The organism is Aeromonas sp. FDAARGOS 1402, assembly GCF_019046925.1.
Taxonomy (GTDB): Bacteria; Pseudomonadota; Gammaproteobacteria; order Enterobacterales; family Aeromonadaceae; genus Aeromonas; species Aeromonas caviae.
The window spans coordinates 642,501-698,198 of sequence record NZ_CP077201.1 but is presented as its reverse complement, the minus strand read 5'-3'; the positions used below and the strand labels follow the sequence as shown (position 1 = coordinate 698,198).

Annotated in this window: 52 protein-coding genes; 23 read left to right on the top strand and 29 right to left on the bottom strand. The window is 63.9% G+C overall.

Annotation, left to right across the window (positions count from 1 at the left end; all coding sequences use genetic code 11):
- Positions 1-18: 18 nt before the first annotated feature.
- Both I6L32_RS03260 and I6L32_RS03255 read left to right on the top strand, forming a co-directional pair.
- Positions 19-1,332, top strand: a complete 1,314-nt coding sequence (locus I6L32_RS03260; protein WP_042015790.1) for a sodium-dependent transporter — start codon at positions 19-21, stop codon at positions 1,330-1,332.
- 412 nt (positions 1,333-1,744) lie between these two features.
- Positions 1,745-3,058 (top strand): sodium-dependent transporter, encoded by a 1,314-nt coding sequence (locus I6L32_RS03255; RefSeq protein ID WP_041211033.1) that lies wholly within the window; start codon positions 1,745-1,747, stop codon positions 3,056-3,058.
- A 36-nt stretch (positions 3,059-3,094) separates the two neighbouring features.
- On the opposite strand, the gene I6L32_RS03250 is transcribed toward I6L32_RS03255, so the two are convergent.
- The 3 genes from I6L32_RS03250 to I6L32_RS03240 all read right to left on the bottom strand — a co-directional run bounded on the left by I6L32_RS03250 (position 3,095) and on the right by I6L32_RS03240 (position 6,742).
- Positions 3,095-4,732, bottom strand: a complete 1,638-nt coding sequence (locus I6L32_RS03250) for a hypothetical protein (protein WP_216944695.1) — start codon at positions 4,730-4,732, stop codon at positions 3,095-3,097.
- Between the two features lie 142 nt (positions 4,733-4,874).
- Entirely contained in the window at positions 4,875-5,339 is a 465-nt protein-coding gene (locus I6L32_RS03245; RefSeq protein ID WP_139699998.1) for a hypothetical protein, read from the bottom strand.
- A gap of 29 nt (positions 5,340-5,368) precedes the next feature.
- A complete protein-coding gene (locus I6L32_RS03240) occupies positions 5,369-6,742 on the bottom strand; it encodes a PLP-dependent aminotransferase family protein (RefSeq protein ID WP_216944694.1) in 1,374 nt (457 codons plus the stop codon).
- 116 nt (positions 6,743-6,858) lie between these two features.
- Between I6L32_RS03240 and I6L32_RS03235 the strand changes: the two genes are divergently transcribed.
- The 4 genes from I6L32_RS03235 to I6L32_RS03220 all read left to right on the top strand — a co-directional run bounded on the left by I6L32_RS03235 (position 6,859) and on the right by I6L32_RS03220 (position 10,410).
- On the top strand, positions 6,859-7,455 hold the full coding sequence (locus I6L32_RS03235; RefSeq protein ID WP_039039402.1) for a LysE family translocator: 597 nt from the start codon (positions 6,859-6,861) through the stop codon (positions 7,453-7,455).
- A gap of 102 nt (positions 7,456-7,557) precedes the next feature.
- Complete coding sequence (locus tag I6L32_RS03230; RefSeq protein WP_010672906.1) at positions 7,558-8,148, top strand: LysE family translocator; 591 nt, start codon at positions 7,558-7,560, stop codon at positions 8,146-8,148.
- Between the two features lie 135 nt (positions 8,149-8,283).
- Positions 8,284-8,976 carry an aspartate/glutamate racemase family protein gene (locus I6L32_RS03225; RefSeq protein ID WP_041214542.1) on the top strand — a complete coding sequence of 231 codons (693 nt, stop codon included), beginning with the start codon at positions 8,284-8,286 and terminating at the stop codon, positions 8,974-8,976.
- A gap of 219 nt (positions 8,977-9,195) precedes the next feature.
- Positions 9,196-10,410 carry an aldose 1-epimerase family protein gene (locus I6L32_RS03220; protein ID WP_039039404.1) on the top strand — a complete coding sequence of 405 codons (1,215 nt, stop codon included), beginning with the start codon at positions 9,196-9,198 and terminating at the stop codon, positions 10,408-10,410.
- Between the two features lie 60 nt (positions 10,411-10,470).
- On the opposite strand, the gene I6L32_RS03215 is transcribed toward I6L32_RS03220, so the two are convergent.
- Positions 10,471-12,261 (bottom strand): long-chain fatty acid--CoA ligase, encoded by a 1,791-nt coding sequence (locus I6L32_RS03215; protein WP_216944693.1) that lies wholly within the window; start codon positions 12,259-12,261, stop codon positions 10,471-10,473.
- 181 nt (positions 12,262-12,442) lie between these two features.
- Here I6L32_RS03215 and I6L32_RS03210 point away from each other — a divergent pair, with 181 nt between their 5' ends.
- Positions 12,443-12,985 carry a hypothetical protein gene (locus I6L32_RS03210; protein ID WP_010672910.1) on the top strand — a complete coding sequence of 181 codons (543 nt, stop codon included), beginning with the start codon at positions 12,443-12,445 and terminating at the stop codon, positions 12,983-12,985.
- Positions 12,986-13,056: 71 nt separating this feature from the next.
- Here the strand turns inward: I6L32_RS03210 and rimI are convergent, their stop codons facing one another.
- On the bottom strand, positions 13,057-13,506 hold the full coding sequence (gene rimI, locus I6L32_RS03205) for a ribosomal protein S18-alanine N-acetyltransferase (RefSeq protein ID WP_201936221.1): 450 nt from the start codon (positions 13,504-13,506) through the stop codon (positions 13,057-13,059).
- A gap of 74 nt (positions 13,507-13,580) precedes the next feature.
- Positions 13,581-14,018, bottom strand: a complete 438-nt coding sequence (locus I6L32_RS03200) for a DNA polymerase III subunit psi (protein WP_049635924.1) — start codon at positions 14,016-14,018, stop codon at positions 13,581-13,583.
- Between the two features lie 216 nt (positions 14,019-14,234).
- Between I6L32_RS03200 and I6L32_RS03195 the strand changes: the two genes are divergently transcribed.
- A complete protein-coding gene (locus tag I6L32_RS03195) occupies positions 14,235-15,842 on the top strand; it encodes an ATPase RavA domain-containing protein (RefSeq protein ID WP_216944692.1) in 1,608 nt (535 codons plus the stop codon).
- A 101-nt stretch (positions 15,843-15,943) separates the two neighbouring features.
- The gene (gene viaA, locus I6L32_RS03190; protein WP_216944691.1) at positions 15,944-17,398 is read left to right on the top strand and encodes an ATPase RavA stimulator ViaA; all 1,455 of its coding nucleotides are present in this window, start codon (positions 15,944-15,946) and stop codon (positions 17,396-17,398) included.
- Between the two features lie 12 nt (positions 17,399-17,410).
- Here viaA and I6L32_RS03185 read toward each other — a convergent pair whose 3' ends face one another.
- On the bottom strand, positions 17,411-18,415 hold the full coding sequence (locus tag I6L32_RS03185; protein WP_201970097.1) for a sensor domain-containing diguanylate cyclase: 1,005 nt from the start codon (positions 18,413-18,415) through the stop codon (positions 17,411-17,413).
- Positions 18,416-18,610: 195 nt separating this feature from the next.
- On the opposite strand from I6L32_RS03185, the gene I6L32_RS23030 reads away from it, so the two are divergent.
- The 5 genes from I6L32_RS23030 (at position 18,611) to I6L32_RS03165 (ending at position 23,337) form a co-directional block, all read left to right on the top strand.
- Positions 18,611-19,564: a tetratricopeptide repeat protein gene (locus I6L32_RS23030; RefSeq protein ID WP_254203878.1), complete on the top strand. Its 954-nt coding sequence runs from the start codon at positions 18,611-18,613 to the stop codon at positions 19,562-19,564.
- A 24-nt stretch (positions 19,565-19,588) separates the two neighbouring features.
- On the top strand, positions 19,589-20,473 hold the full coding sequence (locus I6L32_RS23025; protein ID WP_254203877.1) for a GGDEF domain-containing protein: 885 nt from the start codon (positions 19,589-19,591) through the stop codon (positions 20,471-20,473).
- A gap of 244 nt (positions 20,474-20,717) precedes the next feature.
- Entirely contained in the window at positions 20,718-22,307 is a 1,590-nt protein-coding gene (gene prfC, locus I6L32_RS03175; protein WP_103255304.1) for a peptide chain release factor 3, read from the top strand.
- Positions 22,308-22,475: 168 nt separating this feature from the next.
- A complete protein-coding gene (locus I6L32_RS03170) occupies positions 22,476-22,814 on the top strand; it encodes a nuclear transport factor 2 family protein (RefSeq protein WP_216944690.1) in 339 nt (112 codons plus the stop codon).
- Between the two features lie 73 nt (positions 22,815-22,887).
- Positions 22,888-23,337: an N-acetyltransferase gene (locus tag I6L32_RS03165; RefSeq protein ID WP_216944689.1), complete on the top strand. Its 450-nt coding sequence runs from the start codon at positions 22,888-22,890 to the stop codon at positions 23,335-23,337.
- A gap of 179 nt (positions 23,338-23,516) precedes the next feature.
- On the opposite strand, the gene I6L32_RS03160 is transcribed toward I6L32_RS03165, so the two are convergent.
- The 3 genes from I6L32_RS03160 to I6L32_RS03150 all read right to left on the bottom strand — a co-directional run bounded on the left by I6L32_RS03160 (position 23,517) and on the right by I6L32_RS03150 (position 26,131).
- On the bottom strand, positions 23,517-23,978 hold the full coding sequence (locus tag I6L32_RS03160; protein ID WP_216944688.1) for an acyltransferase: 462 nt from the start codon (positions 23,976-23,978) through the stop codon (positions 23,517-23,519).
- The gene (locus I6L32_RS03155; protein ID WP_216944687.1) at positions 23,975-24,901 is read right to left on the bottom strand and encodes a bifunctional helix-turn-helix transcriptional regulator/GNAT family N-acetyltransferase; all 927 of its coding nucleotides are present in this window, start codon (positions 24,899-24,901) and stop codon (positions 23,975-23,977) included. The genes I6L32_RS03160 and I6L32_RS03155 overlap by 4 nt, the downstream gene beginning before the upstream one ends.
- Before the next feature lie 192 nt (positions 24,902-25,093).
- The gene (locus tag I6L32_RS03150; protein WP_216944686.1) at positions 25,094-26,131 is read right to left on the bottom strand and encodes an alkene reductase; all 1,038 of its coding nucleotides are present in this window, start codon (positions 26,129-26,131) and stop codon (positions 25,094-25,096) included.
- A 167-nt stretch (positions 26,132-26,298) separates the two neighbouring features.
- On the opposite strand from I6L32_RS03150, the gene I6L32_RS03145 reads away from it, so the two are divergent.
- The gene (locus I6L32_RS03145; RefSeq protein ID WP_069652476.1) at positions 26,299-26,865 is read left to right on the top strand and encodes a TetR/AcrR family transcriptional regulator; all 567 of its coding nucleotides are present in this window, start codon (positions 26,299-26,301) and stop codon (positions 26,863-26,865) included.
- A 274-nt stretch (positions 26,866-27,139) separates the two neighbouring features.
- Here the strand turns inward: I6L32_RS03145 and I6L32_RS03140 are convergent, their stop codons facing one another.
- Both I6L32_RS03140 and I6L32_RS03135 read right to left on the bottom strand, forming a co-directional pair.
- The gene (locus tag I6L32_RS03140) at positions 27,140-27,475 is read right to left on the bottom strand and encodes an endonuclease domain-containing protein (RefSeq protein WP_216944685.1); all 336 of its coding nucleotides are present in this window, start codon (positions 27,473-27,475) and stop codon (positions 27,140-27,142) included.
- Positions 27,476-27,891: 416 nt separating this feature from the next.
- Complete coding sequence (locus I6L32_RS03135; protein ID WP_048206938.1) at positions 27,892-28,803, bottom strand: LysR family transcriptional regulator; 912 nt, start codon at positions 28,801-28,803, stop codon at positions 27,892-27,894.
- A gap of 146 nt (positions 28,804-28,949) precedes the next feature.
- Between I6L32_RS03135 and aguA the strand changes: the two genes are divergently transcribed.
- Positions 28,950-30,047 (top strand): agmatine deiminase, encoded by a 1,098-nt coding sequence (gene aguA, locus I6L32_RS03130; RefSeq protein ID WP_216944684.1) that lies wholly within the window; start codon positions 28,950-28,952, stop codon positions 30,045-30,047.
- 137 nt (positions 30,048-30,184) lie between these two features.
- Entirely contained in the window at positions 30,185-31,888 is a 1,704-nt protein-coding gene (locus tag I6L32_RS03125; protein WP_216944683.1) for an amidase, read from the top strand.
- A 296-nt stretch (positions 31,889-32,184) separates the two neighbouring features.
- Here the strand turns inward: I6L32_RS03125 and I6L32_RS03120 are convergent, their stop codons facing one another.
- On the bottom strand, positions 32,185-32,994 hold the full coding sequence (locus tag I6L32_RS03120; protein WP_216944682.1) for a GIY-YIG nuclease family protein: 810 nt from the start codon (positions 32,992-32,994) through the stop codon (positions 32,185-32,187).
- Between the two features lie 532 nt (positions 32,995-33,526).
- Between I6L32_RS03120 and I6L32_RS03115 the strand changes: the two genes are divergently transcribed.
- Positions 33,527-33,736, top strand: a complete 210-nt coding sequence (locus tag I6L32_RS03115) for a hypothetical protein (protein ID WP_216944681.1) — start codon at positions 33,527-33,529, stop codon at positions 33,734-33,736.
- Between the two features lie 120 nt (positions 33,737-33,856).
- Here the strand turns inward: I6L32_RS03115 and I6L32_RS03110 are convergent, their stop codons facing one another.
- From I6L32_RS03110 to I6L32_RS03065, 10 genes are all read right to left on the bottom strand, one after another.
- Positions 33,857-34,252: a hypothetical protein gene (locus tag I6L32_RS03110; RefSeq protein WP_216944680.1), complete on the bottom strand. Its 396-nt coding sequence runs from the start codon at positions 34,250-34,252 to the stop codon at positions 33,857-33,859.
- A 314-nt stretch (positions 34,253-34,566) separates the two neighbouring features.
- On the bottom strand, positions 34,567-35,172 hold the full coding sequence (locus tag I6L32_RS03105) for a LysE family translocator (RefSeq protein WP_069652482.1): 606 nt from the start codon (positions 35,170-35,172) through the stop codon (positions 34,567-34,569).
- Positions 35,173-35,188: 16 nt separating this feature from the next.
- Positions 35,189-36,016, bottom strand: a complete 828-nt coding sequence (locus I6L32_RS03100; protein WP_010672934.1) for an AraC family transcriptional regulator — start codon at positions 36,014-36,016, stop codon at positions 35,189-35,191.
- A 143-nt stretch (positions 36,017-36,159) separates the two neighbouring features.
- On the bottom strand, positions 36,160-37,473 hold the full coding sequence (locus I6L32_RS03095; RefSeq protein ID WP_216944679.1) for a ferric reductase-like transmembrane domain-containing protein: 1,314 nt from the start codon (positions 37,471-37,473) through the stop codon (positions 36,160-36,162).
- A gap of 224 nt (positions 37,474-37,697) precedes the next feature.
- Entirely contained in the window at positions 37,698-38,951 is a 1,254-nt protein-coding gene (locus tag I6L32_RS03090; RefSeq protein WP_216944678.1) for a DEAD/DEAH box helicase, read from the bottom strand.
- Between the two features lie 102 nt (positions 38,952-39,053).
- Complete coding sequence (locus tag I6L32_RS03085; protein ID WP_216944677.1) at positions 39,054-40,529, bottom strand: GGDEF domain-containing protein; 1,476 nt, start codon at positions 40,527-40,529, stop codon at positions 39,054-39,056.
- A 219-nt stretch (positions 40,530-40,748) separates the two neighbouring features.
- Positions 40,749-41,402, bottom strand: a complete 654-nt coding sequence (locus I6L32_RS03080; RefSeq protein WP_041214564.1) for a DUF799 domain-containing protein — start codon at positions 41,400-41,402, stop codon at positions 40,749-40,751.
- A complete protein-coding gene (locus I6L32_RS03075) occupies positions 41,399-41,758 on the bottom strand; it encodes a DUF4810 domain-containing protein (RefSeq protein ID WP_010672939.1) in 360 nt (119 codons plus the stop codon). Before I6L32_RS03075 ends, I6L32_RS03080 begins: the two co-directional genes overlap by 4 nt.
- A gap of 11 nt (positions 41,759-41,769) precedes the next feature.
- Positions 41,770-42,441: a CsgG/HfaB family protein gene (locus tag I6L32_RS03070; protein ID WP_216944676.1), complete on the bottom strand. Its 672-nt coding sequence runs from the start codon at positions 42,439-42,441 to the stop codon at positions 41,770-41,772.
- An 89-nt stretch (positions 42,442-42,530) separates the two neighbouring features.
- On the bottom strand, positions 42,531-43,439 hold the full coding sequence (locus I6L32_RS03065) for a LysR family transcriptional regulator (protein WP_216944675.1): 909 nt from the start codon (positions 43,437-43,439) through the stop codon (positions 42,531-42,533).
- Positions 43,440-43,685: 246 nt separating this feature from the next.
- Between I6L32_RS03065 and I6L32_RS03060 the strand changes: the two genes are divergently transcribed.
- Positions 43,686-44,912, top strand: coding sequence for a sugar MFS transporter (locus I6L32_RS03060; protein WP_216944674.1), 1,227 nt, complete (start codon positions 43,686-43,688; stop codon positions 44,910-44,912).
- A 7-nt stretch (positions 44,913-44,919) separates the two neighbouring features.
- Here I6L32_RS03060 and I6L32_RS03055 read toward each other — a convergent pair whose 3' ends face one another.
- Positions 44,920-45,381 (bottom strand): hypothetical protein, encoded by a 462-nt coding sequence (locus I6L32_RS03055; protein WP_113069672.1) that lies wholly within the window; start codon positions 45,379-45,381, stop codon positions 44,920-44,922.
- 150 nt (positions 45,382-45,531) lie between these two features.
- On the opposite strand from I6L32_RS03055, the gene I6L32_RS03050 reads away from it, so the two are divergent.
- Both I6L32_RS03050 and I6L32_RS03045 read left to right on the top strand, forming a co-directional pair.
- Entirely contained in the window at positions 45,532-46,440 is a 909-nt protein-coding gene (locus I6L32_RS03050; protein ID WP_042015034.1) for an S-adenosyl-l-methionine hydroxide adenosyltransferase family protein, read from the top strand.
- Positions 46,441-46,703: 263 nt separating this feature from the next.
- Entirely contained in the window at positions 46,704-48,599 is a 1,896-nt protein-coding gene (locus I6L32_RS03045) for a PhoX family phosphatase (protein WP_216944673.1), read from the top strand.
- A 218-nt stretch (positions 48,600-48,817) separates the two neighbouring features.
- On the opposite strand, the gene I6L32_RS03040 is transcribed toward I6L32_RS03045, so the two are convergent.
- Positions 48,818-50,767, bottom strand: a complete 1,950-nt coding sequence (locus tag I6L32_RS03040) for a MacB family efflux pump subunit (RefSeq protein ID WP_307772553.1) — start codon at positions 50,765-50,767, stop codon at positions 48,818-48,820.
- A gap of 2 nt (positions 50,768-50,769) precedes the next feature.
- Positions 50,770-51,927, bottom strand: a complete 1,158-nt coding sequence (locus I6L32_RS03035; protein WP_216944671.1) for an efflux RND transporter periplasmic adaptor subunit — start codon at positions 51,925-51,927, stop codon at positions 50,770-50,772.
- Between the two features lie 148 nt (positions 51,928-52,075).
- On the opposite strand from I6L32_RS03035, the gene I6L32_RS03030 reads away from it, so the two are divergent.
- Positions 52,076-52,756, top strand: a complete 681-nt coding sequence (locus tag I6L32_RS03030; RefSeq protein ID WP_010672948.1) for a response regulator transcription factor — start codon at positions 52,076-52,078, stop codon at positions 52,754-52,756.
- Positions 52,757-52,770: 14 nt separating this feature from the next.
- Entirely contained in the window at positions 52,771-54,078 is a 1,308-nt protein-coding gene (locus I6L32_RS03025; RefSeq protein ID WP_254203876.1) for an ATP-binding protein, read from the top strand.
- A 90-nt stretch (positions 54,079-54,168) separates the two neighbouring features.
- Here the strand turns inward: I6L32_RS03025 and I6L32_RS03020 are convergent, their stop codons facing one another.
- The 3 genes from I6L32_RS03020 to I6L32_RS03010 all read right to left on the bottom strand — a co-directional run bounded on the left by I6L32_RS03020 (position 54,169) and on the right by I6L32_RS03010 (position 55,581).
- Positions 54,169-54,579, bottom strand: a complete 411-nt coding sequence (locus I6L32_RS03020; RefSeq protein WP_010672950.1) for a DUF6515 family protein — start codon at positions 54,577-54,579, stop codon at positions 54,169-54,171.
- Between the two features lies 1 nt (position 54,580).
- Positions 54,581-54,874 carry a hypothetical protein gene (locus tag I6L32_RS03015; protein ID WP_041214573.1) on the bottom strand — a complete coding sequence of 98 codons (294 nt, stop codon included), beginning with the start codon at positions 54,872-54,874 and terminating at the stop codon, positions 54,581-54,583.
- A gap of 146 nt (positions 54,875-55,020) precedes the next feature.
- A complete protein-coding gene (locus I6L32_RS03010; RefSeq protein ID WP_010672952.1) occupies positions 55,021-55,581 on the bottom strand; it encodes a carbonate dehydratase in 561 nt (186 codons plus the stop codon).
- Positions 55,582-55,698 lie beyond the last annotated feature (117 nt).

Below are 55,698 nucleotides of genomic sequence, written 5' to 3'. Positions count from 1 at the left end.
CCTTCCCGTGGAGTTCTTATGAAGCAGTCCCAATGGTCATCCCGGCTCGGTTACATCCTGGCCGCCGCAGGTTCCGCGGTCGGTCTCGGCGCCATCTGGAAGTTCCCCTATGTCACCGCCGCCAACGGTGGCGGCGCCTTCCTGCTGGTCTTTCTGTTGTTCAGCTTCACCCTGGGGGTGGCGGTGCTGATGGGGGAGACCCTGATCGGCAGCCTGACCCGGCGCGGGGTGGTGGGCGCCTTTGGTGAACTGATGGGCAGGCGCTGGCGCTGGGTCGGTGCCATGGGCTTGCTGTGCAGCCTGCTCATCTTCTGTTTCTACAGCGTGGTGGGCGGCTGGACCCTGGGGTACACGGGCATGGCACTGGCGGGGGAGCTGCAACAGGGGGACGGCGCGGCACTGACCGCCCGTTTCAACGACTACGTCGGTGATCCGCTCTGGCCGGTGCTGACCCACCTGCTGTTTGCCGGCTTGACCTGGTGGTTCGTGCGGGGCGGCGTGCAACAAGGGGTGGAGCGCACCCTGCGCTGGATGATGCCGGCCCTCTTCATCATGATCCTGCTGCTGGTGGCCTTCGGCCTCACCCTGCCGGGCGCCATGGCCGGGGTGCGCCACTTCCTGATGCCCGATTTCAGCAAGCTCGGCATGTCGGGTGTGCTGGACGCCATGGGGCTGGCCTTTTTCTCCCTCTCCATCGGCCTTGGCATCCACACCACCTATGGCGCCTACCTGCCTTCCAGCGAAGGGGTCGGTCGCTCCAGCCTCTGGGTGGTGCTGCTGGCGAGCGTCATCGCCGTGCTGGCGGGCCTGATGATCTTCCCGGTACTGGCGGCGACCGGCATTGACCCGGCCTCGGGCCCGGGCCTCACCTTCATGACCATGCCAGCGGTGTTCCAGCAACTGCCCTTCGGCCAGGGGCTGGCGGTGGTGTTCTTCTCTCTGCTGGTGGTGGCGGCGCTCTCCTCCTCCATCTCCCTGCTGGAGCATTTGCAGTGCTTCCTGTGCGAGAGCCTGGGCTGGTCCCGCCGCGCGGCGTGCAACCTGGTCATTGCCCTGGTGATGGCGGGTGGCATCCCGGTGAGCCTGTCGTTCGGTCCCTGGGCCACTCTGACCCTGTTTGGCAAGAATATCTTCGAGTTGCTGGACTTCATCACCTCCAACCTGATGATGCCCCTGTTCGGGCTGGCCCTGACGCTGCTGCTGGGCTGGCGGCTCGGTCGCCAGGCGCTGCCCGAAGGGCTGGCTCCCCACTGGCGGGCCCTGCTGATGGGCTGCTGGCGCTGGCTGGCTCCCCTGCTCATTGGCGGCATTCTGGTGCGCGGCCTGGTGTAGGGAGGGTTGGTCATCTGTGCCACTCCCCGGCCGGGCTGGCCGGGGAGTGGGGTGGCAGGATTGACTCTTTATAAAAATCTGTAAATTAAAAATAAATAGAATAACAGTCTGCACTTTCGACATTTTGTTTTGATTAAATCTGTTTTTGGTTCTGTTTTAGACTATTTTCTGTCAACTTCTCTTGCCATGGTTTAGGCTGTGGCTCCTTTTTACCGTGCAGGCGTCGCCCTCCCATGTCACCCCTTATCGCTCTCTGTGGCCGATTTAGCCCCTTCCTGGAGAGGTGACCTTGCAGGTGTCGTTTGTCTGACTGTTCATTGCAAAGGTCGCCCTCAGGCGGCCTTTTTTGTTGCGGCGCACACCGCGTCTAGCCATGGAGTATCGAACTGATGTTGTCTTGCCCGGAGGTTGTATGAGCCAGGTTCAGTGGTCTTCCCGTATTGGTCATGTGCTGGCGGCCGCCGGCTCGGCGATCGGCCTTGGCGCCATCTGGAAGTTTCCCTATGTGACAGCCACCAACGGGGGCGGTGCCTTCCTGCTGGTGTTCCTGCTCTTCAGCTTCACCCTGGGGGTCGCGGTGCTGGTGGGGGAGACCCTGCTCGGCAGCCGCAGCCAGCGCGGCGTGCTCGGCGCCTTCCACAAGCTGGTGGGGCCGAACTGGCGCTGGATGGGTTACATGGGGATCCTGTGTGGCTTCTTCATCTACAGCTTCTACAGCGTGGTGGGGGGCTGGACCGTCGGCTATGCGGCCCTGGCCGTGGGCGGCGAGCTCAACCTGAGTGAGGCGAGCACCCTCACCGCACTCTTTACCGGTTATGTGAGCGATCCCCTCTGGCCGGCCCTCACCCATCTCGTCTTCGCCGGGCTCACCTGGTGGTTCGTGCAGGGAGGGCTGCAACAGGGGGTGGAGCGGGCGCTGCGCTGGATGATGCCGGCCCTGTTCGTGATGATGCTGCTCCTGGTGGTGACCGGGCTCTCCATGCCGGGGGCCATGGCCGGGGTACGGCAGTTCCTGATGCCCGACTTCTCCCACCTGACGGGGCAGGGGGTGCTCGACGCCCTGGGGCTGGCGTTCTTCTCCCTCTCCATTGGCCTCGGGGTACACACCACCTATGGCGCCTACCTGCCGAGCAGTGACGGGGCGCTGCGCTCCGGGGTCTGGGTAGTCACCCTGGCGAGCTGCATCTCGGTGCTGGCGGGGCTGATGATCTTCCCGGTGCTGGCCTCCACCGGCATCGATCCTGCCGCCGGTCCCGGCCTCACCTTCATGACCATGCCGGCGGTGTTCAACCACCTGCCGTTCGGTCAGGGGCTGGCGGTGATCTTCTTCCTGCTGCTGCTGGTGGCGGCGCTCTCCTCCTCCATCTCCATGCTGGAGCACCTGGTGCGCTTCACCACCGAGGAGTGGGGCTGGTCGCGCCGCAATGCCTGCCGGGTGCTGACCCTGCTCATCATGGCCTGCGGCATTCCGGTCAGTCTGTCGTTCGGGCCCTGGGCGGACTACACCCTGTTTGGCAAGACCCTGTTCGATCTGCTGGATTACCTCACCTCCAACCTGATGATGCCCTTGTTCGGTCTGGTGCTGACCCTGCTGCTTGGCTGGAAGCTGGGGGACAGTATTGTACCTGCGGATCTCTCGCCGCTGATGCGTGGCGCGCTGCTCTGGTGCTGGCGGCTGGTCGCCCCCCTGCTGATCGCGGGGATCCTGGTGCGGGGCTTGTTGTAACGCACCTGCCAGGGCGGCATGCACCGCCCTGGCTGGCTATAGGCCCTGATGGGGACCGAGGGGCGGCAGTTTGGGGGCCAGGTGGGATCTCACCTGTTGCAGTGTCTCCCGATAGGCGTTCCCATGGTGCTCCAGGAAGGCGGCACTGTGGTTGAGACGCTGCTCCAGCCTGTCCACCAGGCGGGCCACCGCCGGGGCCGCCATGCCGGCGGGCCAGCACTGGGTCAGCAATACCAGCAGTTGCCAGGCATCCCCCGCCTGGGCCGGGAATCGCTCCTGCAGGGTCAGAGCACTCTGCACGGCGAGCTGGAGCTGACCCGTGGTCATGGCCCGTTGCCGCTCCTCGCGCAGCTGGGTCAGCTGCTGCTCCCGCTGCACCAGTTGCCGCGCCAGATCGTCGACCACCTGCAAAATGAGTCCCTGCAGCAGCGGGGTCTGTGCCACCGGCCCCTGATACTGGCCGAGCTGGGCCAGATAACGCTGGGCATGGTGGGGAAGCCCGCAGAACTGGCTGACGGCCACCCCGAGCAACTGGTTGAGGTGATTGTCCCGCGCCGCCTCCGGCGGGTGCTTGGCCAGCAGCATCAAGGCGTCATCGAATCGATAATCCAGACCCAGCATCAGGGCGCGCAGCAGCCCCTCCTCGTGGGCACGCAGGGTCACGGCCTGCTGACCGAGCTCCTCCAGGGCCTGCTGCAGCCCATGAACTCTGGCCTCTCCCGGTGGATGCCAGAGCACCGCCAGGGTCGCATCCAGCAGGCAGCGTTCGACGGAGTGGCGAAACGTCTGTTTGGGGAAGTAGCGCAGGATGAAATCGGTGGCCTGCGCCAGCACCTGATCTTCATCCCTTCGCAGCAAGGCCAGCAAAATGGCCACCTGGCGCCACTGCGGCTGCCAGGGGCAGCGTTGCAGCAAGCCTGACAAGGTTTCCCAGGCCGGACCCCACAGCGCCTCGTGCAGTTGGCAGGCGAGAACCAGCGCCTGATGGATGACGGGGGGCAGTCGCTCCCGGTTGCGGGCCAGATCCTTGTGGGCGCTCTCCACCCGGTTCAGCCCGAGCAGAGCCTGGTTCAGTCCCTGGCGTGGCCACCAGGCATCGTGCTCCGTGGTGCAGATGGCGTAGTGCTGGGCGGCCTGCACCCGTTCCCCGGCTTGCAGCAGCATGTAGCCCTTTACCCTGTCCATCTGTGCTTCCAGCCTCTTGTGGCTGGCGTGCCGGTAAAGCAGATCCTCGCACTGGGCGCAGGCGCTGCGCCACTCCCTGAGCGCCATGGGGGTGGCCAGGGGGCGGGTCACCGTGGTCAGTGCCAGCAGCGCTTGCAGGCTGTGCGCCAGCTGCTCCGTGGTGAAGGGCACGGCCAGACGCAGGGCGAAATAGAGGTCGGAGGGGGGGAACTGGCCGGTGTCCTCGTCCTGCTCCAGCAGCAGGAGCACGCAGCCGGGCGCGAGCAGGCCCAGGTGGTGTGCTTCATGCAGCAGCCTGACTCCCTCGTGGGCCTGGTGGTGATACTGGCGGCAAAGAATGGCATCGAAGGCGTGCTGGCGCAGCAGGGCGGGCAGGCTTGCAATCTCTTTGCAGTGGAACAGCTCGGTGGGGGGCAGCCCCAGATCACTCAGTCCCTGGGTGAGGGTCGAGCCCATCATGGCATCGTCTTCGATGAGGAGGATCTGCATCTTTGACGCTCCTTCGCCGGTCGGGGGTGGCGAGGTTGGATTCAAAGTTAGCCTCCACTCTCCCGCGAGAGCCAGAGGGGGTCAATACCCCACCTGGGTCAGGAATGGCTCAGTGCCAGCCTTGGGCAGGGCAAAGAAAGCATCACTGAAGGCCGGGCCCCCTGGCCGAGAAGGGGCAGTCCCGCTGGGGGACACGCAGCACCCCGGCGCCCGCCTCTCCCTGCCAGGCGAGCTCGAGCTGGCCCAGGCGCCCGAGGTGGCGCAGCTCGAACTCGTAGCGCAGGCAGGGGTTGTCGGTGGGCAGCCGTGTCATCCCGGCGGGCAGCCGGTAGTCGTAGCGCAGCTGGGGGCCATCTTGCAGTCGGCTCTGCACGGGCACCAGCCCCTCCGCCGTCGGTGCGGGGGCCTTGAGATAGCGGCGCAGCGCCACCGGTGCGTCGATGGCTTTTTGATAGTGAAGGCCGTTCATGGCTGCCAACTCCTCCTCCAGCCGCGTCAGCTCCCCCTCCAGTCCGCTCAAGGCGGCGCCAAGCTGTTGATGGGCCGGGGAGGCGCAGCCTCCCAGCAGCAGGGTCGCGATGAGCAGGGCGGGACGGACGGCAGACATGAAGGTTCCTCGGGTGCCAGGGTCAATGACTATAGCAGGGGATTGGTGGGCGGCGTGCCCCTCAGCAGCCCGGCGAGGCGCTCCAGCCCTTCGGCGACGCGGGCGTCGGTGGCGGGCTGGCTCAGGCTGAGGCGTACTCCCTGCGGGGCGGCAAACTGGCCGGCGGCGAAGTGTTCTCCGCTGGCGACCCCCACGTCAAGGGCGTTGGCGGCCTCCGCAAACTCCTGGCTGCGCCAGGGCTCGGGCAGCGGCAGCCAGGCGTGCATAGACCCCGGCTGCCAGCGCGCTCCCGGCAGCAGGTGGCGCAGGAGCTCACCCCGGCGCGCCAGGATTTTTCGCTGGTGTTCGATGAGCGGCATGATCTGGCGCTGGCTCACCAGCTTGCAGGCCAGCTCGATGAGCAGCGGACTCACCATCCAGCTCGACAGCCGCATTGCCTGGGCGAAGCCGTTACGAAGGGCGGGAGGGGACAACACGAAGCCGACCCGCAGGCCGCCGCAGGCTATCTTGGCGAGACTGCCGAGGTAGATGACCCGCTCCGGTGCCAGGTTGACCAGCGGCGGGAGCGTACTTTCGGGCAGCAGGCCGTTGACGTCATCCTCGACGATCAGCAGATCGTGGCGACGGGCGATGGCGACGATGGCGTCGCGCCGCGCCAGGCTCATGGTGGCCGTAGTGGGGTTTTGCAGGGTGGGGGTGAGATAGAGCAGCTTGGCCCGGCGGGTACGGCACGCGGTATCCAGCGCCTCTGGCAGCAGTCCCTCCTCATCCATCGCCAATCCCACCACCTGATTCTTGAGCTGGCGTGCATTACCCAGCATGCCGGGGTAGCTCAGGCCCTCGCAAAACAGGGTCTCTCCCACGCAGCCGGTGGCCAGCAGGGCCAGCATGATGCCGTGCTGGGCCCCATGGCTGAACAGCAGGCGATCTTCGCTCGCCGTGATGCCCTGCTCGGCGAGCCAGTCGACGAACAGCTGGCGTTGTGCGGGGCGTCCGGCCTCCTTGTCATAGCCGAGCAGGCCGTTGAGATCCCCCTGCGCCAGCTCGGTGAGCAGGGGCCTGATGATGGCGCCCCTGTCCAGCTGGACCGGGAGGTTCTGCCACAGCTCGATGCGCTGGCTGTCTTCATTGCGGATCACCCATTCGTTGGCGGGATCCGCCGCTCCCCTGACCCAGGTGCCGTGCCCGACCCGGGCCGCCAGCAGGCCCCGTCGCTCCGCTTCGGTGTAGGCGCGGGTGACGGTGCCCACGGTGACCCCCAGCTTGTCTGCCAGGGCCCTGTGGGTCGGCAGCCGGGTCTCGGGTGAGAGGATGCCGGTGGCGATGGCCTGCTCGATGGCCTTGACCAGTTTGAGGTAGAGGGGCCCCTCGAAGGGGGTGAGGTCGGGCGTCCAGATTGTCATGGTGACAATAAATCCATTGATCCAAGATTGTCCGCAATATAGCGTGATTATCAGTCTTCACACAACCAACAAGCACACATTGTATCGGTACAATGTGGCGAGAAAGGAGTCTCCCCATGACCATCGAATGGTATGCCACCCTGTTTGGCTTCGCTCTGCTCACCTGCGGCACGCCAGGGCCGAACAACCTGATGTTGACGGCGTCCGGTGCCAACTTCGGCGTGCGTCGCACCCTGCCCCATCTCATCGGGGTGGCGGTGGGCCAGCCTGTGCTGCAACTGGTGCTGGCGCTCGGCTTCTATCCGCTGTTCGAGCGCTGGCCCCTGCTCAAGCTGAGCCTGCAGGTGCTGGGCAGCCTTTACCTGCTGTGGCTGGCGTGGCGCATCGCGGTGGCAGGCGCCCCCGGAGATCCCGCCAGCCGTGCCCGCCCCTTGACCCTGCTTGAAGGGCTGGGCTTCCAGTTCCTCAATCCCAAGGCGTGGATGATGGGGATCTCGGCCATCAGTCTGTTCAGCCTGCCGGGGAGCGACTACTGGCCGAGCATGTGGGGCATCATGAGTGTCTTCCCCATGGCGGGGTTCCCGGTCTGCTTCGCCTGGGTGATGTTTGGCCATCAGCTCAGCCGCTGGATCAACTCGGACAAGGGGTGGCGTCGTCTCAACGGCAGCCTGGGTGCCTTGACCGCCCTGTGCGTGGTGATGCTCTGGTATTAACAGCACCTTGATTATTCATGCAAAGAAAATGCATTGCTGACCTTGTCGTCAGGGCGTCGGCTCTGCATATTAGGAGGCTTGCCGTATCTGAACGAGGTTGAGATGGATCTGAACTGGTTGCTCCCCCTGGCGGGCTTTGCCCTTATCACCTGTGGCACGCCGGGCCCCAACAACATGCTGCTCACCAGTGCCGGGGCCGCCCAGGGGTTTCGCCGCTCCGTGCCTCTGCTGGTGGGGGTGGTGGGGGGCATCAACCTGATGATCCTGGCCACGGCCCTGGGGCTCGGGGTGGTGTTCGAGCGTCTGCCCCTGCTGCACGACGGCCTCAAGCTGGTGGGGTCGGCCTACCTGCTCTGGCTGGCCTGGAAGGTGGCCAACGCCAGTGGCCCGGCGGAGGGGAACCGGCCGCTCATCCCGGCCCATCAGGGGGCCATGCTGCAACTGCTCAACCCCAAGGCCTGGATGATGGCGCTCTCCGCCATCAGCGGCTTTACCCTGGCGGGGGAGGCTTACTGGCCGTCCGCGGGCTGGGTGCTCGGCATTTTCTTCGTGACCGGCCTCTATACCGGTGCCTTCTGGGTGCTGTTCGGTGCCCAGGTGCGCCGCCTCATCCGCACCGCCACCGGTTGGCGTCGTTTCAATCTGGGCATGGGGCTCGCCACGGCGGCCTGCGTGCTGATGATCTGGGTTTAGGCCTCGGCCTGAGCCTTTACCGGCTGTCTTGTTGGCCCTTCGGGGCCTTTTTTATTGCCGGGGCGGTGCGATCAAACGCGCCCCCTGAGGGATTGCAGCATTGGTTTGCACCATCGGGTTACATAAGGAGATCCCATGAAATGTATCGGTCTGCTGGGTGGCATGAGCTGGGAGTCCACCGTCAGCTATTACCAGGCCCTCAACCGGGGGGTACGCGAGCGGCTCGGCGGTCTGCACTCGGCGCGGGTGCTGCTGAGCAGCGTGGATTTTGCCGGGATAGAGCGGTTGCAGCACGCCGGTGACTGGCCCGCCACCGCCCGTCTGCTGGCAGCCGAGGCCAGGGCCATCCAGGCCGGTGGCGCCGATTTTCTGCTGATCGGGACCAACACCATGCACAAGGTGGCGCCGGAGATCGAGGCCGCCATCGACATTCCCCTGCTCCACATCGCCGATGCCACGGCCCATCGCCTCCAGGCCGACGGGGTGACCCGGGTAGGTTTGCTCGGCACCCGCTTCACCATGGAGCAGGATTTCTACAAGGGGCGGCTCCAGGAGCGCTTCGGGCTGGAGGTGCTGGTGCCTGATGACGCTGCACGGGAGCGGGTGCACCGCATCATCTATGACGAGCTCTGCCTCGGCGATATTCGCGAGTCGTCTCAGGCCGAGTATCTGGCCATCATCGCCGATCTGGCACAGGCCGGTGCCCAGGCGGTGATCCTGGGTTGCACCGAAATCGCCCTGCTGGTGGGCGCGTGCCAGGCCGCCGTGCCTCTCTATGACACCACCGCCATCCACGCCGAAGCCGCGGTGACGCTGGCCCTTGCCTGATGTGATGCGGGCGGGGTGACCCTCTCGGCGCCCCGCCTGTTTTTTCCTCCTTTCATAACTGTGAGTCAGCCTTCATTTCAGCAGGGCTGAAGCCGTTTTTATTGTCAATCGGCTCACATTTCCTCTTTTTGTCTCTTGAGTCCGGGGCGTCAGACGCCTAGTTTTCGATAACTGAAACGATTCAGCTTTCACAAAAACAAGAGACACGAGGATAAATCCATGTTGAAGAAACTCTCCATTGCCGTGCTGCTCGCCCTGGGCGCCACCGCGGGTCACGCCGCCGAATTTCTGCTGACCGACTCCCAGCAAGGGCTGGATGTGGGGGACTGGAAGATCACCAGCGAGAAGCTCGGCATCAAGAGTCCGGTTCCCTTCACCATCGAGAAGAAACGCCTGCACGGCGGCCGCCAGGAAGGGGTGGATCTGCTCATCGTCGACAATGGCGTCATGAAGATCACCCTGGTGCCGACCCGCGGCATGGGGATCAAGGAGGTCAAGGCGGCGGATCTGCGCCTAGGCTGGGATTCACCGGTCAAGGAGGTGGTCAACCCCGCCTTCATCGATCTCGAGAGCCGTGGCGGCCTCGGCTGGCTCGACGGCTTCAACGAGATGCTGGTGCGCTGCGGCTACGAGTGGACGGGTCATCCCGGGGTGGATGACGACGGCCGCCTCAAGAGCCTCCATGGCCGGGTGCAGAACATTCCCGCCTCCGTGGTCAGCGTGACCGTGGACGAAGAGCCGCCCTACGCCATCCACGTGCTGGGCCGGGTGGACGAGCGCACCTTCAAGATGAGCGAACTGGTCACCTGGACCCAGCTGAGCGTGGTGCCCGGTCAGGCGGAGTTTGCCCTGCAGGACAAGCTGACCAACCACGCGGATTACGAGAACGAGTACCAGATCATCTATCACGGCAACTTCGGGGCCCCCATTCTGGAGGAGGGAGCCAGGGTGAGCACGCCGGTGAAGCAGATCTCCCCGTTCAATGACTACGCCAAGGCCGGACTCAAGGGTTGGCAAACCTATCTGGGGCCCACCAAGGGCTTCGACGAGATGGTGTTCAACCTGGTGCCCTACAGCGACGCCGACGGCAATACCCTGGCAGTGCTGAACAACCGGGCCGGCAACGCCGGAGTGGCGGTGGGCTACAACACCCGACAGCTGCCGGTGCTGACCCTGTGGAAGAACACCGACACCCGGGCCCAGGGCTATGTGACCGGCATCGAACCCGGTACCAGCTATGCCTACAGCACCAAGTACCAGCGCCCGCTCGGGCTGGTCCCCAAGATCCAGCCGGGGGAGACCAAGACCTTCGATCTGACCTATCGCCTGCTGCAAAATGCCGACGAAGTGAAGCAGGCCCTGGCCCAGGTGGAGAAGATCCAGGGCGGTCGGGCCACCGAGCTGCGCGAGCAACCCCTGGTCAAGCTGCCATAAGGGAGAGACGCCCAGCAAAAAGCCGCTCCATGAGCGGCTTTTTCATATCAGGCCCGTCGATCAGACGTGGCTGTACATGGCTTCTATCTCGCGCTGGTACTTGGCCTCGATGATCTTGCGGCGCAGCTTCATGGTGGGGGTGATCTCCCCGAGCTCCATGGAGAAGGCGCTCGGCAGCAGGGTGAACTTCTTCACCTGCTCGAACTTGGCCAGCTCCTTTTGCAGATCCTGAATGCGGGCCTCGAAGAACTCCATCACCCGGGAGTGGCGCAGCAGCTCGGTCTTGCACTGGTACTGCAGGTTGATGGAGCGGGCGTACTCCTCCAGGGATTCGAAGCAGGGCACGATGAGCGCCGACACGAAGTGGCGGGCATCGGCGACGATGGCAATCTGCTCGATGAAGCGATCCTTGCCGAGGGTCCCCTCGACCAGTTGCGGCGCCACGTACTTGCCGTTGGAGGTCTTCATCAGCTCCTTCAAGCGCTCGGTGAAGTAGATGTTGCCCTCGTCATCCAGCTCGCCTGCATCGCCGGTGCGCAGGAAGCCATCCTCGGTCATCACCTCGGCGGTAGCTTGCGGCTTGTTGTAGTAGCCACGCATCACGGTGGGGGCGCGCACCAGCAGTTCGTTGTTCTCGCCGAGTTTCACCTCGATGCCGTTTAGCGCCGTGCCGATGGAGCCCAGCCTGAACTGGGTGTCTTCATAGCAGCAGACGGTGGCGGTGGTCTCGGTCATGCCGTAGCCGTACTTGAGGTTGAGCCCCATGGCCTGGAAGAAGAGATTCACCTCGTCCGCGAGACGGGCGCCCGCCACCGGCAGGAAGCGGGTGCGACCGCCGAAACGGGCGCGCAGTTTGCGAAACACCAGGCGCTCGGCAAGCCAGAGCTGGCCATAGAGCAGGGGAGAGGCGGACTTGCCCGCCTGACGGGTGGCGACCATCTGTTTGCCCACCCGGGTGGCCCAGCCGAACAGGGCGCGGCGCAGGCGCGGCGCCTGGGCGACCTTGGCCTGGATCATGGCGTAGGCCTTCTCGTAGAGGCGGGGCACGGCGCACATCACGGTGGGCTTCACCTCGCCGATGACATCCATCACCTTCTGCGGGTCGCGAATGTAGACGTTCTCGGCGCCGCAATAGAGCACGTAGTAGCTCCAGGCACGCTCGAACACATGGCTCAGCGGCAGCATGCAGAGGGAGACATCCTGCTCGCTGAGGTCGAGGCGAGCGTCATGCATCTCGAAGCAGGCGGCCATGTTGGCGAAATCGAGCATGACCCCCTTGGGTTCGCCCGTGGTGCCCGAGGTGTAGATGAGGGTCAGCAGGTCGTCCATGCGGTAGTGGCGCTCGCGCTCGCGCAGCACCTGCTCGCTGGGTTGGTGGTTGCCGGAGACGAGGAAGGTCTGGAAATGGCTGGCCGAGGCGCAGCCGCGCAGATCGACGGTGCCGTCCAGGGCGACGATGTGGCTTATCTCGCCGCTGTCGATGAGGTGCAGCGCCTGATCGAACTGGGGCTGCTCCCCCACGAACAGCATCCTGATGCCGGCATCCTTGACGATGTAGCGCAGCTGATCGAGGGTGCTGGTGGGGTAGATGGGCACGCTGACGCCGCGGGCGGCCAGGATGCCGAGGTCGGCCTGGGTCCACTCGGGCATGTTGCGGGCATAGATGCCGACCATCTCGCCGGACTGGTGGCCCGCCCGGATCAGGCCCTGGGCGCAATAATCCATGGCCTGACCCAGGGTTCGCCAGCCGATGGCGCGCCACTGGCCATCCTGCTGGACGCGCAGGGCGGCCTTGTTGCCAAGGCGGGCAATACGCTCACGCATCACTCTAACCAGATGAAACTGCGACATCTCACGCATCCTCAAGTAACAGTTGTGCGCCCGCAGGGGCACCAAAATCGGGGCTGGAGTTTAAACTCTAACATTACAGCTTACAAGTGTGCGCCATTTGTCCTGGATCACAAAGTCGTCAACCAGATGAGAGTGAGGCATGATAGGGAGCAGGGATCGGATTCATTCAGGGAGTTGCACCATGAATATCGGGATCAAGAGCCTGTTCACCGGTGTGTTGCTGCTGTTGGCGGGGGCAGGCGCCCTCTGGTATCTACTGGGGGGCGCGGGGGAGCAGGAGAATCCCTGGCTGAGCGGCGCCGAGGGCTATGAGCAGGCGCAGCGGCTGGCGCTGAGGGAAGGATACCCCTTGCTCTACGTGATCGAGCGCGCCAAGTGCCGACGCTGCAAGGCGCTGAATACCAGGCTGTGGCGTGCCCCCGAGATGCAATCCGCCCTGGCGGGGCTGGTGAAGGTGCGACTCAACCCGGATGCGGGGGATGGCAGCGAGCACATTCTGCGCCGCTTCCCCCAGGTTGCGACGGCCCCTGGCATCTATGTCCAGCGACCGGGTGAGCCGCTTCGCCCCATCAAGATCGCGGTGGATATCGAACAGATCTGGATGCCCGGCGTCACCTATGGTCGCGGCTTCTTCATGCCCCTCTCGGGAGCCGCCTTCGAGGCCGTGCTGAGGGTGACCCTGAGCCTGGAAGACCCCTCCATCGACAATGCGCCCCTGCCTTGAGGGGGGAAGCGAAGCGGGGGAGTCAGGGAGGTCAGAGGGGGCGCCCGCTGACGGCGGTCTGCTGCGGGTTGTCAGCCGAAGTCGAACAGACGGGACATCAGCACGGCATCCTCCCTCTCCTGCCCGGTGCCATAGTAGTCGGCGCGGCGGCAATACTCGGCAAACCCCTCGCTCTCGTAGAGGTTGATGGCGGTGCGGTTGCCGGCCCGCACCTCCAGGAACCAGGCCTCGGCCTTGCTGGCCTTGCTGCGGGCCAGGTACTCCCTGAGCAGCGCCCGCCCCAGCCCTTTGCCCTGAAAATCGGGATGCACGCAGAGATTCATCAGGGAGCTGTCTCCCGCCACCAGATCCGAGATGTAGAAACCGGCCGGTCGTCCGTCCACCAGCATCAGGCCGTTGAGATAGCGCGGCCCGAAGCAGGAGAGCAGGTTGGCCTGGCTCCAGGGCTCCTGGTGGGCGGCCTGCTCGATGGGGTAGATGGCTTCGAAGTCCGATTCGAGCAGGGGGCGAAAGTGGGGCAAGAGGTCAGACATGGTCACTCCGGACGGGATTCAGGCTTGCGATGGACACCATGGCCGTGCCATGGTCGTGAGCATCAAGGGGTGTGACGCTGCCGGCACTGCTGCCAGAGGGCGCGCTTGTGCGCCCCATCGGGCTTGAGCGGGCAGACCAGGGCATCGGGCCAGCGAGGGTCCGGCGCCGTCAGCCAGAGCAGGGGCGAAGTGGCCCCCGCGGGCAGGGAAGGCATCTCGGACAGCAGGGAGACCTCGTCCGTGCCAAGGCCGAGCCAGCGGCAGATGTCCCCGAGCAGGGAGGGCGCGGGCAGCGTCTCTGCCAGCAGCCAGAGCTTGCCGGTCGGCAAAGGGGCGGTCTCCTGCGGGGCCAGCACCTCGTCGGCGGGCGTGTTTGCCGGCTGCGCGGCGCCGTCGGGGCTGGTGCCTCCTGCCAGGAGTCGGCCTCTTTGTTGCCAGAGGGGGATGCCCATGCGGGCCAGGATGCGCTGGCGCAGCGGGTCCAGCAGGGGATCTTGCATGGCGAAGGCTCACTCTTGATCTGCGTTGGGGTAAATAATGATGCGCAGAGTACACTCTCGCGGGATTTGCTGCACCCCGGACGTGCGCTTTTCGCCCTGTGACGATGGCAAACGAGCGCCTCCCCGGGGGCAGAGATGACAGACAATGAGAGTGGGGCGGGGCCAGAGGCCGGACCCCGTCACCACGGATGACCTATCAGCTTCGGAACTGTGCCTATGCCGCCTTTAGCCCAGAATACTGTTCGTGCCACCCCCATTCATGAGCGCCTGCCACGGCTCCTTTCCGCCCTTGGCGAGGGACTGTATGAGCGCCAGGATGCCCTGCGGCTCGGCCTGCTGGCGGCCCTGAGTGGCGAGAGCGTCTTTCTGCTGGGCCCCCCGGGCATCGCCAAGAGCCTGATCGCGCGGCGCCTCAAGCTGGCGTTTCAGGATGCCCGCCATTTCGAATACCTGATGACCCGTTTCAGTACGCCGGAGGAGGTGTTCGGCCCCCTCTCCATCCAGGCGCTCAAGGAGGATGGCAAGTACCTGCGGTTGACCAGCGGCTACCTGCCGGAGGCCGAGGTGGTCTTCCTCGACGAGATCTGGAAGGCGGGCCCTGCCATCCTCAACACCTTGCTCACCGCCATCAACGAGCGCCAGTTTCGCAACGGCGACAGCCAGCACCCCATTCCCATGCGGCTGCTGGTCACCGCCTCGAACGAGCTGCCGGCCCCGGACAGCGGGCTGGAGGCGCTCTACGACCGCATGCTGGTGCGGGTCTGGATGGACAGGGTGCAGGAGAAATCCAACTTCCAGGCCATGCTGGCGAGCGATGGCCAATCCCATCAGAACCTGACCCCCTCGGTGCAGATTCGGGGGGAAGAGTACGACGCCTGGCAGGATGCCATCGAGCAGGTGCGCCTGCCGGACGCCTGTTTCGAACTCATCTACCAGCTGCGCCAGCAGCTCGACAGCCAGCTCGGGCACGGCTGCTATGTCTCGGATCGGCGCTGGAAGAAGGCGGTGCGGCTCATCAAGGCGAGCGCCTTCTTCAATGGCCGCGACGAGGTGGCTCCCCTGGATCTGTTGCTGTTCAAGGATTGCCTCTGGCACGACGAGGCTTCCCGCACCGCGCTGCTGGAGATGATCGGCGAATTTTCCCGCCTCTACGGCTACCAGCAACTGGCGCTGACCCGGGAACTGCTCTCCCTGCGCGAGCAGTTCAAGCAGTTGCAGGGGGCGGTCGCCTTGCGCATCGGCTGCAAGGCGGTCAAGCGCAAGCAGTGGTTCGGCCGCCGCGCCCGCGGCACCGAACTGCCGCTGGCCAACGCCAGGCCGTTCGGCAAACTGGTGCATTTCCAGCTGCTCACCCCGGCGCCCCTGGATGGCAGCGATCCCGAGCGCCTCACCGGCACCCTCACCTTCGATCGCACCCTGCTCTCTCACTGGCACCCCACCGGGGAGGCGCTGGTGGGCTGGCCCCTCGGCAACCCCAAGGAGGGGCACTACGAGCTGGTGCTGGACGAGCAGTTGCGGCTGCACGTGCTGGATATCCAGCGCCAGCCCGTGCCCCTGATGCTGGTGGAGCGTACCTCCATCCCCGAGGTGGTGATGGCCCCCTGGCTGTCGGCCCTGGACGACCTGACGGGCCAGGTGAACCGGGTGCTGCAAAATCTCAAGGGTCAGCGCAACCTGTTCGACCGTCACCAGCCCCATCTGTTCGTGGGGGACCACTGGCTGCGTCAGGTGGAGGACAGCTTCTTCGTGCTGAGCCGGGACCTGGAGCGGCTGGGGGCCGAGCTGCAGCAGTGGCGGGATCGTCTGCCTTTTCTCGATGCATAGGGGTGACGTCGCGTCTTACGTGGGATTGGTGAAATAAACAGGATGAAAAACATGTTTCGTCAGCATGATACTCCATCACATCTCAACGTCCGGGGTGGCCCATGCTAGAGATCGGCATGATGGACCTGGGGCTGCTCATGGGGGAGGGGGAGCTGGCGGGGGAGATGGCGCTGCTGCTTGCCTCCACCCCCAAGATCTCCGAGTTCCTCAAGCGCTCGCCCCTGCAGGGGAAGCTGCTCAGAAAGCGCATCCAGACCTGGAGCGAACAGCTTGGGGAGGAGATGCGTCACAAGCCTGTGCCGGTGGCCCTCGAGCGGGAATACCTGCTCTATCAGGCCCACCGGCAACTGCCCCTGCCGGAGCTGGTGGGGCGCCTGCCCGCCTTGCTGGAAGCCCTTGAGCAGCACAGCCCCTTCGCGGGGGATGCCCGCAGCCTGGTGCGCCAGATAGTGGCCCAGCCCACCGAGGGGCTGCGCCAGCTCTTCATCGAGAAGTGGCGCGCCAGCCTGGTGGGCAGCCTGTTGCAGTTGCAGCAGCAGATAGCGGAGGCGGAGCGGGAGAAGCAGCGCCAGGAGATAGAGGATCAACTGCTGGCCAACCGGACCCTGGCCGATGCCCTGGATCCGCACCAGATCTCCGCCGGGGGGCTCTGGGATCTGGCCCAGGGGAGCTGGCACAAGCGCAGCCTGGCGCTGGTGAAGCAGTACGCCCGCATGTTGCAGCAGGAGCCTTTGCTCGCGGAGATCGCCGCCCTGCTTGGGCGCAGCGAGCGGGAGCGGCGCAGCGAGGACAGGACGCTGCCTCCGGTGCCTGTGAACGAGCTGGAGGAGGTGCAAAGTGACGATGTGCCCGACGATCTGGTGGGGGTGCACCCGGCCAGCGATCTGATGCGCCTCCTGCCGAGCGAGGCGGTGATGCTGGCGCTGCCGGAGCTGGAGCTGGAGTTCTATCGCCGTTATCTGGAGCGGCGCCTGCTGAGCTACCAGTCGCGGGGCACCCTGCCGCGCCAGCGTCTGATGCTGCGCTCCCCCGAGCAGGGAGGGCAGGAGGTGCAGCCGCGGGGCCCCTTCATCGTCTGCGTCGATACGTCAGGTTCCATGGGGGGCTATCCGGAGGAGTGCGCCAAGGCGCTGTTTCTCGCCCTGCTCAAAGGGGCGATGGAGGAGAAGCGGGGCTGCTATCTGATGCTCTTCTCCACCGAGGTGGCGACCCTGGAGATCACCGCCGACACCGGGCTTGAGAAGGCGGAGCGCTTTCTCTCCATGAGTTTTCACGGAGGGACCGATCTGGTGCCCTGCCTGGAGCAGGCCCTGACCCAGCTCGAACAACCCGCCTTTGCCAAGGCCGACGTGCTGGTGATCTCCGACTTCATCGCCCAGAACCTGCCCCACCCCCTGCTCGAGCGGATGAACCGGCGACGGGCGCAGCAGACACGCTTCCATGCGGTCGCCATGTCCCGTCACGCCAAGGCGGCCATTTTGCGGGTGTTCGACAACAGCTGGCTGCTCGATTGCGGCCTGCGTGGACGCCTGCTGCGGCGCTGGCAGCGCCATTGAGGGCGCTCAGGCTCAGAGAGTGGGCCTGTGGTAGAGGCCCCGTTCGTTGACCTGCTCCTGATCCAGCAGCGGTTGACCGCTTGGCTGGGCAATATAAAAACCCCGCTTGCCGCTGCGCTTGACCCTGTACATGGCCTGATCCGCCCGGGCCAGCGCCGCGCCGAAATCGTCCTGGGGCCGGATGGCCGCAATTCCCATGCTCAGTCCCACCGAGGCGTCCCCGTTGGGCAGCTCGAAGGGGGTGGCGATGGCATCGATGCACTGGCGGGCGAGGTGGCTGGTGCGGGGATCGTCGCACGCCCAGGGCAGCAGCAGCACGAACTCGTCCCCGCCGATGCGCCCCAGCCGTACCTCCTCGCCGCAGCAGTGGCGAAGGCGCTGGGCGAGGGAGACCAGCAGTTCGTCACCTGCCCGGTGGCCCAGGTTGTCGTTCACCAGCTTGAAGTCATCGAGATCGATGAAACAGATGGCCTGGTACTCCCCGGGAAAGTGGCGGTGCAGCGCGGTGCGGTTGAACAGGCCGGTGAGGGGATCCCGGTGGGCAAGCTGGGCGAGCTGCTGCTCGTACTCCTTCTCGTGGGTGATGTCGATGTGGGTGCCCATCACCCGGACGGGGTTGCCCTGCTCATCCCGCTCCACCACCCGGCCCCGGTCCAGCACCCAGGTGGTCTTGCCATCCTTACCGATCATGCGGTGCATCGCTTGATAAAACGGGCTCTTGCCCTCCAGATGGTCGAAGAAGGCCTGCAGCACCTGCTCCCTGTCCTCCGGGTGCAGGTGGGCGCGCCAGACGTCGAAGTGGGCCGACAGCTCCTTGGGCTGGTAACCGAGCATGGAGCCCCAGCGCCGGTTGAAGATGATGAGTTTGCCGGTGGGCACATGGTTCTGCCAGATGCACAGGCCGGTGCCGTCCATGGCGGCGTCCAGCTTCTCCCGCGCGTCATCCGCGATGCGTTTGAGACGCTCGTTCTCCAGCAACAACCTGTCGTAAGCCTCCCTCAGCTCCTCGTAGGTCATTTCTCATCCCTTCCCCTGTTCGAAAGCATATATAGTCGATGCACTCTCTCCTTCTGTAAAGAAGGAGATAGGGGAGGCTCTCGTTCGATATGAGGCGTTTTCTCACCCTCTGGCGGCTGTGCGCCCAGAGTCTGTGGGGATATGATGACAGTGGTGAGCGCGGCGTCCGGTCAGTGAAGAGGAGAAAAAGTCCGCATGAAGATCCTGATGGGAGGTAGTCTGTTGCTGGGGGTTGCCCTGGCCCAGGCGGCGCCACTGGCCGGGCACGAGTTGCAGCTGGCGTTGCAGCAGCTCGAAGAGTCGACGATGCCGGTGCAGGTGTTTCGCGAGCGCGTCGCCGCCCTGACTGCCGAACAGGCACACTATCCGCCCGAGGTGCAGGGCCGCCTTGCCCGGCTGCAGTGCTGGGCCCAGCCGAGTGAACGAGACGAGGAGTTTCGCCGCGCGGTGGCGTTTGCCGAGCAGGGGCTGGCGCAGGCCCGTGCCCGCAAGGACAGGGTCACCGAGGTGGGGTTGCTCGCCTGTCGCGGGTATCACCGGCAACTGCTCGGCAACATGACCGGTGCCGGGGAGGATTACGACGCCGCCCTGACCCTGGCCCGCCGGCTGGGGGATGAGCGCCAGCGTGCCGACATCCTGAGCCTGCGGGGGGAGATGTACTCCTACCAGGGGGAGCTGGCGGAGGGGCTGATGGATCTCATCGATGCCCACCAGCGCTACGAGGCGCTCGGGCTGGAGGCCAAGGGGCGCGAGGTGCTCGCCAATATTGCCAATGCCTATCGCAGGATGGGGCTCTATGAGCGGGCCGAGAGCTACTTCAACGAGCTGGAACACGACTACCGGCAGCTCGGGGACGAGGAGCACCTGGTGGACATTCACAGCCAGCAGGGGCTCCTCTACATCGACACCGAAGAGTACGACAAGGCGCTGCCCCTGATGGCGGAAGCGGAGATCTATTATCTGGGGTTAAACCAGGAAGGGATCCTGGCCTGGAGCCGGATCGAGATAGCCACCATCCTGCTCAAGCAGGGCAAGCCGGACCAGGCCATGACCAAGCTCGATCAGGCGGCAGCCTCCCTCCATCAGGGGGAGGGGGCGGACAGCGTCACCCTGGGCCACTGGCACCTCGTCATGGCCGACGTCCTCTAGGCCCTGAACCGACCCGGCGAGGCGTTGCGGCACCTGGACGAGGCCGAGCCTATCTTTACCCGGGAGCATAACCTGCGCTTCCTCGCCCGGGTGCATGAGACACGGGCCCGGGTGCTGGAGCGTCAGGGGCATATCCAGTCGGCCCTCACCAGCCTCAAGACCTATGTCGAGACCCGCCAGGCCCTCGAGCTCAGATTGCGGGAACAGCGCTCCTTGCAGATGCGTTTCGAGTTCGATCTCGCCCGCAAGGAGCTGGAAAACCAGACCCTCAGGTCCCAGCAGCAGTTGCAGGCGGAGAAACTCAAGCAGTTGCAGGAGCGGCGCTACTGGCAATACCTGGTGGTGGCCCTGCTGCTGGTGGTGATGGGCACCCTGGTGGTGCACCAGCGCGGGCGCACCCGCAAGATGCAGCGTCTCGCCATGACGGACGAACTGACCGGCATCCACAACCGGCGCCAGATCCAGGCCAAGGGGCGCAAATGGTTCACCCAGGCCCGGGAGGAGGGCAACCCCCTGTGCGTGCTGCTGCTGGATGTGGATCACTTCAAGAAGGTGAACGACCAGCTGGGCCACCACGTGGGGGACAGGGTGCTCACCGCCGTGGCCCAGTGCATCGAGGAGCAGTTGCGCAGCCTCGACAGGGTGGGGCGCAACGGCGGCGAGGAGTTTCTGGTGCTGCTGCCGGATACCCTCTTGGGCGAGGCCGTCGAGGTGGCGGAGCGGATCCGCCAAGCCGTCGCCTGCCTCGAGATTGAGGGAGTACCTGCGGATCACCCCATCCACATCAGCATCGGCTGCGCCCAGTACAAACCCGAGGATGACAACCTGGGCGAGCTGGTACGCCGGGCCGACGAGGCCATGTACGAGGCCAAGCTGGCGGGGCGCAACCGTGTGATGACGGCCCGGTGAGGCCGACCCCGGGCCCCCGTGATAGCGGGCTGGGTATTTTTCACTCGCGCGGGTATAATGCCGCGCAATTTTGCTTTGATCCGGGGCCAGACCCATGTAATGCAACGCGCTTCTCCTGTCTCCACCGGCGGTCACTGACCCGCCCGCGTGGTGTCGTTGTCTGCATGGGCGCCCTGATTCCAAGGTGCTGTCCCGCATTTTTCCCACGGTGGCTCCAGGCCGCCGCTCAATAGAAGAACGTCGAATTATGTCAGCTGAATTTCTGAGTGAAGTCTCCAAGAGACGCACTTTTGCGATCATCTCGCACCCGGATGCGGGTAAAACCACCATCACCGAAAAGGTCCTGCTGTTCGGACAGGCCATTCAGCGCGCCGGTACCGTCAAGGGCCGTGGCTCGGGCCAGCACGCCAAATCCGACTGGATGGAGATGGAGAAGCAGCGCGGTATCTCCATCACCACTTCCGTGATGCAGTTCCCCTACGCCGACTGCCTGGTCAACCTGCTCGATACCCCGGGTCACGAGGACTTCTCCGAAGATACCTACCGTACCCTCACGGCGGTCGACTGCTGCCTGATGGTCATCGACGCCGCCAAGGGTGTTGAAGACCGGACCCGCAAGCTGATGGAAGTGACCCGGCTGCGCGACACCCCCATCCTCACCTTCATGAACAAGCTGGACCGCGAAGTGCGCGATCCGATGGAGGTCATGGACGAGGTGGAGCGCGAGCTCAACATCATGTGCGCCCCCATCACCTGGCCCATCGGCTGTGGCAAGTCCTTCAAGGGGGTCTATCACCTCTACAAGGACGAGACCTACCTGTATCAGAGCGGTCAGGGCCACACCATCCAGGAGAAGCGGGTGGTCAAGGGGTTGAACAACCCCGAGCTGGATGCCGCCATCGGCGAAGATCTGGCTGCCCAGCTGCGTGGCGAGCTGGAGCTGGTGCAGGGCGCCTCTCCCGAGTTCGATCACGATGCCTTCATCGCCGGCGAGATGACCCCGGTCTTCTTCGGGACCGCCCTTGGCAACTTCGGTGTCGACCACATGCTGGACGGCCTGACCGACTGGGCGCCAGCCCCCATGCCGCGCAAGGCCGAGAGCCGCGAAGTGGTGGCCACCGAGGAGAAGTTCTCCGGTTTCGTGTTCAAGATCCAGGCGAACATGGACCCGAAACACCGCGACCGTATCGCCTTTATGCGTATCGTGTCAGGTACTTACAGCAAGGGCATGAAGATGCGCCACGTGCGCATCGGCAAGGACGTGAACATCTCCGACGCCGTCACCTTCATGGCCGGTGACCGTGAACAGGCGGTCGAAGCCTGTGCCGGCGACATCATCGGTCTGCACAACCACGGCACCATCCAGATCGGCGACACCTTCACCCAGGGTGAAGATCTCAAGTTCACCGGCATCCCGAACTTCGCGCCGGAACTGTTCCGCCGTATCCGCCTGCGTGACCCCCTCAAGCAGAAGCAACTGCTCAAGGGGTTGGTGCAGCTCTCCGAAGAGGGGGCGGTGCAGGTGTTCCGTCCGCTCATCAGCAACGATCTCATCGTTGGTGCGGTCGGTGTGCTGCAGTTCGACGTGGTGGTTTCTCGTCTGAAGAGCGAGTACAACGTCGAGGCCATCTACGAGGCGGTCAACGTCGCCACCGCCCGCTGGGTGGAAGGGACCGACGTCAAGAAGTTCGAGGAGTTCAAGCGCAAGAACGAGGTCAACCTGGCCCTCGATGGTGGTGACAACCTCACCTACATCGCGCCGACCATGGTCAACCTGCGCCTGGCCCAGGAGCGTCACCCGGACGTTCACTTCCGCCAGACCCGCGAACACTGATCACCCCGCCCGCACCCTGCGGGTGGCTGATGACCAGAGAGACCCCGCTTCGGCGGGGTTTTTTGTTATGGGGCGTTTCATTGGAAGGGGCGGCGATCCCCATCCGGGGCTTGATGGGTGAATAAAAATCAAGGATAAGTGATTTAAATTTCATTCATGGAGAGAGACATGTCCGTCACCCAACCCGTAGAGGCGCAGTTTGCCGCCTACAATGCCCGCGATCTCGATGCCTTCGTGGCCTGCTTTGCCCCGGATTTCAAAGGCTATCGCATGCCGACCGAGACGCCGAGCACAGTCGGCAAGGGGGCGCTGCGGGCCTTCTATGCACAGCACAGATTCAACAACCCGCTGCTCAAGGCCGAGCTGCTGTCACGCACCGTCTTGGGCAACAAGGTGTTTGATCACGAGAAGATCCACGGCCTTTCCCCCGAGCCCATCGAGAGCGTGGCGGTGTTCGAGGTGAAGGAGGGTCTTATCCAGACCGCCTGGTTCTATTTCCCCTCTTAAACCCGACACTGTATTTGCCATACGGCCCCATCCTATTGCACCGCTGTGCAGGGAAGGGTGACAAGGAAATGCCATGCAGATATTCCAGGCCACGTTGGCCCACATTGAAGAAACCAGCCGTCTGTTTGATGCCTATCGGCAGTTTTATGGGCAAGCGCCGGACAGTGATGAGGCAACCCGATTCATCGGAGAACGCCTTCAGGGGGCGGATTCAGTTATCTTTCTGGCACGCAACGAGGCGGGAGAGTGGGCAGGCTTTGTCCAGTTGTATCCGGCATTCTCTTCCGTCGCGATGAAGAGGATGTGGTACCTCAATGATCTTTATGTCGTCGAGTCTGCTCGCCAGCAGGGTGTAGCAAGAGCGCTGCTGAAACGGGTGGCCAGCTTTGCCAGGGAGACAGATGCCCTGACCGTCAAACTGGCGACGGCTGTCTCCAATCAACCTGCAAAATTACTTTATGAATCAGAGGGGTATCAAAAGGTAATCGCCTTTGATCACTATACCCAGCGGGTTGGAGCCTGACAGGCGTTATGTGTCACTGTCCATGAGATGAATGGCAAGCGCTCTTCTGGGGAGGCGCGGTGTCAGCCAGGGGCCGTGATACGGGGTGATCGGACTTGCGGGGTATCGACAGATTGCCTGTCCGGCCCCCTTCTACCCTTGCGGGAGAAAGGGGGTGAGGGGGTAATTGGCGTTTCTCGCTAGAAAGTACGCAGCAATCTGGCGGGGTTACCGGCATAGGTGCCAGGGACAGTGATGTTCCGGGTCACCACTGCGCTGGCACCGATGACGGCTCCCTGGCATATCCGTACCGGCAAAATGGTGGCGTTTGAACCGATGGATACCCCATCCCCGATGTGGGTTCGGCCCCAACTGGCGGGATCCGGGTCGGGGGCGCCGCTTTGAAAGAGGTCATTGGCAAACATGACGCCGTGACCGATAAAACAGCGCTCACCTATGGTCACATGCTCACAGATAAAGCTGTGGGACTGGATGCGGGTTGCGCGACCTATGGAGACGTTCGACTGTATCTCCACGAAGGGGCCGACAAAGACATCGTCAGCCAGGGTACAGCCGTAGAGATTGACAGGCTCAACCAGCCTCACCCTTTCACCGAAGCTGACATCTCGTATGCCGACAGAGAGTCGGGTTGGTTCACTCATCTCCCCTCCTTCCCGTCGAGGGCCAGCACCATGCAGATCTCGCAGGCGTCGTGGCCCGTGCAGCCAAGGGGCCCCGGCAGGTGTTCGAAGCCCAGGGATTCATAGAGGGCGGTGGCTTCCCGCAGCACGGCGGTGGTCTCCAGATAGCAGCGCTGGTAACCCAGGGCGCGAGCCTCGGCCAGCGCCTGCAACACCAGCCGCCGTCCCAGCCCCAGCCCTCGCAGGGCGGGCAGGAAGTACATCTTCTGCAGTTCGCACACATCCGGTGCCCCCGCCAGCGGCGCTATGCCGCCCCCGCCAAGAATGGTGCCGTCCGGTCCCTCAATCACCCAGTAGCGGCTACGCTCCCCCTGATAGGTCTCGTGGAGAAAATCGAGGTTGGGATCCGCCACCCCGTACCCCTTGTCGGCGGTGAGGCCGTATTCGGCGGAGACGGCGCGCACCACGGCGGCGATCCGGGGATTGTCGGCCGGGGTGATGGGGCGGATGACGAACCCCTGTTGGCGGCGGGCGCGGGAGAGGGCGCTGCGATAGAGCCGCATGCCCTCCCAGATCTGCTCGCACTCGGCGGGGGAGAGCTGGGCCAGGGCCCCCGCCATGGTCTCGTCCATCTGCCGGTGCAGCTCCTCAAGCTGTGCCTTGCCCGGCGCTGTGAGGCTCGCCTCCTTGCTGCGCCCGTCCGAGGGGTGGGGTTGCCAGGCGATAAGCTCCCGTTCGGCGAGGCGGGCCAGGGGGCGGCTGGCGTTGGACTTGTCGATGCGAAGGCGCTCGGCAAGCTGCTGGTTGGTGGCGGGACCGTTCTCCAGCTCGATGAGCAGGTGGGCCTCCAGGGGGCTCAGGGCCAGCGAGCCGCACTGCTGGGAGAGCATGCCGAGTTCGCGTACCAGTTCCCTCGACAGGGCGCGCAGGGGGCGGGGATCCATGGGGTTGTCTCCTAGTGATGGTATTTGGTTGTTGTACGCAACCAATACCATCTTTTGGTTGTTGATGACAACCATTTGCGTGAAAAAGGGCGAAAGACAGGCAGAAAAAAGGGCCCGGGAGAGGGCCCAAACATTGGAAACCCGCGCGGGGGCGCGGATCCCATCCTTGGTCAGGCAAGGCGCCGGCGAGGGTTAGACCAGTTCCGCCAGCATGGTGTCGGCATAGGGGGTCAGCGCCTCTCCCTGCTTCACCTTGGCGAGGTAGTCCGGGTTGGCGATGAGGGGGCGACCGATGGCGACGAGGTCGAAGCGGTCCGCCTCGATGGCCTCGAGCGCGGTCTCGGCGCTGTAGTTGCCCACCCCCACCAGGTGGCCGTCGTAGCGGGCACGCAGGTAGTCGGAGGCGCGGCCGTCCAGGTAGTCGAAGGTGAGGCTGTCATCGAAGATGCCCAGGTGCAGATAGGCCAGAGTGCGCTGGTTCAGCTCGGCCAGCAGGTGGTCGAACACGGCGCGATCCCGGGCATCCCCTTCCAGGTGCACATAGGCGCCGGGGGAGAGACGCAGGCCCACCCGATCCCCGCCGATGCGGGCATTGATGGCATCCACCACCTCCAGCGCGAAGCGGCTCATGTTCTCGGGGCTGCCGCCGTAGTTGTCGGTGCGCAGGTTGCTGGCGTGGTGCAGGAACTGATCGATGAGGTAGCCGTTGGCACCGTGGATCTCCACCCCGTCAAAGCCCGCCTCGATGGCGTTGGCGGCGGCCTGGGCGTAATCCTCGACCAGCTGGGCGATTTCGCTCCCGGTCAGGGCGCGGGGCACTTGATAGACCAGCTCGCGCATGCGCGGCACCGTGCCCTCATGGGCGACGGCGGAGGGGGCCAGCACTTCGGCGTGGTGGAAGAAGGGGTGGGAGAGACGGCCCACGTGCCACAGTTGGGCAAAGATCTTGCCGCCGTTGGCATGCACGGCGCTGGTCACTTTCTTCCAGCCGGCGATCTGTTCGGCGCTGTAGAGCCCAGGGGTATTGGGGTAGCCCTGCCCGTCCGGACGGATGATGGTGGCTTCGGAGATGATGAGACCGATGTCAGCGCGGCGGCCGTAGTAGGCGGCCATCTGTTCGGTGGGCACCAGACCCGGGCCCGCCATGCAGCGGGTGAGGGGGGCCATCATGAAACGGTTCGCGAGGGTGAGGGTGTCGTTGAGGCGATAGGGCTGAAACAGGGTATTCATGATCGTCTGTCCTGAGGGAGTGATTCTTGAACGGGCATTCAAGACGTTTTTTGGTTTGTGTGCAAGTATTTTTTGAGCAAGCATTCAACATGGATTGACGGGGGAGGCTGGGGTAAACTTGCCGCCCTGTTTTTTCCGTCCTGCGGGACCTTGCCACCGGAGACCCCATGCGCAGCGCCGAATACGATCGGGATGCCGTCTTGCGAAACGCCATGGAAGCCTTTCGCGCCAAAGGCTATGCCAAGACCACCATGCAGGAGCTGGTGGCCGCAACCGGCCTGCACCCGGGCAGCCTCTATGCCGCCTTTGGCAACAAGCGCGGCCTGCTGCTGGCGGCGGTCGATCACTATGTGGCAGAGAAGGGGGCCCTGCGCCGCCGCTGCCTGGCACAGCCCAGCCCGCTGGCGGGGCTGCACGCCTACCTCGAGCAGGTGGTGGACGATGCCCTGCAGGGCTCCTGCCTGCTGACCCGCACCCTGATGGAGCTGGCGGAGCAGGATGAGGAGCTGCACCTTCGCTTCAAGGCCATCTACGGCGAGCTGGAACAGGATCTGGCCGGGCAGCTGGCCCTGGCAAAGGCGCAGGGAGAGCTGGCAAAAGAGGGGGACATCCCCACCCTGACCGCCTTCTTGCAGGTCCATATCCAGGGACTGGTCACCTTCGCCCAGTGCCACCCCGACCGCCCTCTGCTGGCCGGTGTCGTCGCCCGGATGATGAGCGCCCTGCGGGCGTGATGGCGAGGATGGAAACAACAAAGGCTCCCGCGGGAGCCTTTGTTGTTGCTGGGAATGCCCCTCGCAGCAGGGGTTTTGCCCCCTTCTCCCCTTGCGGGAGTCATGGTTGTTTCTGGGGATGCCACACGCCACCGGGTTGTTTGCTCCCTTCTCCCCTTGCGGGAGCCATGGTTGTTGCTGGGGATGCCACACGCCGCTGGGTTGTTTGCTCCCTTCTCCCACTTATTTACAAAAGAATGGGAGAAGGGTTGGGGATGAGGGGGAGGGCTCGTGCTCAGCGCAAAGAGAGCAAAAGAAGTTCCAGTACGGCCTCCATCCGACTCAATACATCGTTATTCCACACCCGGACCACCCGAAAGCCCTGCTGATTGAGGTAGGCCGTTCTCGCGCCATCATGTTGCCGTCCGGCCGGTTCGTTGTGCTGTGACCCATCTACCTCGATGATCAACCTCTGCTCAAGAGAGATGAAATCGACAATGTAGGGCCCGATGGGCATCTGGCGACGGAATTTCACCCCGGCCAGACGGCGGTCGCGCAATTGCAGCCACAGCTTCTGTTCGGCAAGGGTGGCTTCTCGCCTCATGCGCTTGGCAAACGGATGGGTTCTCATGGTGCCTATCCAGAGCTGTTTGACCCTATTAGATATAGTCATTCCCCGGTCTGGTGACTGAGTGGGTGGCGTCCCCTCACCCTGACCCTCTCCCAGAGGGAGAGGGGACAGATAGAGTGACAGTTGTCATTTTGTTGGTCATCTCGGGGCCATCGTGGTGTGGTGTGACATTGAACTGATGAATCGACAGGTCGATGTGCTGGTGGGATGTGTTCCGCCCTAGCAGACAGGTTGTTTGCGATGCTGCCAGTGGCGCAGATCCGCTCCCTTCTCCCCTTGCGGGAGAAGGGTTGGGGATGAGGGGGGAGTCACACGCCGTCGGGTTATTCAGGAGTCACCAGCTCTTTCATCAGATGCTTGAGCCACACCTGGGCCGGCTGCTGCGCATGCTGCTTTGGTATGCCAGCCGCTGCCGCTTAGCCCGGATTCACCAGATCCTTCATCAACGCCTTCAACCAGATCAACGCCGGTTGCTGGGCGTGGACCGGGTGCCAGACGCAGTTGAGGTGATAGTCCGGCACGTCGTCGGGCAGGGGCAGGCTTTTCAGCGGCCAGTGGCTGGCGAGCAGCTCGGCCACCATGCTGGGCAGTACCAAGAGGTGGTCGCTCTGGCTCACGATGGCGGCGGCGGACATATAGCTCTGGCTGTTGACCGAGATGGTGCGGCTATGGCCCAGGCTCTGCAAATAGCGGTCGAGGCTCGCCTCCGAGGTGCCGAGCGGTGAGTGGAACACATGGGGCATCTCGATTAGCTGGTCGAGGGTGATGCGCTCCTCCTCCAGCTCCAGGGTGGCACGCACCAGCCCGGCCAGGGGTTCGGTGAGCCAGGTCTCCTTGCCCAGATACCCCGGCACCTGCATGTACTCGTCAAACCCCAGCACGAGATCTATCTCGCCGCTCGCCAGCTCGGCTTCGGGCAGGGTATCGCGCAGGATGCGGATCTCGATGGTGACGCCCGGCGCCAGCTTCCTGAGGCGCTGGATAAGGGGCGGGATCAGCACGCACTCCACGTAATCCGTGGTGCAGAGCACGAAGCGGCGCTTCGACTGGCGTGGCGCGAACTCGTCCTCCTCCCAGAGTTGCTGCTCCAGCAGCCGCAGCGCCTGCTGCACCCCCAGATGCAGGCGCTGGGCCCGGGGAGTCGGCAACATCCCCTGGGGCGTGCGCACCAGCAGCGGGTCGCCGAGAAAGGCCCGCAACCGGCCGAGGGAGTGGCTCATGGCGGGCTGGCTGATAAAGAGCGATTCGGCGGCGCGGGTCACGCTCCCTTGCGTCATCAGGGCGTCAAAGGCGAGCAGCAGATTGAGGTCGAGCTGGTGCAGTTTCATGGGGGGATTATTCGCCGTGTTTATGGGACAATTAATCCTATTCATTTGATGGATGGGCGCGCAACTTCTTACACTGCGACCCACTCTTATTTTTTTCAGGGTTCCCAGGCAAATCGGGGGCCTCAATCCATGCAAGGAGCCTTGCGATGAGCATCAAGACCATGAATTCCACGCCGGCCGCCGACGGCTTCACCATGCCCGCCGAGTGGGCTCACCAGCAGGCCGTCTGGATGATCTGGCCGTTCCGCCCGGACAACTGGCGGGAAGCCGGTCGCTTCGCCCAGGCCACCTTCGCCAAGGTGGCGGATGCCATCGGGCAGGCCACTCCTGTGTTTATGGGGGTACCGGCCCAGTTTATGGAGCAGGCCCGCGCCATCATGCCCGCCCACGTCACCCTGGTGGAGATGGCCAGCGATGACTGCTGGGCCCGCGATACCGGCCCCACCATCGTCACCAACGCCGCAGGCGAGTGCCGTGGGGTGGACTGGGGCTTCAACGCCTGGGGCGGCCACAAGGGTGGTCTCTACTACCCGTGGAACCAGGATGAAGAGGTCGCTGCCCGGATGCTGGAACAGCACGGCATGGATCGTTACGACGCGCCGCTCATTCTGGAAGGGGGCTCCATCCATGTGGATGGCGAAGGCACCTGCCTGACCACCGCCGAGTGCCTGCTCAACGAAAACCGCAACCCGCACCTGACCAAAGCGCAGATCGAAGCTTACCTGCGCGACTATCTGAGCGTCACCAGCTTTATCTGGCTGGACGAAGGGGTCTACATGGATGAAACCGACGGCCACATCGACAACATGTGCTGCTTCGTGCGCCCGGGTGAAGTGGCCCTGCACTGGACCGATGACGAGAACGATCCCCAGTACGCCCGCTCCGTGGCTGCCCTCCAGGTGCTGGAAGCGGCGGTCGATGCCAAGGGGCGCAAGCTGAAAGTGTGGAAGCTGCCCCAGCCGGGTCCGCTCTACTGCACAGAGGAGGAGTCTGCCGGCGTCGAGAGCGGCAGCGGTGTGCCGCGCGAGGCAGAAGGCCGTCTGGCCGGTTCCTACGTGAACTTCCTCATCACCAACGGCAGCATCGTCTATCCGCTGCTGGATGCCGCCACCGACGGCGAAGCCCAGCGCATTCTGGAAGAGATCTTCCCGGAGCACACCGTGGTCGGCGTGCCGGCCCGGGAGATCCTGCTGGGGGGTGGCAATATCCACTGCATTACTCAGCAAATTCCTTCTGGCAAGTAAGAACCTGTTCCAAGCCAGCCGAGGTTGGTATTCAAAACCCCACGCCGTGGGGTTTTATCTCTTGATGGTGTGATGGTCGCAGGCGCCGATGCGGCGATCATCATGACAAACAGTCACCCTTTTACAGGAGATCCCAGATGATCGAAGTGACCGAGGTTTCCATTGCCGAGCTGCGTGCTGCGCTCGAATCAGGCCGCACCACCGCGGTCGAACTGGTCGAGGCCTATCAGGCCCGGATCGCCGCCTATGACGGCCCCGAGACACAAACCCGCCTCAATGCCGTCGTGGTGCCCAACCCCGATGCCCTGAAAGAGGCCGAGGCTTCCGATGCCCGCCGCGCCCGTGGGGAAACCCTGGGGCCGCTCGACGGCATCCCCTACACCGCCAAGGACAGCTATCTGGTCAAGGGGCTGACCGCCGCTTCCGGCAGCCCGGCCTTCAAGGATCTGGTGGCCCAGCGCGATGCCTTTACCGTCGAGCGCCTGCGCGCCGCCGGTGCCATCTGCCTTGGCAAGACCAATATGCCGCCGATGGCCAATGGCGGCATGCAGCGCGGCGTCTATGGCCGTGCCGAGAGCCCCTACAACGCCGACTACCTGACCGCGCCCTTTGCCTCCGGCTCCTCCAACGGCGCCGGTACCGCCACCGCGGCCAGCTTCGCCGCCTTCGGTCTGGCGGAAGAGACCTGGTCGAGCGGCCGGGGGCCTGCCTCCAACAACGGCCTCTGTGCCTACACCCCGTCCCGTGGCGTGATTTCGGTGCGCGGCAACTGGCCCCTGACCCCGACCATGGATGTCGTCGTGCCCTATGCCCGCACCATGGCCGATCTGCTGGAAGTGCTGGATGTGGTCGTCGCCGACGATGCCGAGACTCGTGGTGATCTCTGGCGCATGCAGCCCTGGGTGCAACTGCCCAAGGCCTCCGAGGTGCGTCCGGCTTCCTATCTGGAGCTGGCTGCCAAGGCCGATGCCCTCAAGGGCAAGCGCCTCGGCGTGCCGCGCATGTTTATCAACAAGGATGAACTGGCGGGCACCAGCGACAATCCCGGCATCGGCGGCCCGACCGGTCAGCGCATCCATACCCGCGAGGCCGTGATTGCCCTCTGGGAACAGGCCCGTCAGGCGCTGGAAGCCGCCGGCGCCGAAGTCATCGAAGTGGACTTCCCGCTGGTTTCCAACTGTGAAGGGGACAGACCCGGAGCTCCGACCGTGTTCAATCGCGGCATCGTGAGCCCGGAGTTTCTCAACGACGAGCTGTGGGAGCTCTCCGGCTGGGCGTTCGACGACTTCCTGCGCGCCAATGGCGATCCCAAACTCAACAAGCTTGCCGATGTCGATGGGCCGAAGATCTTCCCCCACGATCCGGGCACCTTGCCGAACCGCGAGGGCGATCTGGCGGCGGGCATGGACGAGTACGTCAAGATGGCCAAGCGCGGCCTCAAGCGCTTTGACGAGATTGCTTCTGTGCCGGACGGCCTGCGTGGGCTGGAGCAGACCCGCAAGCTGGACCTTGAAGACTGGATGGACGGGCTCAAGCTCGACGCCGTGCTGTTCCCGACCGTCGCCGACGTGGGCCCGGCCGATGCGGACGTGAATCCGGCCTCCGCCGATATCGCCTGGAGCAACGGCATCTGGGTGGCCAACGGCAACCTCGCCATTCGCCACCTCGGCGTGCCGACCGTCACCGTCCCCATGGGCATCATGGCCGATATCGGTATGCCGGTGGGCCTGACCTTCGCCGGCCGCGCCTATGACGACAACAACCTGCTGCGCGTCGCCTCGGCCTTCGAGTCCACCGGCAGCAAGCGGATGGTGCCGCCACGTACGCCGCCGTTGGGGTGATTGGTTACTGGGGCTAAATAGCCAAGGTTAGTCTGGTGATAATAAAAGCAAGCCCACTAACTATGCTGGTGGGTTTTATTTTTGTATTGTCAGTTCCTGTATGAATACTCCTCACTCATGAGCGAATAAATTTGTCGCCGCTGGGTATTATGAAAGTAGCTGAATTCAGCTTATTTAGCTTGTGTGAGATCACATGATGTATAATTTAATTCTCCATGGTGAAGCAGAGTGGCATTGAAAGTTAGTTGTTTGTCTTAGCTGAAAATATAAATGCCAGCTCTCTCTGTATTGTATTTTTATTCTATTGTTGCTGTTATTGGTTTTGGTTTTAATTCATATGCTTTTAATAACGCCCTAGCTTGTTTTTCATTAATGCTAACAAGTTTGCGCTCCCGCAAAACATCACTTGTGTTTTTCATTGAACGCATCAACAATAAAGCAAAAGCCTCACTTTTTAATTCATGGTTAATAAATGGATTTTCACTGACTTTCATGAATGCTTTTGCCATGTGCTCCCATATTCTTATTTCTCTGTCTGGATTATGGTCACGTGAAAAATCTTCTATTGTCTCCTTTTTGCTTTGGGGAAACACTATTTCAAAGACCTTGTTTATAAGGATTATTCTATGTTTTTGTTCCTGTGTGAGAAGACTTGTTCCAATAGGAGAAGGAGTGAGCGTATGCATGAATTCATTTAATGTTATTGAATGTGAAATCTTATATTCAAACTCATCAATTAGGTCTTCTTCAGTTTTGATGTTGTTAATGAATCGCTGTCCCCTCTCATTTACAACAATACTTATATTATCCCTGCCAAATAACTCAGTGCAAACTGAAATAACTGCAGTTTTTGCCACTTCTACAGGTAAATGAAAGAATTCTCTCCTGTTGTTTTTTCTATAAGAAGAAAGTAACTTATGAATCTTTTTTTCAGCTAAATCACAGTCGGGAACCTTGCAAACAAAAGCGATCTCAAAATGCTCTGGTACTCCTGTAGCACCCCAGTATATTTGTTGGGCTCTAATGTAGGGATCTAATTTTGTTTTCCCTATCTTTACAATATATGCCTCGTAGACTGGATTTTTTAATACATAGATGTAACTCATATAGTTAGTCCTTTAATCAAGGATGTCTTTATTTTTGACTAGATTAGCACATTTCTCGAATGTCTATAGCCTTTCGCGTAGCATAATCCTATAGATAGAGGTATGGGAAGAGGGTTTTTATTTTTCAATTTCTCTCATTTATATCGAGGGATATTTTCCTTCGGTTAGAATGGCGAAGCGTATTCGGACGATCGCGATAAGGGGTCGCCGAGAGGCTGCAGGAGCCCAGAGTTTCCTGTCTGTCTTGCCATGACTCGGGGCGCGGCGGTATGCGGACGATTACGCTGCGCTAATCGTCCCTACATTAAGGCGGTGGTTACATGAGGTGAGTCTTTGCTTCTCTCCATTCCCCACATTGCCAATCGCCATCTTTGTCGTGGTTCGCAGCCGGTCTCCCCTAATTTTTCACTGACTTCACCTTGGCTTCACACAGCCTCATTTTTTCCTCACAAATCCCCCCTATCTTCTGCCCACTGATAAATGGGCCTGCTTGCCACAGGGTGGCGAGGGCCAACGAGAGGGGTGCAAGACGATGACATCGTGGATCAAATACGGGCTGGCCGGGGCCTTGATACTGGTGGCGAGCTTCTGGTGCGGCAGCGTGCGGGCGGCGGAGATGCCCATTGGCCGGGATGCTGCCGTGCGGGGGCAGCTAGTCGCCCAGGCTGCGGCGCTCCAGACGGACACTCATTTGCTGCCGCTGAGGGCTCTGCCATCGGTTGTTGCCGGGCGTGGCACCTGAGGGAGTTGATACCGGCCTTTTTAACCAGAGCGGGCCGGTGACGTCACGGCACAGTGCGCATCAACACAGGCCGGATTGGCTAGTGCGCGACATAGTGAGCCTCACGCCAGACCGGGCTGGCTACTGCGCCCGATATTGGGCATCCAGCCAGGCAAGGGCCTCTTGGGGGTCGTTGAATGCCTGGATGTGGCCCGGGTGGGTGAGGGAGAGGCAGGAGAGGGCGATGTGATGGAGCACCTTGGCCGAATAGAGGGAGGCGATGGCCACCAGGTTCTTCTGGGCGAGCCACCCATAAATATCCTGAAGATGGGGCAGGGCGGAGAGCACCACCCCCTGATGCTGACGATGGTCCACCAGGGCGCAGAAACGCTTACCGTCCAGGCTGTTCACCACGGACTTTATCTGTGCAATCCACGCCAGCATACCCTCTTCATTGAAAGGGCCGATAAGCTCACAGGTGACCAGGTGTTCCTGCACATTGAAGATGAACTCACCGTGCTTTTTATCAAAGGACATACAACATTCTTATCCATGACCAGGGGCCGCAAGATGATATTGATTCATTCAACCTGCATCAATATCCGAATGAGGGTTTTGGTCATGGCGTCGTATTGCTGCGTTGACGCCGATGAGGGAAGGGGTCTGCCTCTGGTACCGAAGCGAACCATGGGGAGCGTCACTTCGGGCACAAGACCCTGTTGAGGATAGTCAGCCCATGGCGAAAATGACCCGAAAAGGCCGGTGCAGCAGTGCCCAGCCTGTGTCTTCTCAGTTGCAGTGCCATTTCATCGGTGGTGTTTTACCGTTTTTGGCATGGGCAATTGACCTGCTCAGGCGGCCAACGGCAGGTAGACATGCTGGTAGGCCAGGGCGATGGCGCTGTAGAGCAGCAGGGCGGCCATCAGCAGGTTGAAGTACCTGAACCAGCGAGGATGTTGAAGATGACGTCCGATGAGGCTGCCAGCCATCGAGTAGCTGCCGGGGGCGCCGGCGGCCAGCAGGCCGAGCAGCAGGGACCAGGGCAGCAGGCTCCAGCCGTGGATCTGGGCCGCCGGGAACTGGATGCTGGTGATGGGCAGGGTGGCGATCATCGCCTTGGGGTTGAGCAGCTGGATGACGAAGCCGCTGCGCACCCCCAGAGGGCGGGCAGGCGCCTCGCTGGCACCGAGCTCGCCGCTGTCGCTGGCGATCTTGATGGCGAGGTAGGCGATATAGAGGCACCCCACCAGGCTGACATAGATCAGGGTATCTTCACGCACCAGGCGGGTGCCCGCCCAGCCAAAGAGCAGCAGGAGCACGAACATCGCGATGCCAACCCCGAGGAAGAAGCCAAGGGAGGCACGGGTGCGGCCGCCCAGGCCTGCATTGAGGCCGATGAGGTTGACGGGGCCTGGGGTATACATGATGCCGATGGCATAGGCGAGAAGCTCAATCATGGGGTGTTCCTTGGGCTCAGCGGATCAGGCTGGCGCTGTATTGGGTGGGGGTCATGCCATAGATGCGCTTGAAGCGACGGTTGAGGTGACTGAGATCGGTGAAACCGTAGCGGTACACCAGATCCTGCGCCGACTCTCCGGCGGCCAGGGCGCGCCGGGCGGCATTGATGCGGCAGTTGATCACGTATTGATGGGGGGTGATGCCAAGCTGCTGGCGAAACAGCCGCAGGAAGTGGTACTTGGAGATGTTGGCCGCCGCGCTGATGTCGGCCAGGGAGATATCCTGCTGGAAGTGGGCGTGGATAAAGTCCCTGGCCTGCAACAGGAGGCGATCGATGCGGCTCACCCGGCCATTGGGCTCAAAACGTCCCGCCTGCTGCATCACCCGGGTGGCGAGGCGATAGAGGGCAAACTCCTGCTCTATGCTGTCGGCCTGGCCGCGCACCGCCTGGGCCAGCTCGAGGATGCAGGCGCTCAGCGCCTCATCGCGCACCAGGGGCTGCAACAACCGGTAGGTCCCCATTGCCCGCTCGCCCGCGGCATCGGCAAACAGCGGAGTGAGTTCGTGGGGCGGAATGTAGAGCATGGTGTAGTCGAGGCTGGCGTTGTCCCCGGCATGGCCGTCGTGGACATCCCCGGGATTGAACTGGATGACGCTGCCTGCCGGGCTGGAGTGGGCTCCACCGTGGCAGAAGAAGTTCTGCCGCCCGGCCAGGGTGACCCCGAAGGAGTACTCCTCGTGGGCGTGACGGTCGTAGCGAAATTCCGTCATGTTGACCCGCAGCGCAGTCAGGCTCGCCAGGTGCTGACTGTGTGCGAATATGAACTGGTTGTCCTGCGCCATCTTTCCCTCCTGTACCAGACTGCCCCCTAATCTAGCCCCAAGGGTGTGCCTCTCGCTTGGACAATCTTGCTGTTTGCCGGCCCGAGTGCGCCTCGCACCGAGAAAAATGGCGCTGCCGATGGCTGGCTGCGCCGGCTGGCCCGTCAGCGAAAGCGGAACAGCTCCCGGTGCAGCGGGGCGGCCAGATGGGCATCCAGGGTGTGGGCCATGGGCTCGGGGCCGCAGAACCACACCGGGGTGTGCTGGCGCTCGCCCAGGGCGGCGAGATCCAGCCGGCCGCGCTCGGACTCCAGATGCAGCCGGTAGTCGATCCCGACCCGGCGGCACAGCTCGGCCAGCCGACCGTGATAGGGGGCGGCCTCGGCGCTGGGAGCGCATTGCAGCAAGGTGGTGCCGGGGCGTTGTTCACCACGGCGTACCAGGGCCTCCAGCCAGGCGACGAAGGGGGTGATGCCGATGCCGGCGCCCACCCAGAGCGCGGGGGCCGGATCCGGCAGGGCGAAGGCGCCATAGGGGCCGGTCACGGTGACCGTATCCCCCACCTTGAGGTGGCGGTGCAGCCAGCGGGTGTGATCCCCGAGGGCGCGTACCGCCAGGGTCAGGGTGCAGCCATCCGCCGAGACATCGACCAGGGTGTAGGGGTGGGGCTCGCCGCGCCCGGCGAAGTCGAAGAAGGCGAACTGCCCCGGGCGGTAGCCGGGCAGGGGAGATGCCAGGGCGACCCGGATCTCCAGGGTGCGCTCATCCAGAGGGGTGAGGGTGCTGACCCTTCCCTGGCGGCGCGCATTTTGGCCCACCCGGCCAAACAGGGAGTAGAGCGCCCCCAGGGCACCCAGCCCGCCGCAGATGAGCAGGGTCAGGCCGACCGGGGTCAGGGCGCCGATGCGCGGCAGCAGGCAGAGCCCGTGCAGCCAGCCCATCAGATAGATGACCGGGGCCAGCCGGTGAACCACCTTGAAGCGCTCGTAGCGCACCACGGCGAGCAGGCTCACCACCACCAGCGCCAGCAGCAGATAGAAACTCCATTCCCCCAGGGTATTGCCGAGGCTGTGCCAGAGGGCATCGTTGCCAGCACCAGCACCAGCACCAGCACCAGCACCAGCACCGCGGCGCGCCGGCCGGGTCAGCCAGTCGGCGGCGACGGCCCACTTGGGGGCTTCCACCAGCAGCCAGTGGGCCACCAAGGTGCCGGTGGCCCAGAGGGCGCTGCTGCGGTGCAGGTGCAACATGCGATCCAGCCCGCCGCACCAGGCTTCGAGCCTGGGCAGGCGCAGGGCGAGCAGCAAAGAGAGGGTCATGGCGCCAAGGCCAGTCAGACCGGTCAGGATCAGCAGTTCGTGGCGCCAGGGCCAGACGCTGGCGGGCCACTGGGTGAGGCCAGCGAGCCAGAGCAGGGTGAGGGTCAGGGGCAGGGCCCAGACGAGGGATGCGGGTTTCATGATGTCCTCCTTGTCCATGCCTCCATTGCACGCCTGCTTTGTGGCGAAAGTGTGCCCCCTGACTACCTCTTTTGTAGCAGAGTGTGGCAAAGGGTCGCCGTGTCAGGGCAAGCAGCGGACTGAGGAGGAGGGCGCGGAGCAGAACAGGGGGGCAGGAAAGCGGTTGGCGTCACCCCACAGGCCTGGGTCTGGAGAGGGACGATGCTGGGGCAGGCGCATGGCTGCCCCAGCAAACAGTCGTGTCAGGATTTGCGTCCCTTGCCGCCCTTGTTGCCCGCGAGGGCCTGCTTTCTGGCCTTCTGCTTCAGGGCTCCCTTGCTGGCGCGGCGCGGCTCGGGGTCGAAGCGGGTGAGATTCGGTTCAAAGCCCGGGAACCACTGCTGGGGCAGGCGGGTATCGAGCACGGCTTCGACTTTTTCCAGCAGGGGGGCGTCTTCCGGGCTGAACAGGGTGATGGCGAGCCCCTTGTTGCCGGCGCGGCCGGTGCGCCCGATGCGGTGGACGTAATCCTCGGGCTGATGGGGGAACTCCAGATTGATCACATGGTTGAGCTCGCTGATATCGAGGCCGCGAGCCGCCACGTCGGTGGCCACCAGGGCCTGCAAGGTGCCTGCGCGAAACGCCAGCAGCACGTTTTCCCGCGCGCTCTGTGACAGATCCCCGTGGAAGGCGAGCGCATTGATGCCCCCCTTGCCAAGCTGCTGGGCCAGCTTGTCGGCCCCTTGTCGGGTGCGGCTGAAGATCAGCGCCGGCGCCCAGCCCTTCACGGTCAGCATGTGCTCGACCAGCGCCACCTTGCGATCGCTGTCCACCGCATAGACCCGCTGCTCCACCTCGGCCGCCGTGGTGTTGCGCGGTGCCACTTCCACCAGCGCCGGGTCGCGCAGCAGTACCTTGCAGAGGGCAAACAGGTTGTCATCGCAGGTGGCCGAGAACAGCAGGGTCTGGCGATCCGCCGGGATTTGCTTCAACAGCGCCTGGATCTCGTCCATAAAGCCCATGTCGAGCATCCTGTCCGCCTCGTCAAACACCAGATGGCGCAGTTCGGCCAGCGTGAGCGCCCCCTGGCGCAGGTGATCGAGCAGGCGGCCCGGGGTGGCGATGAGGATATCCACCCCGGCGTTCAGCGCCTCCACCTGTGCGGCGATGCTAACCCCGCCGTAGACCAGCGTGCTGGTGAGAGTGGTGCCCCTGGCGTAGCGAGTGACGCTCTCGGCAACCTGCACCGCCAGCTCGCGGGTCGGCACCAGCACCAGGGCGCGGATGGGGCGAGGGCCATCGCTCGTCGGGTGTTGCAACAACAGCTCCAGCAGCGGCAGCACGAAGGCGGCGGTCTTGCCGGTGCCGGTCTGGGCGCCAGCCATCAGATCCCGCCCCGCGAGGATCAAGGGGATGGCGCTGGCCTGCACCGGGGTGGGGGCGGCGTAGCCAAGCTCGGTCAGGGTTTGCTGCAAGCGGGGGGAGAGGGCCAGTTCGGCGAAAGAGGCAATGGACATAGGGCACCAGTATGGGGTTATCCCGCCCCGTGGCCGGGACGGAAACAATCAGCGTGGCCGGGATGGTAACAGATAGCAGGGGAGCGGCAGAAGCCGGGCCGCTCAGGGGGCCGAATTGTCACCCGGATCGCGGACAAGGCGGATGGTTTGCCCCTGGTAATAGGCGATATTGCGCTTGCCGTGCTGCTTGACGTGATAGAGCAGGTCGTCGGCCAGTTGCACCGCCTCGGCCACCGTCAGGTAATCGCGAATGCGGGTTACTCCGGCGGAGAAAGTGATGGGGGCGGGCAGCTCGGGGATGCGCAATGGCCGCTCCAGCAGGCGGGCGGCGGAGTGATGCATCATTTTGTCATCGTCCATCCCCTTGAACAGCACGATGAACTCTTCTCCGCCCCAGCGAATGGCGACATCGCCCTTGCGGATATTGGTCTTGAGGTGATTGGCGAAGGCGACGAGCGCCAGGTCACCCACCCCGTGACCATGGGTGTCGTTGACGGACTTGAAGTTGTCGATGTCGAGGATCATCAGGTAGTCGTGCTCCCGCAGCAGCGCCTGATTGAGGATGTCACGGCGTGGCAGCCGGGTCAGGTGGTCGGTCTGGGCCAGGATGCGCAGACGGGTAACCAGGCTGCGCCCCGTCAGCATGATCAGCAGCAGGATGATGAGATAGAGCTTGAAGGCCGCCCCGTAGAGCACGGAGCGGATGAAATCGCCGTAACTGTATGACCACTTGAGGTAGAGATCATTGCCTGCCTGAGTGCGCATCAGCGGCGTGCTCAGGCAGAGGTGGAACGGGCGGCAGGGCTCGACCTCTTCGAAGGAGAGGACGGTCCGGGTCGGATTGAGGCTCTCGAAGGGGTGCAGCACATCCTTGAACGCCCGGTCGACGGCGATGTCGATGCCCTTGAGTCCATAGCGGTAGTCCTTGATGGCGGGCTCGTAATAGACGAAGGGGAAGTAGAGGGTGATGGTATTCAGTCCGGTGAAGGTGTCGGTGTAGATCTCGGATACCCAGGCTTCATCCGTGCTGCAGGGGACATGGGTGGAGGCGAAGGAGGCGCAACCGAAAAAGTGGGTCCAGGGCTCGATGTCGCTGAGGTCGGTGTTGATGGGCAACAACTGGCTCGGCAGCATCCCCTTGCTGGCGACCATGCCAAGCATGCGGCGATCATCATAGAAGGCGTAGAGGTTGAGGACCTCGGGGTTGGAGATGACGTACTGGTAGGCGAGGAGCATCTGGTTGGCCGGGGGTAACACGGGAATGACCGCCAGGCGCTTCAAGGTGGGGAGATCATAGCCATAGGCATAGGCCGTCGCATCCCCGTTCTCGCTGAAGATGGGCATCTTGATGCTGCTGTTGTCGATGAAGGCGGCCAGTTTCTCTGGCGCCAGGATGCGGGCCCGCTGATAGAACACCTCGAACAGGTTGGCTTGCTTGGCGGTAATGAGCGCCATATCGTGCCTGATGACGAAGTAGGTGTAGTTGCACACCAGCCCGAGCCCTGTCAGAGCCAGACATAGCCAGCCAAACCGGTAGAGCCATTGACGGGGGATGATACGCAACAGTGATCCAGCCATGCAGTGAACTCGTCCATGGTGACAGAGGCCATTCTTGTAACTGATTTTGCCGGGCATCACCAGATGAAGTTGGTGGGTCGTCACCCGGCATGCGCAAGAATGAGCCAACAATATCAAAAAGATAGACGATGAGGCGTCATGCGATGTCAGGCAGGGAAAAGGGGTGGCGACTGAAACAAGAGGGCATGGCGCCCTCTTGTGTGGACTGTGACGGGCGCCTTAGCGAGCCTGGTATTTCGGCGAGCGGGGGCCATGGAGGATGCCGTTGGGCATGTCGGCACTGAGCAGCCTGACGCTGGTGATACCGGCGATTTCATGACCCTTGTCGGTCAGGGTGTTGGCAATCTGATTGACCACCGCCACCACCAGCATGCCGATGAGGCCGCCCCCCGAATTGCCCTGCTGCTCGGCACTGCTGGCGCTGGCACTGCCTTCCCACAGCAGCTTACCGGTGCGCAGATCCACCAGGCGGGCACTGGCGGTGACCACTGTCTCGCTGGAGATGACCAGATAGCTGGTGCCGTACTCCTTGATGTCGAGGTAGAGGGCGGTATCGGCTCCGTAGATCTCGTGGAGCTTCTTGATGGGCAGCGCCTGGATGTCGGCGGGCTCGGTCACGCCGTTCTGCCGGAACGTCTCGTTGGTGACCGCTACCGGCAGCACGTAATAGCCGGACTCGGCGAGCGGATAGGTGATCTGGGATTGCAGGCTGGGGCCCGCCTTGATGTCCGGCGAGTGATTCACCGGCGGCAGCACCAGAATGGAGGTCGGTCTGCTCTCCTTGAAGTTGCTGTAGTCGTAACCGGGGCCCTGTGCACAGCCGCCCAGGAGGAGGGCGCCCAGCGTGAGGGCAAGGAGGGTGCGCAGGGTCATTGGGTCTCTCCCTTCTTGTTAGACATCAGGAAGTTCATGAAGGGGGCCGATTCGGGGAAGAGGCGCTTCTCGGTTTCGAACTGCTCGCGAGTCTGGGCATCCTTGCCGAGCTGGGCGTACAGCATGCCGAGGTGAGCGTGAAAGCCCGGTGGCACAGCCTGCCCCTTGGCGCTCGCTTCTTGCTGGTTTTTCTCCAGCGCATCGATCTGCGCTTCGACCCCGGTGTCGTCACCCTGCATGTGCTGGTAAACCACTCCCTGATATTGATCCCAGTTGTAGAGCGTCTGCGGCCCCTGGGCGCAGGCGCTCAGCAGCAGGCCGCTGACCAGCAGCAGGGAAGGACGGAACAGCGTCATCTCGTCTCTCCTCATTGGGCCGGGCGCCAGGCACCGGTCTCGATGCCGTTCACCAGATTGTTGACGGCCTCGCGGATGGCGAGATCCAGCACCTTGCCGTTCAGTGTGGAGTCGTAGCTGGCGGTGCCACCGAAGCCGACGATCTCGCGGTTGGAGAGTTCGTACTCCCCGGCACCCTGGGAAGAGAAGACCACTTCCGAGGTGGTGACGTTGACGATGTTCAGGTTGACCTTGGCATAGGCGATCTGTGACTTGCCGCGACCCAGGATGCCAAACAGCTGATGATCACCGACTTCCTTGCGACCAAACTCGGTGACGTCGCCGGTGACCACGTAGTCGGCGCCCTTGAGTTGCTGAGCCTGTTGCTTGATCCCGGCTTCGGCCTGGATCTCCGCCATGTTGTCGCGATCCAGCACGCTGAAGCGGCCGGTCTGCTGCAGGTGGGTGATCAGCACGGTTTTCGCCTGGTTGCCCAGCCGGTCCACGCCGTCGGAGAAAATGCCACGCATGTAGCTGGAACGGTTGTCGAACTTGCCGACGGCGATGGGGCTGCGTGCGCCCTGATAGTGGCTCTGATAGGAGGCAACCTTGGGTACCTCCAGGGTGCGCGACGACTCGCTCGCACAGGCTGTCAGCAAGCCCGCCATCAGGATGACAATGGATGAAACAACAAACTTCTTCATGTAAGGCCCCGTTATCAAAGGAAAAAACAGCGGCGGACTCTAACATGGTTCGTTGCGAAGAAAGTGCCCCGTATGGGGGGCATACCCGCTCAATCCCTGTGCGTTTGACAGGGGGTGGCGGGTGACCGGGTCTGTTGCAGGGGTTGGAACACCTCCTCCAGGGCTGCCACCAGGGCGCGCATGCGGCCCGTCTTCTGCACATCCGGGTGCAGCACCATCCAGATGTCGATGGGATCGTGCTGGTCAGGCAGCAGGCGCACCAGGGCGGGGTCTTCTTCGGCGAGGAAGGTGGAGAGCAGGGCGATGCCCAGCCCCTGCCGGGCGGCCGCCATCAGCACCAGTTGGGCATTGCTCTGCAGGATCACGTTGGGCTCGTGGAGCGGTTCGCCGCACAGACTCCGCCAGTGACGGGCCACCAGCTCTCTGGGAAAGAGCAGCAGGTCGTGCTCTTGCAGTGCCTGACCCGAGCGGGGCGTGCCCCGCCTGGCCAGGTAGTCGGGAGAGGCGTAGAGCCCCATCTTGATGGTGGCGAGCCGTTTGACCACGAGATCTCCCTGCTCGGGGCGCACGCTGCGAATGGCGAGATCCGCCTCCTGATTGGGGATGTCGCTCACGCTGACGGCGGTCAGCAACTTGAGGCGGATGCCGGGGTAGCGCTGGCGCAGCAGGCTGAACGCGGGCAGCACGAAGCCCTGGGCCAGGGTATCCGTGGTGGCGATGCAAAGCTCCCCTTCCAGCTCCCCCAGGCTCGCGGTACGCATCATGGCCAGGGCCGCCTGCGCCATGGCCTCGGCCTGGGGTAGCAGCGCTTCCCCCAGGGGGCTGAGCCGATAGTGTCTGGGGGTGCGGATAAACAGCTTGGCCCCCAGCTGCTGCTCGAGCAGGGTGATCCGCCGCCCGACGGTGGCCTGATCCACCCCGAGCTCGAGTCCGGCCTGCCGCAGGCTGCCCCGCCGTGCCAGGGCCAGGAAGAAGCGGGCATCGTCCCAATTGATCATGCTTGCTCCTCACTCAAGCAGAACGCCCGATTGGCGCCGCAATATTAGATGCCAGCGGGGATGGCAGCACAAGGGGATAGACCGGGTCCGGTGCGTGCCTGCGGCTCCCCGGCCAAGGGCGCGCGCCACCCCGACGTGATGCAGGATTGAGTCGGCGTGATGCAGAACTGCCGCAGTCCGGGGTGGGCGGGATCGCTATGATGTCGCTCCCGATTGCGGTTTCATTCGTCTGCCACTGGAGTGTCCATGTCTGTCTCAAGCGTCCCGGCTTGCGAGCCAGGTCAGGTTGTCCATCCTCGTCTGCGCTGGTTTCTCTCCCTCGCCCTGATGTCGGCCCTGCTCAACAGCAGCGTGCCTACCCCGCTCTATCCCCATTACCAGGCGGCGCTGGCCCTGAGCGATCTCGGCCTCAGCCTCATCTATGGCGGCTATGCGGGGGGCGTGCTCATCGCCTTGTTCGGGGTGGGCAACCTGGCAGGACGCGTGGCGGATCTGCGCACCCTGATCCTGCCTGCCCTGGTGGCGGTCGGGGGCGGGGCCCTGCTCTTCTCCCTGGCTGACAGCTTCTGGACCCTTTTGCTGGCGCGGCTGCTGGCCGGGATTGGCACGGGCAGCCTGACCGGCGCTGCCAATGTGGCGCTGCTACGTTTTGGCCCCAGGGATGGGGGCAAGCGGGCGGCGCTGAGCGCCACATTGTCTTTCACCGCCGGGCTGGCCCTTGGCCCCGTGTTCAGCGGGCTGGCGCTGCAGCAGGATCTCTACCCGACCACGCTGCCGTTTCTGCTGATCCTGGGGATGGCGGCCTGCGCCATCGGGGGGCTGGTGTTGAGCTGGCCCAAAGGGGTGAGGACGACGGAGGCCGCCCCGAGCGGGCAGAGTGGCGGCTCCCTGGGAGAGGGGCTCAGGGCCACGGGGGCCGGGTTCTTCCTTTGCGCCCTGGCGCTCTTCACCGCCTGGGCGGTGGCGGCCAGCTTGCTGGCCATGGGTCCCAAGGTGGTGAGCGAGATGCTGGGCATGACGGATCTGGGGCTGTTCGGCTATCTTGTCGCGGCCTATCTGGTCTTCTCCGGGCTTTGCCAGCTCTGGGCCCGTCGCCTCGATGCCCGCCATACCCTGCAAAGCGGCGTGCTGGCCCTGGCGCTGTGCGTGCTGCTCTTTGCCGGGGCCGTTCACGGCCTGCCCAGCTGGCTGGCGGGACTCGGGCTGCTGGTGGCGGGCTATGCCCAGGGGGCCGTGTTCGTGGGCAGTGCGACCCTGATCAATCGCATCGCGCCCCCGGCCAGCCACGCGCGGCTGCTCTCCCTCTTCTATGTGATCGCCTATGTGGCGAACTGGGTACCCGTGTTGCTGGGCTGGGTGAGCGACGGGGCCGGTCTTGGGGTCGCGCTGGATCTGCTCTTCGTCGGCTGCACCCTGACAAGCCTCTGGTTGGCGTGGGCAGTGTCTCGGCGGCGCTTCGAACCCGCTGTCTGACAGGGCATCACCCATCGACCAGGACGACGCTCCCGGCATCCAGGTGGTGCATCCACTCCCGCAGGATCAGCAGGGCTGCTGCGATGCGCCTCTCCCTCGGCAACTGGGCCGAGGCCAGGGGATCCCCCTCCACCATGGCGGCAAGCTGGCCGAACAACCGCTCTATGTTTTCCCGGCTCTGCACCCGGTTGCCTAGCACCTCGGCCAGGGGCTCCGGGCTTTGCAGGTGCAGCACGGGGTGGGGCGGGATCCGTGCCGCGAGGGGCATCAGCACATCCTCCACCACCATGATGGCTTGCTCAAGTTCCAGGGGCGTCGGTGGATCCTGGCGAAAGGGTCCCGGGGTCAGGGCATCGAGCCCCAGTGTCAATGCAAATGTCTGGCTGGTGCCATCGGCCGCGGTGAGCGCGACCTGGCTTCGGGTATTGCCCAGGCTCAGCAAAATGGTGTCGTGATGCTCTCTGGTCATCTGATGTGCTCCCGGCGTTGGATGCCCCATGGATACACCCGCACGGGGCGGATTGGCGAGTCATTTCGCCCCCCATTCGGGCATCAGGGGTTGCAAAGATTTCCATGAATGGCAATCTGGACGTCCAAACGTCTTTAAAGGAGCCCTGACATGGATATTCGTATCGTCCCCCGCGCCCTCGTGCTCGCCCTTTCTCTGGTGGGGGCGAGTGCCCTTGCCAACGAGGCTCTGGTGTTCCAGACCGACTTCGGTCTCAAGGATGGCGCCGTCTCGGCCATGAAGGGGGTCGCCTTCGGGGTGGACCGCACCCTGCCGCTCCATGACCTGACCCACGAGATCCCGGCCTACAACATCTGGGAAGCCTCCTACCGCCTCTATCAGACCCTGCAATACTGGCCCGCGGGCACCGTCTTCGTCAGCGTGGTGGACCCCGGTGTCGGCACCGAACGCAAGTCGGTGGTACTCAAGACCAGGAGCGGCCACTACATCGTCAGCCCTGACAACGGCACCCTGACCCTGGTGGCGGAGCACTTCGGCATCGAGGCGGTGCGCCAGATAGACGAGAAGACCAACCGCCTCAAGGGCTCCGAGAAGTCCTACACCTTCCACGGCCGCGACGTCTACGCCTACACCGGCGCGCGCCTGGCCTCCGGTGCCATCAGCTTCGAGCAGGTGGGGCCTCTGCTGCCCGCCGAGGTGGTGACCATCCCCTATCAGCCGGCGGTGGCCGAGCAAGACGGTACCCTCAAGGGCACCATTCCGATCCTGGACGTGCAGTACGGGAACGTCTGGACCAATATCGACGACAGCCTGCTGACCAAGGCGGGTATCCACAAGGGGGACAACGCCTGCATCAGGATCAGCGAAGGGGATGCGCTGAAATACGAGGGCAAGGCCCCCTACGTCAGCAGCTTTGGCGACGTGCCGGAGGGCCAGCCCCTGGTCTACCTCAACAGCCTGTTGCAGGTGTCGGTGGCGCTGAACATGGACAGCTTCGCCGCCAAACATCAGGTGCAATCCGGCGCCAACTGGCATATCAGCCTGAAGAAGTGCAACTAGACGTTGCCAGCGGGTGCTATCCGGTACAAACGGGCATAGCAGTCTGAAGAGGTGCGGCTAGATAGAGGGGAGAGCTTCTGTCGGCGATGTGTCTCTTGGGGCGGTGGGACTGGTGTCCACCGCCCCTTGTCGTTGGCGGTGGCGTCTTGCCGGGCCAGCCGGTTATCTCATCATTTGTCATCCTCGTTTAATAAAGCGCTGCCATGCTGTGGCCGGACGCCGTGATGACGCAATGATTGCGCCGAGATAACAAGGAAAAGCCGATGAGCCGTTTTGACGAGAAAGACAGTGCCAACCACCCCCGCGAGCAGGAGCCGGCATTCAACCGCCTCATCGAGGCGGGCCTGAGCCGCCGTGGCTTCCTCAAAGGGGTGGGCGCCGCCAGCATGGTGGCCTTCTTTGCCGCGAGCCCCGTGGCCCAGGCCGTGGCTGCCGCCACCCGGCCGCTGCTTGGCTTCCAGGCCGTGCCCGCCTCGGTGGCCGACACCATAGTGGTGCCGCCCGGCTACAAGGCCGAGGTGCTGATCGCCTGGGGGGATGCCCTGTTCGCCGACGCCCCCGCCTTTGCCCAAAGCAACGACGCCAAGACCCAGGCCCGCCAGTTTGGCGACAACAACGACGGTATGAGCTTCTTCCCCCTGGGCCCGGATCGCGCCCTGCTCGCCGTCAACAACGAATACACCAACTACGAATACCTGTTTGCGGATGGCGGCAAGGCCCTCAGTGCCGGCGCCGTCGCCAAGGCCCAGGCGGCCCACGGGGTCTCCCTGGTGGAGCTGGTGCGCGTCGATGGCAAGTGGCAGGCCAACCCCAAGGGGGCCCTCAACCGCCGCATCACCGCCACGACCCCTATGACATTGAGCGGCCCGGCGGCGGGCCATGCCCTGCTCAAGACCCAGGCCGATCCCGAGGGGCGCACCGCCCTTGGCACCTTCAACAACTGCGCCAATGGCCAGACCCCCTGGGGCACCTACCTCACCTGCGAGGAGAACTTCAACGGCTACTTCGGCAGCGAGGGCAAGCCGGAGCTGGACCAGCGCGCCGCCCGCTACGGCCTGGCCGCCGAGGATGCGGGCTTTGGCTGGCACAGGTTCGACGAGCGCTTCGATCTCGCGAAGCATCCCCAGGAGCCGCACCGCTTCGGCTGGGTGGTGGAAATCGATCCCCGCGATCCCGCCTCCACCCCGAAGAAGCGTACCGCCCTTGGCCGCTTCAAGCATGAGAATGCGGCCTTCACCATCAACCAGGATGGCCGCGCCGTGGTCTACCTCGGCGACGACGAGCGGGGGGAGCACATCTACCGCTTCGTCTCGAAGAACAAGATGGCGCCGGGCAACGATCCTGCGAACCGGGATCTGCTGGATGAGGGCACCCTCTATGTGGCTCGCTTCGAGGCGAGGGAGGGGGAGCTCAAGGGTACTGGCCAGTGGCTGCCCCTGGTGCACGGCCAGCACGGCCTGACCCGGGAGAACGGCTTCGCCGATCAGGGGGAGGTGCTCATCTTCGCCCGGGAGGCGGCGACCCGGCTCGGCGCCACCACTATGGACAGGCCCGAGTGGGTGGCCGTGCATCCCCACAGAGCTGAGGTCTACTGCACCCTGACCAACAACAAGAACCGCGGCCTCAAGGAGAACCAACCTCTCGATGGCGCCAACCCCAGGGCCGAGAACCCCTATGGCCAGATCATCCGCTGGCGCCCGATGGGGGACGATCACGGGAGCGACAGCTTCGAGTGGGATCTCTTCCTGTTGGCGGGCAACCCTGGCGTGCACAAGGAGGGGCTGATGGCGGGCAGTGCCAACATCCATCCGGACAACATGTTCAACAGCCCGGACGGCATCGGCTTCGACGAGGCGGGGCGGCTCTGGATCCAGACCGACGGCGACTACTCCAACGAGAAGCAGTTTGCCGGCATGGGCAACAACCAGATGCTGTGCGCCGATCCCGCGAGCGGCGAGGTGCGCCGCTTCCTGACCGGCCCCGTGGCCTGCGAAATAACGGGCCTCACCTTCACGCCTGACTGGCGCACCATGTTCGTCGGGGTGCAGCACCCGGGGGAGGAGGGGGCACCCTCCCACTTCCCGGACGGCGGCACCGCCATCCCCCGCTCCGCCGTGCTGCGGATCACCCGGGACGATGGTGGCATCATCGGCGCCTGATGGCCCGGGATAACCGCCTGGCCCGTGATGAAAAGAGCCGCCTTCGGGCGGCTCTGTCGTATGCGTGGCGGGCGGGAGACAAAAAAGACCGGGTACAGGACCCGGTCAAAGAACCCGCGCAGTCTGGGAAGAAGTGCGGGCGTTCAGGCTTGGTGGCGGGGCCGGGCATCGGCCCCCGATCCGGTGTCGGGGTGGCATCACCCCGGCGTCAATGCGGGCTATTCGCGCTCCAGTGCGTGGATGGGATCCAGCCTGGCGGCCCGACGGGCCGGGGCGAAGCCGAATATCACCCCGATCAGGCTGGCGCAGAGGCAGGCCACCCCCATGGCGGCAAGGGAGTAGCTCATCCGGACGTCGCTGCTGAAGTGGTCGAACAGCTGGCCCAGCAGCAGGGAGAGGGCGATGCCGAGCACGCCTCCCAGCAGGCAGATCAGCACGGCTTCAATCAGGAACTGCTGCTGGATGTCCCGGGTCCGGGCGCCGACCGCCATCCGCACCCCTATCTCCCGGGTGCGCTCGGTGACCGAGACCAGCATGATGTTCATCACCCCTATGCCCCCGACGATCAGGGAGATGAGCGCGATGAGGGCGATCAGCGTGGTCAGGGTGGCGCTGGTCTGGCTGATGGTCTGGCGGATGCTGTCGGTGTTGAGCAGGAAGAAGTCCTGGCTGCCGTGGCGCAGGGTGAGCAGGCGGCTGATGCCGTCCTGGGCTGCGTCCAGGCTCACCTCGTCCCGCACCCGCACGCTGATGCTGCGCAGATGGCTCTGCCCTAGCATGCGGCTCATGGCGGTGGTGTAGGGGATCCAGACATTGAGGGTCTCGTCGCTGCCAAAGCCGCTCTGGTTCTTGATGGCGACCCCGATCACCCGGCAGGGCAGATCCCCCAGCAGGATCACCTGGCCCAGGGGGGACTGGGCCGGGGCGAACAGCTTGTCCCGGGTGTGCTCGTCGATCACCACCTCCTGGGCCAGGCTCTCCTCGCTCTGGCGATCGAAGCCCATGCCCTGGGCCAGACGATAGCCCCTGACCTGGAAGAACTGGGCGCCGACGCCGTTGATGGTGCCGGAGACGGCGGTGCTGCCAAGGCGCAGGGTGGCGCTGGTACTGAGGCTGGGGGTGACGCTGTGCACGTAGTCCAGCCGGGCGATGGCCTCGGCGTCCCCGATCCGCAACGTCTCTATGGTAGCGGAGCGCATGTCCCCGAAGCCGCGGCCGGGGAACACCTCCAGGGTGCTGGTGCCCATGGCGTTGATGTTCTCCAGCACCCGCTCCCGGGAGCCCTGGCCGAGGGCCACCACGGTCACCACCGAGGCGATACCTATGATGATGCCGAGCATGGTGAGAAAGGTGCGCAGACGCTGGGCGACCATGGCCTTGAGGGCCATCTGCAGGGCATTGCCGAGCCCCGCCATCAGCGGGGTTTTCCCCCTGGCGGACGTCTTGGTGGCGGCCTGGGTCGCCTGGGAAAGGGCCAGTGGTTCGCGCGTGCGGCGATCGGCGATCACCCGGCCATCTTTCAGTTCGATGATCCGCTCGGCGTGGCGGGCGATGTCCATGTCGTGGGTGACGATCACCAGGGTGTGGCCCTGGCGATGCAGGGCCTGAAGGCTCGCCATCACCTCGGCGCCGCTCTGGCTGTCGAGGGCCCCGGTCGGCTCGTCGGCCAGGATCACCTCGCCGCCGTTGATGAGGGCCCGGGCGATGCTGACCCGCTGCTGCTGGCCGCCGGAGAGCTGGCTCGGCTTGTGGCTGAGCCGGCTGGCGAGGCCGAAGCGGGTCAGCAGGGCCTCGGCCCGCTGGCGTCGCTCGGCCGGATCCAGACCGGCGTAGAGGGCGGGGACCTCCACGTTGGTGCGGGCATCGAGATCCGCCAGCAGGTGATAACGCTGGAAAATGAAGCCGAAGTGCTCCCGGCGCAGGGCGGCGAGCTCGTCCCGGCTGAGGGTGGCAGTATCGCGCCCGGCCACCAGATAGGCCCCCTCGCTCGGCTGATCCAGGCAGCCCAGCAGGTTCATCAGGGTGGATTTGCCGGAGCCCGAAGCGCCGACGATGGCCACCATCTCTCCACGGGCGATCGCCAGATCGATGCCATCGAGCACGGTGACGGTGCGCTCACCCTCTCCGAAGTGGCGGTGGATGCCCCGCAGTTGCAACAAGGCGCCCATGGTCACATCCCCATGGGGGGCGGCATGCCCCCGGCGGCGTTGCTCTGGCCTGCGTTCACTTCGCTGACGATGACCCGCTCACCGGTGCTCAGGCCCGACAGGATCTGGGCATCCACCTTGTTGTTCAGGCCGACCTTGACCCGGCGCAGGCTGATCCGGCCTCCGTCGTCGATCACCCTGACCTGATCCCCCTGCAGGGCGATGGCCGGGATCACCAGCGCATCTTTGAGCCGGGCGACCACCAGATAGACCTGGGCCGTCATGCTGATCCTGAGCTGACCATCCTGGTTGGGCACCTCGAACAGGCCGTGATAATAGATGGCGCTGCTGTCGCTGCTGCTGGTGGTGTCGTCGTCATTGATGGTGTCGGGGGCGGGCTCGATGGCCCGCAGGGATCCCTCGAAGCGGCGCTGGCTGTTGCCAAGAATGGTGAAATAGACCGGCATGCCGACCCGGACGTTGATGACGTCGGCCTCGGAGATCCTGGCCTCCACCGTCATGGTGTCGAGCTGGGCAATCTTGAGCAGGGTAGGGGTGCTCTGGCTGGCGTTGAGGGTCTGCCCCTCCTCCACCGGCATGGCCACCACGGTACCGGAGAGGGGGGCCAGGATCCGGGTATACCCCAGGTTGACCCGGGCTGTGTCCACCGCGATCTCGGCCTGCACCCGCTGGGCGTTGAGGGCCCGGATATCGGCCTGGGTCTCGTCCAGGGTCGCCTTGGCGCTGTCATGGTCGGCCGTGCTGCCAAGGCCTCTTGCGACGATCTGCTGCTGGCGCTGGTATGCGAGGCGAGCATTGCGAAGGGTGGCCTCTTTGGAATCCAGCTGGGCCTGGAGGTTGTCGCGCTGGGCCAGGGCATCCTTGAGGGCGTTCTGCTGGGGCAGATCGTCTATCTCGACCAGCAGCTCCCCCTGTTTGACCTCCTGCCCCAGAGTCACGTGCAGTTTCTTGATCTGGCCCGACACCTGGGCGCCCACGCTCACCTGCTTGCGCGCCTTCAGGGTGCCGTCCGCCATGATGAGCTGCTCCAGATCCCGGGTCTCGGCACTGGCGGTGATGTAGTCGCTGGCGGGTGCCTTGGCCTGGGGGCGCCAGGCCAGCCACAGGGCGAGGGCGCACAGGGGCAGCAGCCAGAAGAGACGAGGGGAGAACGTGGGCATGACAACCTGTATCCTGAATGACGATCACGGCGGCACTCTACCCCAGAGCCGGGTTAAGGCTCTTTGCGCCAAGCGTAAGGGTTTCGTAAAAATGGCTGCCAAGTGCGTGGCAAGCGGCGAAAATGGCCGCCGACAAGGGAGACCGCATATGAAGATCCTGCTGGTGGATGACGATGCCGAACTGGGCGCCATGTTGAGTGAATACCTGGGGGGAGAAGGGTTTGATACCACCCAGGTGCTGACCGGAGGGGAAGGTGTGCACCATGCCCTCTCCGGCCGTTACAGCGCCCTGCTGCTGGATGTGATGCTGCCCGACTTGAGCGGCACCGAGGTGCTGCGCCAGGTGCGCCAGCGCAGCCGCCTGCCGATCATCATGCTGACCGCCAAGGGGGACAACGTGGATCGAGTGGTGGGACTGGAGATGGGGGCCGATGACTATGTGCCCAAACCCTGCTACCCCAGGGAGCTGGTGGCCCGGCTGCGGGCCGTTCTGCGGCGGGTCAACGAGGGGGGGAGCGCAACCCCCTCGCCGGATGCCCTCATCCTGGGGGATCTGACGGTCACCCCGGCCAACCGGGTCTGTCTCTGGCAGGGGGAGCCGCTGGAGCTGACCGCCACCGAGTTCAACATGCTGGTGTTGCTGGTGCGAGCACCGGAGCAGGTGGTCACCAAGGACACCCTCTCCCTGCAAGGGGTAGGGCGCCCGAGGGAGGCCTATGATCGCAGCGTCGATGTGCACATCTGCAACCTGAGGCAGAAACTGCAGCAAAAAGCGGGGGAGGCCGTCACCATAGAGACGGTGCGCAGCATAGGGTACAAGATACGGTGATCCTCAAGGGACGTTTGTTCTGGAAGATTCTGCTGGGGTTCTGGCTGGCCATCGTGCTGGTCAGCCAACTGCTCTGGCTCGGTTTTCGTGCCGAGCGTGACCCCCCGGAAGAGCACCTGGCCCAGCAGTTGGCGAGCCAGCATCTGGAGATGGCGGCAGCCGTGCTGGCAAAGGGGGGAATCGAGGCTGCGACGGCATTGAGCCAGGCCATGTCGCCGCCGTTGCTGCAGATAACACTCCTCGATGTCTCCGATGCGCCTTCCCGGACATCCAGGCCGCCAGCCTCCGGGGAGGCGGGCCCGGGCAGCGTGCTGACACGCACCGTGATTGCCAGCGACGGGCAGACCTATCTGCTGCAGACCAGAGCGGACCCGCGCGTCCTCCCCGGCGGGCCGGCCCCCGGCCCCCTCTCCTGGCTCAACATTCCCCCGCCCATGCTCTGGATTGGCGGCCTGGGGGGACTCTTATTCAGCATTCTGTTCGCCTGGCACCTGACTCGGCCCATGAACGCCCTGCGACGCAGCTTCGATCGGGTAGCCAGAGGGGATCTGGGGGTCAGACTCTGGCCCGCTCTGCGCTGGCGCCGGGACGAGCTGACGGAGGTGGCGAAGGAGTTCGATCTCATGGTGGAGCGGTTGCAGCAGTTGGTCGAGGGGCGCGAGCAACTGCTTCACGACGTCTCCCACGAACTGCGATCCCCCCTGGCCCGCATCCAGATGGCCATCGGCCTGGCGGAGCAGCGCCCAGAGAAGGCGAGCGACGCCCTGGCGCGGATCCGGCTCGAGACGGAGCGGATGGACAGGATGATAGGGGAGCTGCTGACCCTCTCCCGTGCCGAGCAGGGCCACGGGCTTGAGCAGAGCCACTACGACCTGCTGGCGCTGGTGGAGACGGTTGTCCAGGATGCCAGGTTCGAAGCCCAGCAATCCGGAGTCGAGATAGGGCTCGAGGCGGCGCTGGGGGAGGGTTGTCTCCTGCTGGGGCATGCCGAGCTGGTGCGCCGCGCCGTGGAGAACGTGGTGCGCAACGCCCTGCGTTTCTCGCAGTCGGGCCAGATGGTGAATGTTCGCGTGCTGCGCCTGGGCCAGGAGGTGCAGCTCTCCATCGCCGATCGGGGGCCCGGGGTGGAGGAGGGGAAGCTGGCGGGGATCTTCGACCCCTTCGTGCGCATCGGCTCACCCCGCATGGGCAAGGGCTACGGGCTCGGGCTCGCCATCGCCCGCAAGGCGGTGATTCTACAGGGCGGTACCATCCAGGCGCGCAATCGCGCACAGGGGGGGCTGAGAGTGACCATGACGCTGCCCCTGCATGACCCGTCCTGAGGTACGCGGCTCAGACCCGAGTGGGGTAAACACCCCGGTAATGAAAGAGGGGGCCAAGGCCCCCTGCTCGTATCTGTTCCACCGTGCGATTCAGCGCAGCGCCGCGGGCGGCGGCACCTCGGTGTAGCGCCCGTCTATTTCTCGCAGGTAGTAGTGACCCTCCCTGACGTAATAGCGGCGGCCATCCAGATCCAGGGGGATGAGCCCTGTCTCTGCCACCACCAGGACCTGAGGAGGTGGGGAGACCACCACATAGTGGTTCTCCTGCCGACGGTAGAAGATGCCGTCGAGCACATAGTAGGTGAGCCCGGCCAGCAGCAGGGTTTCCACCCCTCCCGGCAGCCTGTCGACGCGGTGGCCGAAGCCGGGGCCAGCCCCATGGCCGTACTGCGGGGCAGGGCTCTCCCATCCGCCCGGTCTGCCCATGTTCCCCGGACCCGCCATGGCGGGCAGGGCGATGGCCATGGCAAGCAGCCAGAGTGAAGGGCGGTGCAGACTCATCTCACTGCCCCTTGAGCGGTGCACCGGCGGGCTGGGGTTTGAGTGGCTGGGGCGGCAGTTCGCGCACGCTGACCGTGACCTCGTAGCGGGTATCCGGCTTGGCGGCATCAATGTTTTTGGACAGCGCCTGGACCAGGACCTGGGGATCCGCACCCTGCTTGCTGGCGTGATAGAGCACGGAGGGGGGCGGTGTCATGGGGCCTCCCTGGCGGGCGCCCATCGGGGGCGGCATCTCACCGGCATGAAGGAGCGTGGTGCCCAGCAGCAGGGCAAGGGCGACAGGATAGCGTGACATGATGATGACTCCATTGATGGGAACGCCCCCATCAAACGCGACGCGTGCGCCCGGCTCAACCACCTTTACACCCTCTTTTCGCCCTCTTTACAGTTGTGACAACGGGCGCCGTGGCGCCCGTTGTGTGTCGTGAACCGCTCACCGGATCAAAACTCGTTGGAGAGCGCCTTGTAACCCCTGACCAGGTCGATGTTGGTGTGAGCCACATCCTCGGAGAACTCGGTGGCGTCCACGGTGACGCGCGGGATCTGCGCCAGATCGCTCTGCTGGTTGATGCGGGTGGTGGAGGGGACATAGAAGCCGGGGGGAATATCGCAGCCATCGACCACGGAGTTGTGGCGCACCACGGACCCTTCTCCGATGTGGCAGTTGAACAGCACGCTGTTGAAGCCGATGAAGACCCGGTTACCCACTTCGCAGGGCCCGTGGACGATGCTGCGGTGGGCGATGGAGCTGAACTCGCCGATGGTGACGGCAGCGCCGGATTTGGAGTGGATGACGACGCCATCCTGAATGTTGGAGTTGGCGCCGATGACGATGGGTTCCATGTCACCACTCTCGTCCACTTCGTCTGCGCGGATCACGGCATAGGGGCCGACAAACACGTTCTCCTTGATGATCACCTTGCCACAGATGATGGCGGTCTTGTCGATATAGGCGGATTCGTCGATAACGGGCAGGTGACCTGAGGGATTCTTGCGGATCATGTTACGTCCTGTTGCTGATGAAATCGGGGAAACGTGGCGCGTCATGAAGGCCCGCCGGAGAGCCAGCTTACGCCTCTGATCCGGCAGGGGAAACCTTTTACTGGTCTGACCCACAGT

Bases quoted from the DNA above. Each gene is read 5' to 3' on its own strand.
- aguA (WP_216944684.1), top strand. From the start codon at position 28,950: ATGAGCATCAAGACCATGAATTCCACGCCGGCCGCCGACGGCTTCACC.
- I6L32_RS03210 (WP_010672910.1), top strand. From the start codon at position 12,443: ATGAATATCGGGATCAAGAGCCTGTTCACCGGTGTGTTGCTGCTGTTG.
- I6L32_RS03065 (WP_216944675.1), bottom strand. From the start codon at position 43,439: ATGATCAATTGGGACGATGCCCGCTTCTTCCTGGCCCTGGCACGGCGG.
- I6L32_RS03095 (WP_216944679.1), bottom strand. From the start codon at position 37,473: ATGGACAAGGAGGACATCATGAAACCCGCATCCCTCGTCTGGGCCCTG.
- I6L32_RS03195 (WP_216944692.1), top strand. From the start codon at position 14,235: ATGCCGCCTTTAGCCCAGAATACTGTTCGTGCCACCCCCATTCATGAG.
- I6L32_RS03075 (WP_010672939.1), bottom strand. From the start codon at position 41,758: ATGACGCTGTTCCGTCCTTCCCTGCTGCTGGTCAGCGGCCTGCTGCTG.
- I6L32_RS03165 (WP_216944689.1), top strand. From the start codon at position 22,888: ATGCAGATATTCCAGGCCACGTTGGCCCACATTGAAGAAACCAGCCGT.
- I6L32_RS03245 (WP_139699998.1), bottom strand. From the start codon at position 5,339: ATGTCTGCCGTCCGTCCCGCCCTGCTCATCGCGACCCTGCTGCTGGGA.
- I6L32_RS03070 (WP_216944676.1), bottom strand. From the start codon at position 42,441: ATGAAGAAGTTTGTTGTTTCATCCATTGTCATCCTGATGGCGGGCTTG.
- I6L32_RS03155 (WP_216944687.1), bottom strand. From the start codon at position 24,901: ATGGATCCCCGCCCCCTGCGCGCCCTGTCGAGGGAACTGGTACGCGAA.
- I6L32_RS03060 (WP_216944674.1), top strand. From the start codon at position 43,686: ATGTCTGTCTCAAGCGTCCCGGCTTGCGAGCCAGGTCAGGTTGTCCAT.
- I6L32_RS03140 (WP_216944685.1), bottom strand. From the start codon at position 27,475: ATGAGAACCCATCCGTTTGCCAAGCGCATGAGGCGAGAAGCCACCCTT.
- I6L32_RS03260 (WP_042015790.1), top strand. From the start codon at position 19: ATGAAGCAGTCCCAATGGTCATCCCGGCTCGGTTACATCCTGGCCGCC.
- I6L32_RS03255 (WP_041211033.1), top strand. From the start codon at position 1,745: ATGAGCCAGGTTCAGTGGTCTTCCCGTATTGGTCATGTGCTGGCGGCC.
- I6L32_RS03240 (WP_216944694.1), bottom strand. From the start codon at position 6,742: ATGACAATCTGGACGCCCGACCTCACCCCCTTCGAGGGGCCCCTCTAC.
- I6L32_RS03055 (WP_113069672.1), bottom strand. From the start codon at position 45,381: ATGACCAGAGAGCATCACGACACCATTTTGCTGAGCCTGGGCAATACC.
- I6L32_RS03220 (WP_039039404.1), top strand. From the start codon at position 9,196: ATGTTGAAGAAACTCTCCATTGCCGTGCTGCTCGCCCTGGGCGCCACC.
- I6L32_RS03105 (WP_069652482.1), bottom strand. From the start codon at position 35,172: ATGATTGAGCTTCTCGCCTATGCCATCGGCATCATGTATACCCCAGGC.
- I6L32_RS03115 (WP_216944681.1), top strand. From the start codon at position 33,527: ATGACATCGTGGATCAAATACGGGCTGGCCGGGGCCTTGATACTGGTG.
- I6L32_RS03135 (WP_048206938.1), bottom strand. From the start codon at position 28,803: ATGAAACTGCACCAGCTCGACCTCAATCTGCTGCTCGCCTTTGACGCC.
- I6L32_RS03080 (WP_041214564.1), bottom strand. From the start codon at position 41,402: ATGACCCTGCGCACCCTCCTTGCCCTCACGCTGGGCGCCCTCCTCCTG.
- I6L32_RS03225 (WP_041214542.1), top strand. From the start codon at position 8,284: ATGAAATGTATCGGTCTGCTGGGTGGCATGAGCTGGGAGTCCACCGTC.
- I6L32_RS03235 (WP_039039402.1), top strand. From the start codon at position 6,859: ATGACCATCGAATGGTATGCCACCCTGTTTGGCTTCGCTCTGCTCACC.
- I6L32_RS03110 (WP_216944680.1), bottom strand. From the start codon at position 34,252: ATGTCCTTTGATAAAAAGCACGGTGAGTTCATCTTCAATGTGCAGGAA.
- I6L32_RS03120 (WP_216944682.1), bottom strand. From the start codon at position 32,994: ATGAGTTACATCTATGTATTAAAAAATCCAGTCTACGAGGCATATATT.
- I6L32_RS03040 (WP_307772553.1), bottom strand. From the start codon at position 50,767: ATGGGCGCCTTGTTGCAACTGCGGGGCATCCACCGCCACTTCGGAGAG.
- I6L32_RS03145 (WP_069652476.1), top strand. From the start codon at position 26,299: ATGCGCAGCGCCGAATACGATCGGGATGCCGTCTTGCGAAACGCCATG.
- I6L32_RS03015 (WP_041214573.1), bottom strand. From the start codon at position 54,874: ATGTCACGCTATCCTGTCGCCCTTGCCCTGCTGCTGGGCACCACGCTC.
- I6L32_RS03085 (WP_216944677.1), bottom strand. From the start codon at position 40,529: ATGGCTGGATCACTGTTGCGTATCATCCCCCGTCAATGGCTCTACCGG.
- I6L32_RS03125 (WP_216944683.1), top strand. From the start codon at position 30,185: ATGATCGAAGTGACCGAGGTTTCCATTGCCGAGCTGCGTGCTGCGCTC.
- I6L32_RS03250 (WP_216944695.1), bottom strand. From the start codon at position 4,732: ATGCAGATCCTCCTCATCGAAGACGATGCCATGATGGGCTCGACCCTC.
- viaA (WP_216944691.1), top strand. From the start codon at position 15,944: ATGCTAGAGATCGGCATGATGGACCTGGGGCTGCTCATGGGGGAGGGG.
- I6L32_RS03100 (WP_010672934.1), bottom strand. From the start codon at position 36,016: ATGGCGCAGGACAACCAGTTCATATTCGCACACAGTCAGCACCTGGCG.
- I6L32_RS23030 (WP_254203878.1), top strand. From the start codon at position 18,611: ATGAAGATCCTGATGGGAGGTAGTCTGTTGCTGGGGGTTGCCCTGGCC.
- I6L32_RS03185 (WP_201970097.1), bottom strand. From the start codon at position 18,415: ATGACCTACGAGGAGCTGAGGGAGGCTTACGACAGGTTGTTGCTGGAG.
- I6L32_RS03200 (WP_049635924.1), bottom strand. From the start codon at position 14,018: ATGCAAGATCCCCTGCTGGACCCGCTGCGCCAGCGCATCCTGGCCCGC.
- I6L32_RS03090 (WP_216944678.1), bottom strand. From the start codon at position 38,951: ATGTCCATTGCCTCTTTCGCCGAACTGGCCCTCTCCCCCCGCTTGCAG.
- I6L32_RS03010 (WP_010672952.1), bottom strand. From the start codon at position 55,581: ATGATCCGCAAGAATCCCTCAGGTCACCTGCCCGTTATCGACGAATCC.
- I6L32_RS03035 (WP_216944671.1), bottom strand. From the start codon at position 51,927: ATGCCCACGTTCTCCCCTCGTCTCTTCTGGCTGCTGCCCCTGTGCGCC.
- I6L32_RS03215 (WP_216944693.1), bottom strand. From the start codon at position 12,261: ATGTCGCAGTTTCATCTGGTTAGAGTGATGCGTGAGCGTATTGCCCGC.
- I6L32_RS03050 (WP_042015034.1), top strand. From the start codon at position 45,532: ATGGATATTCGTATCGTCCCCCGCGCCCTCGTGCTCGCCCTTTCTCTG.
- I6L32_RS03030 (WP_010672948.1), top strand. From the start codon at position 52,076: ATGAAGATCCTGCTGGTGGATGACGATGCCGAACTGGGCGCCATGTTG.
- I6L32_RS03160 (WP_216944688.1), bottom strand. From the start codon at position 23,978: ATGAGTGAACCAACCCGACTCTCTGTCGGCATACGAGATGTCAGCTTC.
- I6L32_RS03020 (WP_010672950.1), bottom strand. From the start codon at position 54,579: ATGAGTCTGCACCGCCCTTCACTCTGGCTGCTTGCCATGGCCATCGCC.
- I6L32_RS03170 (WP_216944690.1), top strand. From the start codon at position 22,476: ATGTCCGTCACCCAACCCGTAGAGGCGCAGTTTGCCGCCTACAATGCC.
- I6L32_RS03045 (WP_216944673.1), top strand. From the start codon at position 46,704: ATGAGCCGTTTTGACGAGAAAGACAGTGCCAACCACCCCCGCGAGCAG.
- I6L32_RS03230 (WP_010672906.1), top strand. From the start codon at position 7,558: ATGGATCTGAACTGGTTGCTCCCCCTGGCGGGCTTTGCCCTTATCACC.
- I6L32_RS03150 (WP_216944686.1), bottom strand. From the start codon at position 26,131: ATGAATACCCTGTTTCAGCCCTATCGCCTCAACGACACCCTCACCCTC.